Below are 55,732 nucleotides of genomic sequence, written 5' to 3'. Positions count from 1 at the left end.
GTCTGAATGTTGGGTGAGGGCTGTTGTCTGTGATACATAAAAGAGAAAGTCAGGATATGTTACAAACTTTACATTTCCTCATTATATGTAGAAGTCAAAAGACAGGATGGATGGGTTGAGGGCAAACTTCGCAAAGCAGGTAGGGGAAATGTGCATGCTTATAACAATTATTTATTCAATAGTGGTATAATATTTTATAATAATTGCGCAAAATCATAGGAGGAAAAAATGAAAAATATAATAGAAGATGTAAAACTATCAATTCAATTAGAAGAAAAAGGATATGATTTTTATATAAAAACCGCAGAGAAAACCGGAAATCCACTTGCTGGATCAACGCTACAAAGCCTGGCTGAAAGAGAATTGATACATATAGAAAAGATTAAAGAGTTCTACAAAAACTTAACAGGTGAAAAAATACTAAGGAGTGATTGGCTGAAAAATGTTGGAGTTGCTCCAAGCAAAAAAAGTCTTATAAAACCTATTATAGAAAAACTAAAAAACAATCTTGAGAAAAAATTTGAAACAGATAAAAATATAAATGAAGCCTATAAAATAGCAGAAGGACTAGAAACTGACAGCTATAAGCTCTATACAAAAATAGCAAATAGCACAGATGATGAAACTGCCAAGAAATTTTACACAGCTCTGGCTCAAGAAGAAAAAGAACATTATGCAATTCTGGACGAGACTCTTGAATATTTAAATAACCCGGGCGACTGGTTTAAAGCTAAAGAGAGATGGATAGTTGAAGGCTGAAACCAATGTGCGCCACGAAGGAATCGAACCTTCAACCTTGACATTAAGAGTGTCCTGCTCTGCCAATTGAGCTAGTGGCGCAATATAGTTTATAGCTAATGGCTCATAGCTCATAAAACTAAGCTTATAATAAGATTTTATCGTAATTATCAAGCATTTTCAAGAAAGCTATTTTCTACTATATGTATGATATAATTATATTGTATTGCTTAGTTATAAGCCATAGGCTATTAGTTATTTGCTAAACGCGCGGGAGTAGCTCAGTTGGTAGAGCTCTAGCCTTCCAAGCTGGAGGTCGCGGGTTCGAGTCCCGTCTCCCGCTTTTTTAACAGACAACTACATCCCACATATCAGATGTTACAGAAGAAACAAACTTCTGGAAATAATCTTCGCCAAATTCTTTTTTATACACATCAATCTCTTCCCGCCTGTATTGCATATCCTCATAACTTAAGTAAAGAGGAATCCCTAAAACCTCACAAGCCATTATTTTCATAACTTTGTTATACAACAACCTGACAAAATCAGGCGGGTTTGCGCCATTTAACGAACCAGAGACAAAAAGAATGCTCTTTTCAAAGTCTTCATATCTCCCAGTAAAACTATATATATTTATAGAATTATTTTCTCTATTGCTATCAATCCGATCAGCAAGATTAAGACATAATCTTTCACGCTCGCTAAAAACTTTAGCATCAAAAGTATTGATTCTAGTAAAAGATCTGCCGGACATGTGTCTTAAGCTTTCAAAGAATTTTCTAAGTTGATTGCTCTTATAAACGCATTCAAAATCAATCGGATTAGGTCTGGCATAATACGATTCATAAGCAAGATAAAATGGGTAAACCATATTTCTAACACTCTCTTGATCAAATTTATCACGATATACAGAATTGGTTAAAAAAGTATTACTAAAAGCATTATATGCCGATGTCATATCACAATGATTGAGCCACAACGGTTTATCCAAAAACCTGCAAAGGACTATTTTCATTAAAGCGCCATTCAACCCTTGCATCCGCGTTTCCATAGCCTTGGCATATGCGGCGCCCGCACCGGATCGGCTCAATATTCCGAGCCTTACATCCAATTTAAAATCTTCAAAGTTTCTGGCATATTCTCCCAGTTTTGTCATATTGACCGAACCTTTATCGTCAAAAAGATTAAGATCCAAAAGGATGGAATAATCTTCCTCGCTAAACATCTCTTTTCTAAAAAGCCCGTCAGGTGTCCATATTTCCCCATCACGAACAATTTTTCCTGTAAAAAAGCCTACTCTTTTTATATATTCCGGCCAACTATGATGGCCCCCACCACAAACATCCCCATATGAAATACGATTTTGAAGCTGGGCCCTCTCCAGGATCGCAAGCTTCTCTTCACGGGTAAGCGCCCTTTCTGCAGGAGGAGACACCTTTTTTCCGCCAGGGGAAACAACCTGCGCAGCAAAGAGAGCAGCATCATACCCCCTCCTTAAAAGATCCCGCTCTTGTTCAACAAGACTCCATAACAAGTTCTCAAATCTGCCATCTTTTACAACAGCTGGAAACCGGCTTGCAACAATAGGGAAACCAAAATCTTTGGCCATTTTTATAAAAGCTTCCATTTCATCAGTAGCCAAGGAATCTTTTAAAGCCAAAAGCTTTTGAAATAATATTTCAGCTGTTACTTTTTTTTTTGGCAAGTCTTGCAAAGTAAATGATATAACTTTTTTGTTAAACATATCTATACTCTTATTTTTTTTCTTCTTTATCGTTCCCCGTTAAATTTGATAAAGCCTCGACCGTCCGAATCTCCCAAGAGAAGACTATTTTTTATTTCAAGCAACCTGTCATCTCTCCAAAAAAATCGTCTCCATTCAGAATTAGCCAAAGGAGCCCTTGTTTCAGGAATAAATTTATCTCCCCAATTTTCAGCAAATAGAATTTCAGGAGCAAGAACTTTTATCTCAGAGCCAAACTTCCTATGCAACACAACCTTAGTCTCCGCCATAACAGTTCCCCATTGTAGATAACTTGTATCTCCTAAAGATGAGTGATAAGTAAAAACATTAACTGTCACATTTGGATCTCGTTTTAGTCTTTCAAATAAAGATAAGCAAGCATGAAATTCTTTTGTTCCATTTTTAAAGTGATTGTCTTCACTTACAGCAACGTTAAAAACCGTAGCCATCTCTTCTCTTCTATCTTGGTAAGATAAACAATAATCACTAATGCCATATTTTTGTCTATATTTATCCGTAAAAGTAGTATATAGGTCGCTAATCATTTTTTCCGTATCTATTAATCCTTGGAATAAATCAACTGGCGCACTCTCTATATAAATAGAAGGGAGACCCTGAGTTTCGCTCATAAATAAAGGCATAAATTCTGGGACTTTAGACCCTAAAACAGTAAACTCTCTAAGATGAGTCACAGAAACCGCAACATGGTTTAATCCTCTCATCCCCCAAAGAGCCCTGGGCCTATCTTTTAAAATTTGCATAACACCATAAAGCATCCTGTCAGCATAAGTCTTCCTGTTTTTACTATCTGATATCCTATCTAACAATCCGTTGACTACCACCTCTCGGCCAGTAAGTCTTTTTGAATGCCCATGAATTGTGGTATGCATTTTTACTCTATTATAAACCTCATCAATATCCATCCCTTCAGCTTCTGTTAAAGTTCTTTTTAGATCATCCATCGTCTTTCCTATAACAGTAAATCGCTCCCCCATCCCCTGAACTCCAAGCCCCATCTCCTGATTTATTTTAGGAAGCCCCATATCCTTTGCTATTCTTCGAACCGACTCTTTAGAAACAGACTCACTGCTGTCTACCAAATCAACAAGTGTCGGAAGATCAGGTTCGCCTGTAAAAACATAATAAAAATAATAGATATCTTTCCAGTTTTCATAAAGCTCACGATTTTGTCTCAATAATGAAACTAATTCACCCGTTACATCAAAATCAAATTTATAAGCATTAAGAGACTGCGAATATTGAGGATGCAAATCAACATTAAAAGTCGCTTTCATCATAAGAGTCATAGCCTGAAAATATGTTTTTAGTTCTTCTGAATCTTCATAATGGCCTACTGGTTTAGACAGTTTATCCGCCTGCACTCGCTTAGCCCTCGCCTCCGCCGCGGCAGTTACCTCTTTTAACGGATCGATAATTTTAAGAACCGCCCCCAACAATTCCTTTGCCCCTACCCCTTTTGCTTTGCCATATAAACCCGCTACTGTATCTTTTAATAGAGGAAGCAAAATCTCTGCCTCAAGACCCATGAGAACTTCTTGATGCGCTAATTTTATACTTGGAACTACGTAAGAAACAGGAAGAAATAATGAAAGCCCATCATCTATACTCTTTCTCACAAACTTTTTATCCGCATCTGATACCAAAGGTTTTATTACTCTCTGCCTTGTTACCTCATAGCCTTTCAACATATTCGAATTTCTTGCTAACAAATATGACACAGCTATCAACTCCTTAATGATTTAAAACAACCCACTCACACTCTATAGTTTTCTCTCAAAATACACCCGAAAATTTCAAGTGATTTTAACCTGCACTATTGATATAATTTTAATCGTGAAAAGGTTCTTTATCATCATAATGTTTTTTTTAACACTCTTCTCCCTATGCCAAGCTGAAGAAAAAATACCCGTCAAAATAAAATCGGATAAATTAAAATATATAGAAAACTCAAGTATTATAGAAGCCTTAGGCTCTGTCGAAGTAAAGTTTAAAGAGGTTGTAATCTTCGCTGACAAACTTATTCTAGACTCAAAAACAAATATTGTAACTGCCGAAGGAAATGTAAAAATGAAAGGGGCTGACTATAACGCATTATCATCATCTGTCACATACTCAATTGATGATGATAATGCATCATATAATAACTTTAAAACAACAGTCTACCCTGAGAATATAAAGGGTCCGCTTTTTTTATCGGCTGATTACATAGATGACAACAAGGCCGACATGGTTGGAGAAGAAGGGACAGTCACAACATGTAATTATAAAGATCCCCATTATTTTACAGCCGCACAAAAAATAGAATACTATCCTAACGACAGAATTATAGGCCACAATGTAACTTTTTATGTAAAGGATATCCCCGTTTTCTGGAGTCCGTATATGATATACGATCTTAAACAAAAGAGAAGGAGAAATTGGTCTTTCGGTCATAATGAAGTCGAAGGAAATTTCATTAAAACATCATGGGGATATCCGGATGGTCAAATCTTTCTAGACGAGATGGAGAAAAAAAGTTTTGGGCAGGGATTTACCTACGAATACAAAAAAGAGAACTACAACGGAGATATTTATGTTTATCATATAGAAGAAGCAGACACCCATTTATCTGATTATGTAATAAAGTTCGAACATGCCATTCAACTTTCTCCTTCAACAAAGATAGGCCTTAACCATTCATCAACCACAATATATCAAATCCCTACAGGAAGGCTCAACCAATCAACATACAGTATCGCACTTAACCATAAAAGCGATAAAACCTTAAATTCTTTATTAAATGTCTACGATTACCGCCAGGCAAACCAGGAGATTCTTAATTTTCAGACAAATTATGCAAAAGAGACTCTAAGCAGTTCGTATGCTTTAAATATGAACCAAAATAAAACAGCCCCAAGAAATATAAATATTGCTGAAAAGCTTTTTCATCAGCAAAATATTTTTGGAGACAAAACCAGATTAACCCTTAATGCCGATTACCAGAATTTCATTAAAAACGCGGGTGAATACGGAAATGAACTTTTAACTCCAAAGGTTGAAATATCGCACATCGAAGATTTTTACAATATTCAATACATAGAAAACTGGCATATGGACTTGGACCGTAATTTATATGCTAAAGACAATAATGATACATATGTGGAATCTCAACCTGAACTTATAATAAATTTTAATCCCGTAGACCTTAACCTGTTTAATCTTTCAACCTCCGTCAATTACGGGCGATTCCATGAAATAGCTTATGTTCCAAGCCTCCAAATAAACCGCGATTACACTACAACCAGGTATAAAACATCATTTAACGCCAATAAGCTTATAATACTAGGGTCAACAACATTTAATATCAATGCCGGCCTCGATCAATTCTTATACGAGCCGGGGGACGCTTTAAATTCTTTCAGAGAATCATATGGTTTAAATTCTCAAGGTTTTGATTTTTTAAAAAATGAAACCAATTACAGGCGCGGGATATCAGACGGAAATTCTCCGTTTTTCTTCGATAAGGCATCAACAAAATATAATGATCTTAAAGACATTTTAACTTTTTATCATTTAGACAAATTTGAATGGAAAAATGAATGCGGATACAATTACGAAACACAAAAATATTTTAATTACGACACAAATTTAAATCTAAAGCCAATAGAACCGCTAAATTTAAACTGGCGTTCAGGGTTTAACATTGAAACCCAAAAATATCTGGAGCTTATCTCAACTGCGACATTAAATCTTAAAGATAAATTATCGGTTGAATTCTCATCCGTCAACGACTTAAACATCGGAGGTTTTAAACAAGGGAGTTGCCTGATAAATTTAGAAACACAAGATGAAAACAACTGGCAAAATCACTGGAACTTCAGATTGGGCTTTGTTTATGATAATTTATCAAAATATTTTATGCTCAGAGATTTGATGATAATAAAAGACCTCCACTGCTGGGAAGTAAAATATACTTATTCGGATTACAAGAAAGAATACGCTATAATGTTTACGCTTAAAGCGCTTCCCAATGAACCTTTTGGATATACCGAAGGAAGAGGTTTTTACTTTGACAGTTTTGAAAAAGCATTAAAAGAGGAAACAAGCAATGAGTCACCTCAAAGATATTAACAAACTGCAAACAATGGACAAGAGACAGGCCATAGTCAATAGCAGGAAGTCTGTAGTCTGTTTTCTAATAATCCTAGTCTTGTTTTTGGGCGGTTGCTCGCGAACAGTCACCCAAATGCCATCTCTAGGAAATGAATTATATGTAGAAATCAATTTAGAAGGGACAGCCAATGTATCAAACAACCGATATTTTGTAATATTTTCAACAATGGAGTCTTATCAAATCCCCCTCCCACCACCCGATAGCATAGATGAATTTTTAGAGCCTGGAAATGATCCACAACCGGGGTTGACAACAAAAGAAAGCTATTATACCAAATATTATTCCACCTGGAATGCCTATGTCGTTATTGACAGTTTTGGCTATAACTTTGTAAAGGGCCCATTTGTCTTTGGCACAGAATCAACACGGGAGATTATTTCAACTCTCGGAAGCTTAACAAACAAACTGGCTTTTAAAGTTAATCTTGAAAAAATCTTTGGTACAAACATACCAAATAATGTATATTTTGACATAGTTTCGGTTGATTATCCGACAAACTCGGAAAAAATATTAAAAGACAGAATTTCCCCCCCCGTTTACGATTTTGCAACAATAAGCGGAACAGTTGTAACACAAAGTGATATTGATGATCCCAAGATAACTACTTCATTAGACATTAAAACCTGGATGGTTAGATTAGAATGAGCCTAATCTATGCAATCACTTCAGGGCTGTTACTCGCAAGCGCTTTCCCAAAGTCAAATTTTTCTATAATAGCCTGGGTGGCCCTCGTCCCATTCTTTTTTGCAATAGAAAAAAGCAAAAACACAAGAGAGGCAGCCGCTTTAGGTTTTACTCTGGGAATGACACTTTTTAGCATAAACTTTCTGTGGATCAATTCCCTCTCTTTATATGTCGGCAAATGGGCATACCTGGCTTGGATATGCTTAGCTATTTTCCAATCGATCTTCCTACTCATCTATTCTTACATTATAAAACGTTTTAACATAACTCTTTCTATCTGGGGAGCATTTTTATGGATTCTAATTGAAATTATAAGAGGAATGGGCAATTTTGGCATGCCTGGAGGTGTAATCGCTTACTCCCAAACAATATTCCTCCCTATTATTCAGATCGCTTCATTCACAACCGCTTATGGTATCTCTTTTTTGATTATATTGTTTAATATCAGTCTTACAAAAATTATATTCCAAAAAAACAAAAAAGGGACGCTATCTCTTTTTCTCCTATCCTTAATATTAATTTTCGCTTCAACAATTTATGGGTTTATCCAATTAAACAAACCAATCAATAATAAAAATACAATTAAAATAGCTTCAATTCAAGGAAATATCCCCCAGGAAAAAAAATTAGATCCGGACTTTAATACGGAAAATCTAAACATCCATAAAAAATTAACACTCAAAGCGGCAAAAGAAGCCCCCGATATAATTATCTGGCCGGAGACCAGCATTCCTGTGTATTTACTGCACAATAAAAAATTTCTAAACGAAATAAAAAATCTGGCAAAAGAGACAAACTCATATCTTATAATCGGAACTCCACATTACGACAAAAACCATAAAATATATAATTCCATGGCAGTTATTTCTCCCTCTTTTGAAGTTGTAAGCCGTTACGACAAACAACAATTAGTTCCGTTCGGGGAATATCTCCCCTTTAGATTTTTTCTTTATCCTTTTTTAAAAAATACTGGATACTATGAAGGCGAATTTGCAAGAGGGAATGGCGCTATTACTATTAAAATAAACAATTTAACAATCGCGCCGGCAATATGTTTTGAATCCACATTTCCTTTTTCAATCAAAAGAAGAACAAAAGAAGGAGCCAATATTATTATTGTAATCACAAACGATGCGTGGTTTAAAACATCTTCAGCCCCTTATGAACATTTCAACCATGCTATTTTCAGGGCTATAGAAAATAGAAAATTTGTCGTTCAGGCAGCAAATACAGGAATATCCGGATTAATTGATCCTTGCGGACGAGTCATCAAAAAACTCGGATTAAACAAAAAAGGGTATCTAGTATTTAACCCCAATTATTAGGAAAAATCAGAAATCAACCCCAATCATAAATCTCTAATATGGGACTGTTGCGAAATATATAATTTCTGTATTTTAAGGCTTTCGCAACAGTCCCATTATGCAACCGCCGGGATAATAAGCTCCTCTGTCTGTCTGTTTACCTCTTTAAAATCCAATAAAGGACCCATAAATAGTAAAGCAGTCGAATCATCAAGAAGATTTAATTTTCTAAGAAAATCCTGCCCCCCCCTAATTCTTGTAATTACATGATCACTGGCCCCTTTTTCTAAAGTATCAGCAATCTCTTGTTCTCTTAATACAATTCCATCGGTGTAAAGCAATGAAGCGCTTCTTTTAGGGTTTTTTGTATCAAGAAAAGGGATAAAAGAGAGAATAACCCTTATATTCTGGTTACTGAATGGATAACCTAGTAGAGAAATTAACGCTTTACTCTCAGGATCTTCGTCTCCTCTTAACTCAAATCTCTCCTGTTGTATCTCTTCCGGACTGTACCAAACAGCAGCATCTTCTCTATTTTCCCAATATAATACATGATCTAAACCGAGAGAAAGACGCTCTTCTTCTTTGCCTGTACGGTTTATCGCGATTATCGGGGAATCACCTATTCTCGCATATAATATTCCGCTTTGTGAAACTAATATTGCAGAAAACGTTGTTACTCCAGGGATGTTTTCATCAACCAACTTTCTTTGCACGCAAGAGATAAGCTCAAACATTAATTGATTATTAAATTGTTGCAATTGATTTAATGTCAGAGCGTACATAGTTTCTTTAAAAAATTCGATTGCTTTAAAAGATGTCAGTTCCGACTTTTCCACGCTCGATACTCCATCAAGGATCAATCCAGCGGCAAAATGGTTTCCCTTTATTTCTCTATGAATATATCCGGCAGCATCTTTGTTTATATCTCTTCTTCCAATATCAGAAAAAAGCAAAAATGTTCCCAGAGGACTTTCTCTTCTTATAATCGGAGATTTTCTTCTCTCCTGTCTCTGTATAACAACAAATTTATTTTTTATTGATAAAGTCATAAATAATCCCCCTTGTAATTTCTTTATTCAATATCGTTCAAGAAAACTGCAGAATTTCACACGTTATTTATATAATCGGGGTTAAGAAAGATATCTCTCTCCTAATACAACAGCAGCATAATCATCAATAGGTCTTGGAGGAACAAGTAGTGAAACAGGAATAATTCTCATAAACCAAGCAGGAGGATTGTCCTTATAATATCTTTTTTTAGCATCTAAGGTTGTAAATTTTTCAGGGATAAAAACAATATCAAACGGCAATTCCATTTGAGATAACTCTTGTTTGATTTTTTTAGATCCCGTCCCCTCCCCTATAACAACCCGAGAAACAGCATATTTTGCAGCAAAAGAGATAAGTTCATATTTTAACATCTCAACATTAACTATCTTTTTATCCAATATGTTTAATGCGTAATCAAGCACTGCCAATCCACATTTTTTAGTCCCCGGATCGACAGCCATTATTATCATTGTTCAACCTTAAACCTGATATTAAGAGGACCTATAGTATAAATATCATTTTTTGCCAAAATTTTTACTTTAACAGCCCTCTTTTCAGCTTTTATTTCTTTTACGGCATCAAAAATTTCAGAATATGAGAGGCTGCCGAAAGATCCAGAGACATCAGGTAAAACACCTTTTCGTGTCGCGGAAAATCTAGCAGTAGACAAAAGATCCTTAAGCTTCTCCTCTATCTCTTTCTGGGGTTCATCTCCAGAGAAAATAAGGTTAATAAGTTCTTCATCTTTTTTATAAATTAACTCGTTTGAAAAAACCTCGATTTTCACCAAAAGATCAGAACCTATTGTTACATTTTCCATCGATTTTATCCTTAAAACAACATCCCCTCGACTATTTGTCAAAAAAGAGACTGCTGCGTCAAAATCAGATTTATCCACATCAACATTAGGAATAAGGTATTGTTTAACATCTTTATCCAAACTTTTTAAAATACCCCTAATTAATACCTGAGCCTGATTAAGATCAACATCAGCTTTAATTAACTCAATCGAAATTATCTCTCCCGCACCGAAAATGACTGTTCCCATTTTTTGTTTATCTATTTCCATGCGAAGTTTATCTCGAAGTCTTTGAAGATGTAACTTCTCTTTCTCAAGCTCTTCTTTTTGTCTTTCCACGGAGTCAAGATTATTTCGGACTACAACTAAATCATTTTTCTGCTTATCAAGCTCTTTTTTTGTAACAGCCAATTCATCTTTGTTTTTTTTTATCAACAACCTAAGCTCTTCCAGCCCAAACAAAGTCGTACGAACATCCTTTGACAGAAAAATCAGCGTTGTAAAAGTTAAGCACATAATAAGAATGCCCGATAAAACAGTAAAAATTGTTGCAGTATGCCTGGGTCTCAAATTAAAAAGAGAAAGCCGTTTCTTTCCAAAAAACCGCCCTATGCGATTGCCTACAAAAGCAATGATACCAGACAAAACAACTAAAATAAATATGATTCGAAAAGCAAAACTATAGTTCATGCTTGAGCTGCCCTCGACAAGAAAAGATATCCCAAACCAAAAGTTGCAAAGTTGGGGATCCAGGCCGCCATCCATGGAGCTATCCACTCAAGCTCCCCCAAAGCAATAGAAAAAAACATTAAAACATAATAGACAAATATAACTATAATGGAAAAACCAAGTCCGACAGAAGAGGAAGCCCTTCTGGGAGATAATCCAAGGGGAGCTCCTAAAAGAGCAAAAACCAAGCTTGCAAAAGGTATAGCAATTTTCATATTAAGCTGTATTTTAAAATCGGTGACCTTAACCCCCATTTTTTCTTTAAGCTTTATAAAATCGCCAAGCTCCGCAATATTCATATCATCAGGAGATTTATCTCCTATTGAAAAATCCGCGGGAGTATATTTGATTGAAATATATTGTTCGTCAAATTTAATTAAATGTTTATACTCACCAATATCAGACAAAAGATAAACGACGCCATCTTTAAATAACCATTGATTTTTTTGTCCATCCCATTTCGCGGTGCCAGCATTTATAATTTGGGATAATTTCCCTGACGAAAACTCAGAAACAACAACCCCCTCCATTTCATCTCCAACCATTTTTTGAGCGTAAAAAATCCGCTTTAAAACACCGTGTTCCATTTCCGGGACAAAAACATTCTCCTGCATCTTCACATTTCGTTTCGTAGCTGTTTGAATCATCAGGTTTTTTACTTTTTTATTCGACTCAGGAACAACAATTTCATAAAAAGCCAATGTTACAAAAGAAATTAAAATCCCAAAAATCAAGACGGGAACCATAAGCCTGTACAAAGAAATACCAGAAGATCTAAAAGCAACTATTTCCGATTCTTTAGAAAGCCGGCCAAAAGCAAGAAGTGTCCCTAAAAGTGTAGCCATTGGGAAAATATAAACAACTACAGAAGGAAGGCGAAAAACAAAGACCTGCAAAGCAGTAAATAAAGACATCCCGTGCATAACAACAGCCCTGACCAATTCAAAAAGAACCATAGAAGCCGACAAAATCAAAGAAAAGGACAACAATCCAAATAAAAATGGATCCATTATTTCTTTTAAAATGTATTTATCAATTATCTTAAACATATAAATATATTAAAGAATAAACTGATCGCCTAAATAAAACTTTTTAGCCTCTTCTGACTGTGCAATAGAATTTGAATCTCCGGAAACTAAAACCTGTCCTTTATGCACAATATAAGCTCTATCAGTAATAGCTAAAGTTTCGCGAACATTATGATCAGTAATTAAAACACCAATTCCTTTATCTTTTAAATACCTGATTATATTTTGTATATCACCTACAGTTTTTGGGTCAATACCTGTAAACGGTTCATCTAACAATAAAAAGGCGGGGTTGGTCGCCAAAGCACGCGCAATTTCAACTCGTCGCTGTTCTCCTCCAGACAGGGTATAAGCTTTTTGTTTTCTTAAACGGGTTACTCCAAATTCATCAAGAAGAGATACGAGTTTTTCCTCATAATCAGATTTTTTTATATAAGGCATAAGCTGCCACAAAATAAAAATATTCTCTTCCACTGTAAGTTTTCTAAAGATTGAAGACTCTTGAGGAAGATACCCTATCCCCATTTGTGAACGCCTGTGCATGGGAAGTTTTGAAATGTTTTTATCTCCAAGATAAACTGTCCCTAAATCCGGTTTTACAAGCCCGACGCACATATAAAAGGTTGTAGTCTTTCCCGCCCCGTTAGCCCCTAAAAGCCCTACAATTTCCCCTTGATTTACTTCAATAGAGATCTCGTTCACAACACGAACCCCGTTATAAATTTTAACCAGTTTATTGGTCTTTATAAACATAACCCCTCCTGCTAACTAAATTTTAACCCCGATTATTCACCCCGATTAGGAAATCGGGGTTTACTCGTGTATGAATAATCGGAGTTAAGTGGTAAATGCTATTAATTCACATAGTTTTTTATATGCCAAACCAGAATCTATCGATTCCTTAGCCAAGTTAATTCCTTCATGCATATCTTTTGCAATGCCACCAACAAAAATAGCGGCAGCTGAATTTAACAAGATAACATCTCGTTTTGGTCCTATCTCTTTCCCTTTCAAAATATTGAGAGCAATTTTCTTGTTATTTAAAACAGTGTCACTAAAAAGATCTTTCAATAAAGCCTTCTTAATCCCAAAATCTTTGGGTTTTATCTCATAATTATTAATTTTTCCTTTTCGTAATTGGGAAATTCTGGTTTTATCCGTAATTGAAATTTCATCCAACCCATCATTTCCATGAACAACCAAAGCATGTTGCACCCCAAGATTTCTTAAAACTTTCGCCATAACTTCGCACAACCGCGAATCAAAAACCCCCAGAATTTGAGCGGAAGCATTTGCAGGATTAGTAAGAGGCCCTAAAATATTAAAAACAGTCCTGATCCCTATCTCTTTTCTTGAGGGCATGGCAAATCTCATCGCTTTATGAAAAACAGGAGCAAATATAAAACCAATCCCGATTTTATCAATACACTCTTTAACTTTTTGTGGCTCAATGTTTATGTTTACTCCCAAGGCGCAAAGCAGATCTGCCGAACCGCATTTGCTTGAAACCGAACGGTTGCCGTGTTTAGCAACAGTAACACCAGCCCCTGCGGCAACAAAAGCTGACACCGTTGAAATATTAAATGTACCCAAAGCATCTCCACCCGTACCACAAGTATCAACAAGATTAGTTTTATGAGGATGAATTTGAATCGCATGTTCTCTCATTTTTTTCGCAAAACCCGTAATTTCATCAATGGTCTCGCCTTTCATTCGAAGCGCGGTAATAAAAGAAGCAATTTGCGAAGGAGTTGCCTCCCCTTTCATTATAAAATCCATAGCAAAAGAGGACTCGTTAACAGACAAATTTATATTTTCAACAACCTTCTTAATTAAAGCTACAAACATTATTTAGTATTCTATCACAGAAATAAAAGTTTTTTTGCATGGGGATTTATTCAATATCGCATCGCCTAGTTTCATAAACATCAGAAACTTTCTTTACGGCTTGTATAACCTTATTTAATTGTTCAACATTTTTCACATCAATAACAAGACGTAAAAAAGCAATGCTTCCTCTTTTTGTCTTAGTTGAAGCAGATTCAACATTTGTTTTTGTCTCCACAATCTGGGCTAAAATATCTTTCAAAACACCCAATCTATCAAAAGCTTCTATCTCTATTTCTACAGGATAGTGTAGTTCGGAAGCTAGGTCCCATTCAACATCAACAAGTTTATGAACATCCGGCTTATTTCGCAAAAGGCTGTTACAATCTTTACGATGGACAGCGACTCCTTTCCCCTGGGTTACAAAGCCCACTATTTCATCGCCAGGCAAAGGCCTGCAACAACGGGATATTTTAACCATAATACCGGAAAGTCCTGCAACATTTACGCCATGAATTATTTTCCGCTTACGCGGTCTGCGACCAGATAAAGGAGAAACAGCTTCAATTTTACTCTGCGGGTTTAAAATATTAAAAATTTTCCTGGCGCAATCAAAGGCGGAAATATCGCCACAACCAACCGCTGCATACAAATCTTCTCTTGATTGAAGCTTAAATTGCTTAAGCAATAAGTCTATATTTTTTTGGGCAAGAGCCTCTTTGGGAATAAGGTGAAGTTTTTTCAACTCCTCATCTATGGCAGCTTCTCCACGCAAAAGGCTTTCATCTCTCTTGATTTTTTTAAAATAATTTCTGATTTTTGTTCTGGCGCCAGAGGTCTTTACAAAGTTCAACCAATCAAGAGACGGATTCCCAGTTTTTGAAGCTATAATTTCTACTATATCTCCACTCTTCAGCTTATAATCCAAAGGTATAATTTTGCCGTTAACTCTAGCCCCTGCGCATTTATGTCCGATTTCCGTGTGAACATGATAAGCAAAATCAACAGGAGTTGCGCCTTGCGGTAATTGGATCACTTTTCCTCTTGGAGTAAAAACAAAAACCTCATCCGTAAAAAGATCAATTTTCAAAGTATTCATAAAATCTTTCGCGCTATTAAATTCCGCCTGATGTTCCAGCATTTGCCTGAACCAGGCCATTTTTTTATCAAAAGATTTATCGGTCGATGTCTCTTTGTACACCCAATGAGCGGCAACTCCATACTCAGCAGTCCTATGCATCGTAAGTGTTCTAATTTGAACCTCCACAGGTTTTCCTTCATCCCCAACAACAGTAGTATGTAAAGATTGGTACCCATTACTTTTGGGGACTGCTATGTAATCACGAAATCTTCCGGGAATAGGTTTCCAGTTGGCATGAATAATGCCTAAAACTTCATAACAATCTTTAAGTGAAGGGACTATAACCCTGACGGCGGTTAAATCATAAATCTGCTCAAATTCTAAGTTTTGGGTTACCATCTTACGACATATGGAATACAAATGTTTTGGCCGCCCTTTAACCTCTCCTTCAATATTCAGCTCTTTTAAAGCTGAACTAAGCTTTTCTATAAATCTCCCGATGTATTCCTCTCTTGCTATGCGGCTTTCAGAAATTTTTTCTTGAATACTTTTATACTCCTCTGGTTCCAAATATTTAAAAGATAAATCTTCAAGCTCCCATTTTAAACGCCACATGCCAAGCCTATGGGCAAGAGGAGCAAAAATATCTCTCGTTTCCAAGGAAATTTCATGAATTTTTTGTTCTGGCAACCATTTTAATGTTTGCATATTATGAAGACGATCAGCAAGTTTGATAATAACAACACGCAAATCTTCTCCCATAGCCATAAACATTTTGCGAAAATTTTCCGCTTGTTGCTCTTCTTTTGAATCATAAATTAATTGACCTAACTTTGTAACTCCTTCAACCAACTTAGCAACAATAGGCGAAAACTTTTTTGAGATATCTTCAATTGTGGTATCACTGTCTTCAACAGTATCATGCAATAGTGAGGCACAAATTGTGGGAGCATCCTGTTCCAATTCAGCCAAAATGTTCGCAACCGCAACAGGATGTATTATATAAGGATCGCCGGAAAGTCTTTTATGATCACGATGTTTCTCTAAGGCAAATTCATACGCCTTTTCAATATCTTTCAAGTCATTTTCAGAACAATAAGCTCTTACTTTTCTTTTAAGGTCATCAAAATTCATCTCTTCCTACGATAACTTCTATCCATAACTCCAATTGAAGGAGGGATAGCCGACCGGTAAGTTTTTTGTTTAGATTTATCATCTCTTTGCCCATAACTGCTATCTGTTTTTTTAGAAAAATTAATCATCTTGCAAGATCTCTCCGCAAGTAAAAGATACGTGTAGGCTTCATTAAAACTTTTACCGATAGAAAAACTCCCATATCCCCTGACAATAGAACAAGGATAACAACTTTTAAGCAATGGGACAAGAAACCTATTAATCTCCTCGATAGAATGAGGATCTCGAACCCTAACAACGGGAATCCCCTTTAAAAATTGCTTGGCATAATAATCTAAAGGAATTATTTTTTCTTCATGAACAGCAATCGCCATAGCATATATAGGGGTTGCATGAATAATAACTTTTATATCACAAGCTGAATAAATAGAAAGATGTGTAGGCAAGTCTATTGAAGCGTTAGGATTTTTCCCTTCACCAAAAGAGACTTCTGCTAAATCATCGAAATTAAGATTAGATAAAATTGCCCCCTGTTTGGTTATGATAATTTTATCCCCATCCCTACAGCTTAAAGTTCCTCCACACGGGCCAATCAACCCCTGTTCAAACAGTTTTTTTCCCATCGACTGAAATTCTTCTAACATTGTTTACCTCCATTTTTATATCACAGGAATTACGCCTTTTATAGGCTTTTTCATCACTCCCAAACTATTTACCATCGCCATCCTAATAAAACAAGTAAAATTTATCAATTTCTGTTAATCTTCACTAATTGTCGCAAAAGAGAGAGCTTCAAATTCTGAGAATCTTCTAAACTCCGAAAATCTATCAAATATTTCACGGACAACCAATTTGCGCATCCGCTCCAAACTAAAATCTTCAATATTAAAAGATGCCATTGTAGAACCGATGACCATTGCCTTCTTAATACTACTTAGAGAAACATCCCCTGTCCTCGACAAATAGCCCATAAACCCTCCAGCAAAAGAATCTCCTGCACCTGTAGGATCACGAAAAACCTCTTGCGGATAAGACGGTGCGGAAAAATGGTCACTTTGCGTAAATAAAAGAGCGCCATGCTCTCCTTTTTTTACAATTACGCCTGAAACTCCAAGCGCAAGTAAACGTTTTGCCGCCAAAGGGATGTTTGGAGTTTCCATAAACATCCGAATTTCTCCCTCATTAATCAGAAGAAAATCGACCCTTTTAATGACTTCGTAAAGTTCTTCTCTTTTATTGCTTATCCAAAAATCCATAGTGTCGGCAGCAATAAAGCGGGGATTTTTTAATTGGTCTATAACTTTAAGCTGAATTGCAGGATCAAGATTTGCAAGAAAAACAAAATCACTTTCTTTATGTTTATCACTCAATTTAGGATCAAATTTCAGTAAAACATTAAGTTTTGTATCTTTTGTATGGGCTTGGTTCATATCATACTCATAAAACCCATTCCAACGGAAAGTCTCGCCGTCATCTACAACCAAACCGGACAAATCAATATTTCTAGACTTTAAAAAATCCAAATGATCTTTTGGAAAATCTTTACCAATGATGCCGCTGATTGAAACATCAGTAAAAAAACTCGCGGATACTCCCGCATAAACAGAAGATCCCCCTAATATATCTTCTTTCCTGCCAAAAGGAGTTTCAATTGTATCAAGAGCTATTGTCCCTGTTATTAAAAGAGTCATTGAACTACCCTCCAAAATTGTGGTGATAAACAAAATTTAACTTTTTTGACTAAGACTTTTTGATCTTTCGGCAGCCGCCTTCACAGCTTCCAAAAAAACTTCCTTAAATTTTCCGGACTCCAAAACATCAAGCCCTGCCCTTGTTGTTCCTCCCGGAGAAGTAACCATTTCCCTCAATTCTCTTGCGGACTTCTTTGTTTTAAGGAGTGTCTGGATAGATCCAAAAAAAGTTTGAACTGCCAACTCCTCAGAAACAGACTTAACAAAACCCAAAGACTCCCCCGCTTCTATCATAGCTTCAATAAAAAAATAAACAAAACCGGGACCCGATCCGGAAAGAGCCGTTACTGCATCCATTAAAGACTCTTTAATTTGAACAACTCTTCCAACTGTGCTAAAAACAAACTCCGCCAACTTAATATCTTTTTCTCTGGAATCACAAGAAGGAGAAATAGCAGTAATGCCTTCTTGAATAAGAGCAGGATTATTAGGCATAGCTCTTATTACAGATTTAACACCAACAAATCTTTTTAAATAATCTATTGTTATCCCCGCAGCTATTGATATAACAATATCTACTTCTGAAAAATCCAAATTTACAATGGCATCAGGAAAATTTTGAGGCTTAACGGCCAAAACAACAATTTTAGAACATTTTAGAGCTTCCTGATTATTTCGAACAAAATTAATTCCGTATTCCCTTTTTAAGTAGTCAAGCCTATCTTTTTTTATATCAGAAACAATTATTTTTTCAGGAGAAATTTTCTTAGACTTCAAAAGACCACAAATAACAGCCTCAGCCATCCGACCTCCACCAATAAATGCTATTTTACTGCCTACTGAAAAAAGTCTCTTTTTGCGAATCAAATGAGGTTATCTCCTCTCCTATAGAAGCCCTTTCTTCTGCATCGGTAATTTTTACGGAACTTGGGGTAAACAGAAAAATAGAATCCCCTATTTTCATCATATGACCATCGATAGCATAAGCTGCTCCACATATAAAATCAATTAATCTAGTCCCTTCGCTTGGATCTAGACTTCTAAGGTTAATAAGAACCGGTTTTCCTTTTCTCAGATTTCCAGAAATATTTAATGAGTCTTCATAAATTTTGGGCTCATAAACTATGATTTCTGAAATATTATCACCAACAGGCATCTCTCTTCTTGGTTTTATAACTTGACTTATGTCTAATTGACGATTATCTTCTGGAATATAACCATTATCATCCTCTTCTTCAATGCCAATGAATGCTTTTGCGCGCTTGAACAAACTTTCCATTTACATACCCCCTTGGTAGTTGCGCTCACCAAATATGGCGCTACCTATTCTTATTATATCAGAACCTTCTTCTATTGCCAGTTCAAAATCATAAGACATACCCATTGAAAGATGTTCGATATTTGTGTAGCCTTTTTGATGCAGCTGATATTTTAAACCTTTTAATTTTTTAAAGCAAGCTCGAATTTTTTCGCTATTTTCAGTAAATGCGCCTATTGTCATAAGCCCTGTAATCCTAACATGTGTAAGGTGAGAAATCTGTTCAACCAATTCAAAAATATTTTCCGGCTCAACTCCAAACTTACTTTTCTCATTTGATGTGTTAACCTCCACAAAAACGTAAACAGGCTTATCTGCTCTTTTATCTATTTCGTTTGCAATTTTAAAGCTGTCAACAGATTGTATGACATCAAACATTTCCAACACCTGTTTAACCTTATTAGTTTGAAGATGTCCTATAAAATGAATTTTCACATAAGGATATTTTGATCTTATTTTTTGAACTCTGGTTTTAGCTTCCTGTACTCTGTTCTCAGCAATCACAGATATTCCCGCATCTAAAGCTTCAAATACTTGATGAAGAGGAACCGTTTTCACGACAGCAAGGAGAGTTATTTCCGAAGCATCTCTGCCCGCTTTTCGGGCCGCTGCACTGATTTTATCTTTTAAACACGAAATTCTATCTAAAATTGAAGGCACAAACAAATTCTAAGATGAGGTTAATTTATTGTCAACAAAGAAATTATCCTTGTAGCGCGTTTAAAAAACTAGTGTGGCTTTTGGAGAACCTTCTTTAACTCCTTTAATTACAATCTCTTTTCTCTCTCCTTCATAATCAATAACAATATGACATTCTTCATTTGGAGAAACCTTGACACTTCCAATCTTATAAAAGTAATCCGAATCATCTGTCAATCTATGAAGCGCAATCTCGTAAGAGGGAGAACTATCGGCAGTCCCAAGAATAAAATCTCGAGCTACAAGCCTATAATCGCCAACTGTTGCAATATCAACACCCCTCCTTAAACCATTTAAGTATTCATTTTTATCTTCATAGACAGTCTCATCCGTGCAAAAGATACATCTATCAACTCCTTCATTAACTACAATTTTATAGTTTTCATGAAGGATAACTTGATCAACCGAAATATCCTTTTGCACAGTTCGAACGTCAAAAACAGGTATGCTATCTTCGTTTCTTCTCCTTGCGAAATGAATGTAATTATTATCTATAAATGATAAACGATAAAATTCTAAAGGCATCCTCAATCCAAATGCCCTAAAACGATTTATTGCTCCTATAACTACAGGCCTAATAGAAAAAGTTGTATCTCCCCTATTTTTTAAAAGCTCTAAAGTTACATCTAAAAAATCTTGAGTATTCGCAATTAATCCTCCATCAATATGGTATATTTTTTCCTCCAGCCCGGAAGAAGAGACAAAAGACAAAGCACATTTCATGGCTAAAAAGACTTCCGGCTCCTTGCTAGACGGATCGATGAAGTGTAAAGAAGGGAGATAAGTATTATTAAAAAATCCCTCAGCCCCGAAATCACCAACAAGAGGACTTCTTACCTCCACACCAAAGGGACTAAATAAATCTCCTTCAATATTCATTGAAGGAATTTTAGCCCAATTTTCCGTGGCAGGAACTCCATGAGAACCAGGCCTAACTACTTCTAATACATATCTACCAGTTGTAGATAAAATTTTTAAACCTACCAGTCCTACTTGTGAGATCCTTTGCGTATCCATAAAAATAAATCTCCTACATTATTATCGTCAGTTTTGACTGAAAATTTCTAGTTATTTAACATAAGCGCAGCAAAAAAAACAAATCAATATAGATATTTATCCCGACTATTCACTCCGATTAGGATAATCGGGGTTCATACCTGGGAAAATTTCCAACACTCTGCTGAAATTCTGTTCGTCTATAAAGGGACTGTTACATAATGGTCATTCCCGTGAAAACGGGAATCTATTTTTCAGAAAACAACCCCGATTATAATAATCGGGGTTAAGATGGATCCCCGCTTTTGCGGGGATGACAAATTGCAAAAACTGTCATTACGCAACAAGCCCATAAATAATCTGGGTTTACTCGTGGTAGGAATAATCGGGGTTCAGCTAAATGCTCCTTGACAATATCCGTATCAAAATGTTATATTGGCCCCGCCTAATAAACTTTTCTTCTTTTAAAAAGAGAGGGGAATAGATCGTTTGAGTGAGGAGATATATCATGAAATTTAGATTGGCTTTGTTATTAATTTCTGTATTTTTTATTGCTGGATGCAGTGATCTGTCAAAAATAACCGATTCTGAATATTATAAAGTTTCTGTATCATCAACACAAAGTAGTTACACAACAACCTACAGCGTATCAACAATAAATAATACATCTGCTACAGGATATGTCATAAACAAAACTTTGCCAAGCCCTGCGTTAACACTTCTCACATATCCTAAGGAGACACCAACTTCATCAACTCTACTGCCACTTATAACTTTCAATCAAATGGATGTAACCTACACAGTAGTTCAAGATTCGGCGGGAAATCTTATAGGGACATGGGCCCCTTCTACTGAAAGCACCGGAGTTAATATTGTCATTCCTGCAGGAACAAATTCATCAAGCATAACTATTACTGATAACAACATAGCCTCGTCAGTACTAGCATCAGAAGTTTTCAATAAAATAGGAAGTATAGCTGTATCTTCAACTGCAAGTGGAACATATGCTTTTGCGTTATCTCTTAACACCTCTCTCGCTATAAGGGCAAATACAACCCTTACCGGCACAGATGAACGAGGACAACCCGTGTCACTAACCTTTTCAACGACTCTTTATTTTGCGATAAGTTCATAAACAATATTCAATTTAACCCCGATTATGACAATCAAGGTTAATTTCTGGTTTTACCGTGAATAATCGGGGTTAAACTGTCTTTTGATTTTCCATGGCGAGACCCTTTGTTTTAATTTACAAAGAATGTTATAATGCTTTTATTCTTTCATCGCGGGGTGGAGCAGTCCGGTTAGCTCGCAAGGCTCATAACCTTGAGGTCGTAGGTTCAAATCCTACCCCCGCTAGTAAATTTTACGAAGTAAAATTTACTCCCTAATTCCTCTCCCTATTTTCAAGTCTTCTAACCTATAGTACTTCGTAAAATTTAAGGATAAGAATGAAGGTTAAGAATTAGGAAATACAGGTTTTAGGGGGTTGGTTCCGTGGAGGTTCAGTGAGAAGGGGAATGCTGCTTGCCGTATTATGCTTGTACCGTTTCTAGTTTTTTAATGCGAACATCCATATTATCCAGTCTTAAATCCTGCTCTTTATCTTTTGCAAATGCAAATATTCTATCTTCTCGAGCTTTTTCTAATTCATGCATAAGTTTGTCCTGTCCGGTAAGAAGCCTATCAAATCCAGCGTCAACTTTGTGTTCCAATTTATCGAACTTGGATTCAAGGGCATCGACTTTGGATTCAAGCCCTTTGAATTCTATCTTAGTAACAAACACTTCTTTCAACGCTTCTATATCTTTTTTTGTAGCAAAAACCTCTTTTAGTGTCTCTACATCTTTTTTTGTTATCGCCATAATAGATAAATTTTATCCTTTTTAATGTTTACATGTCAAGACAATTGTTTCGTACAAACGCGAGGCAGTAAAACAGGCGTCTTTTTGCTATATTTCACATAATCATCCCCAAATTTTTTAAGCAACTTAGGCTCTTCAAATTTACAAAGATAAAAAATTACGCTGACGATAAAAACAGGTAAAACTACGAGCAGTAAAGAGATCGATCCTAAATACAGACCAACCCCAAACATAATAAGCAACCATCCAAAGATCATCGGATTTCTTGTATATCGATAAGGGCCTACGATTATGAGCTTTTTAGCAGAAGGCAAAAACTCTTTTCCAAAAAGTTCTTGAGGGTTTCCTCGACCTATAAAAACAATCGCCAGCATTGACCAGACCATCCAAAACAAACCAAAGACGACCAATATAAAAGATAATATTAAGCAGTACGGACAAGCACTTCTTTGTGGAATTCGAAATAATCTATCAAGGCCAAATCCTATCTCGACAAAGAATGCTGGTAGAACTCCTAGGAAAAATATAAATGAGAGAAGGTAGCTTAGGGTTGTTTTAAGAATTTTCATGCGACAGCTACTCCATCAACCACTTCCGCAACATCTTCCCCGGTAGCTAATTCCAATAATTTAATCTGTGGTAAAGCCTTTCCGGCTATTGCTTCAAGTTCACCATACATACCGTAAGTGTTATCTATAACCTTATTGATTTGCTTTCTTTTTTTAGCCCACATTCTAGTAAAATACTGCTCCTCCTTATCCAAATCCTCTCTCATCCCTGTAAATGCTTCAACAATAGCTTCGACTCTCTGTTTAAATTCTGTGCCAGTTAAATAATTATAGATAATCTCCATCTTTTCATTTTTACCTACTGAGGCAAGTTTAACAGACATAACCTGCATGAGGTTTATTCTTAGTGCCATAGCGAGACCAACAACCGACTCAAAATTAGATACCCAGACATTATCTTTTTGTTTATGAGTTTTAATCCCATCAGGTAGAACGACTGAAACTATGACAGCTATTTCAGCACGAGCCTCTCTTTGATTTTCTTTAATCTTTTGATAATCCATCTCTAAGTTTTAAATAATCTTTTTCATACGGAATCTTATCTATTTCATAAGTTGTCCCTGTATCTAATAATTTAAATAATTTTCCAGACATTTTTAATCCTCCATTGCCTTTATCCTGCGCCATTTATTCGATTATTGGTTTTGACTTGCCATATTAATTTCAATGTTCTTTTTGAGCCGTTTAAAAAGCGACATCAGAAAGGTTAATCATTTTCAGCATACCAACCAGTATTCTCATGATTATTTATTGCTTTTTTAATTAATTGCAAAGATTTTCTGATCGCAGACATCGCAATAGGTAAGTCCCTTCGAGCTTTAACATACAATTTCCCCCACTTTTGAGCATAATTACCTTCTTCGGAGATAGTTTCAACTCCTCGAATATTTTTACCCCCAGTAAAAAGATGAATTTTGAGACCCTGCTTCTGAATTGAGACATTAAAGAACACCTTTTCTGGCGAATAATAAAAGACCGCATATTTTGCCACCTTCCTCCATATTTCTCCGCTAATTTTCATTGTTAGCCCATGTAATTCATTATAAAGAGTCTTTGATAGAGTGTAATTTTTAAATAAATCATTAAGATTATAATCACTTATCTGCGAGACCTTATCAGGTTCTTCAACTACTGTATTGGGATATTTTTTATACTCAGTCTTTAGTTCAATTATTTCGATTTCCTTTGGACATTCTTGCCAATCATGCTCCCAACACACAATGCTGTCGCATTTTGTCCCTAACCGCATCCTTTCTAAATGCTTGTGCTTAGGGAAATCTGAGGATTTAAATTCAAATTCAATATTAACTTCTTCCCATTGTCCATTGCCTACATATTTTTTCGCAATACAATCAGGGAATCCTTTTCTTATGGTTTCAATATTCATATTTAAATCGTTTGTTATTTTAGAAAAAAGAAAAATAACACCATTCTCCTCAACTGGAGCGTAGATTAATCCTCTAAAATTGATAACCTTCCCCACAACATTTCTTCTTTTCATGATTGCCTCCTCAAATTAGCCCTTTATACAAGTATAGCCCAAATGTCTAAAGGGATAAACTTTATTTACACCGCAACAAGCACCCCAACCATTTATAACTAAAGATTTTATTTTATAAAGCTTAAGCTATGTTTTTTTAATCGGCACAATATCGTTTTCCCTTGTGGAAAGGTTTAAAGAGACCATCAACCCCCTTGATTCCTTCTCAGGAGGGTTTTCATTGTCAAAGCGGGGCGGTGTGCCATGATATAATACATATAAAATATGCGTTATTTTTTATTAAATAATTGGCAATGGGCTTCTACCTTTCTAGTTTCTATCATAGGAGCTTTTATCTCTTATAAAGCATATAAAAGTGCTGATATGGCAAGTAAGGACACATTACAATTAACAATATCTCAATATAATGATTCCTTACAAAAACGAAAAGAAGATATAAAAAACAGAATAATTGACGTTGCAATTGCTGAATACCATAGAAAGGGACAGGCAAAGAGTTTCTTATTAGCAGAGTACAAAAAACTTAGGCCAAAGGGCTGGGTCGAGGAAGAATTTGAGGAAATATACAAAATTGTGGGGTTTCATACAAAAGAAAAAGAATTTAAAAATCCTTTATTTGGTTGATGTGGTTTTCCCCTTCTTTCGTTTTTACGTTCCCGCCCCAAAGAAAAGGGAGTAGTAGCTACTATAACTTCCCGTTCCGTCACGGTTCCGTGAGATGAGGAAAAATCATTAGACAAAGATTATTCCTGGTGTGTGCCAATAGCAGTTGCCTCTGCCAACTCTCCAGAATATCAAGATTACAAAAAAAAATATCCACATTCGAAGATGAAAAGCACAAATTCTATTTTTGTAAAACTGGCAAATGAAACCAAACCATATAAAATCAAACCAAAGCTTTTGCCCTCGCATGAGCTACTTTGCAGAAATATTCAATTACCGCGTCCATCTCACCAACCTCTAAATAAGCATGCGCAGGACACCACAAACAAAGATTAATTATAGAACATTTGCGGCATTTTTCTAAAAATTCTTTGCGATTAGACCGCATATCCCTAACCTTTTTTATAAACTCCCCCCATGCTTCTTCTAATCTCCCTTTTTTGAGGTCATAAATTGTATCGGGATGCCAAAGGGACGAACAAAGCCTGAAAAAACCGTCATAACTGACATTAAAACTTCCATTTCCCGCCCCACAATGAAAAAGATGGTCGCAGACATGCTTCTCAAATTCAGGATTAATAAATTTATCACAATTTTCTTTTAGAGAAGAAAAACGCTTATTATCAGCCTGCTCGACAGCAACAATTTCTTCAGGGGTAAGCCGTTCCGATTTTATCAATTGGTTTCGTTTTTCATCACGGTCAAAACGGAGATGAAGCTGCGGGTCAAAACGGAAATAATCTTTTGTCCTCTCCCTGCAAAATTGAGATATCATCTCAAGCTCATGGAGATTGGATTTAATTGCCATAGTTTTAAAACGTATCCTGACTCCAGTCTTTAATAGTATCTCCAAGCCTCGCATAAAAGCATCAAAAGAGCCAGGCTTGCGGCTTATTCTTTCATATGTTTCTTTTGTAACTCCATAGACCGTAACTTCAATATCACGAGGAGGATATTTTTTAAAAAAGTCGGCATGTTTTTGGGTAATAAGACCGGCGTTAGTAAAAACAGAGACCAAAAGCCCTTTTTTCTTAAGCATCATGTAGATATCAAAAAAATCAGGGCGAAGTAGCGGCTCTCCCCCGGTAATCAAACACCAAAGCGCTCCTAATTCTATTGCCTGATTCGCGATATCCGATATCTGCTCAAGGGAAAGTTCTTTTTTTTGAGCATCCTTGTCATTCGCGTATAGATTTATATAACAATGGGAACAATCATTATTGCAGCGGGCGGTAACTTCTAAAGTAAAAGATATAACCTGATTTTTTGAGTTTTTTTTCATTTTGTCCCACAAAACAAACTCAGATAAAGGGGCAGATGATGAAAATTTCTTATCCATTGTTATTATTTTTTCTAAAAACAGATAAAAAAAATCTAATTAAAAAAAGTAAAACATTTAAAACTTTAAACCGGCTTAAAAAAGCTATAAAAAACTTATCAATCCCAAATCCAATTCCTATCTTCCTTTTGCCTCTTTCTATCTTTGAAACAATCCCAAGCAAATTTTCAGCATGGATTGTACCATCAAAGTTCCAGGAATTATCTCCTTTTAATAAATAATTATTCCTTCTCTTTCTAACTATTCTATGAACAATTAGCTTAATAAATCCCGGTTTGATAAAAGGAACCACATCACCAATTTGAAGTTTTTGTTTTAAAGGGGATATTGTAAGAATATCTCCATCCCTAATGAAAGGAGTCATGCTAATGCCTTTTGCTTTGAAACGAAAAAGATTGCCTTTTTCATGCACCGCACGCATTAGTTCTATTAGCTGAAGGCTATAAAGAGAAATTTCTCTTGTTTTTTTTGTGTCAGGCACTTTTTTAGTGGCTCTCTACAAGCATTCCTCGTTTTACAAGTTCAGAAGCTAAACCAAGAACATCTTTTTCGATTTCTTCCCTTAATGCATCAAACTCTGCTATTAATTCATCTACTATAGCCTTAAGGCTCCTATTTCCATCAAGCCTTTTCCATATCTCTTTTCCTGTATCATTTAGCGTAAACAGCTCGTCCTCCATATCTCCAACGCCAGACATTAAAGGAACAATAATAAGTTCTCCTTCAATCTCTCTCGCAACTATTTTCTCCGACGGCATATAGATAGAATCCAAATTTAAAGCCATATAATCATATCCTTTCGTTTAATCAAAAAAGCATCTTAATACCAAACAAAAACTATGAAGCAGCATTTACATCGCAAGTAACCCCACATCCAGATTCGTTCGAATGGCACTGAGTATCGCTATTATTTGGGCCAGCAGGAGCAACTCCTCCATTTTTACAAGTAATCAAAACCGCCTCCTCTGCTTTCCCTCGTATTAAAACTTGCAATATAGGTTTCATCCATTTCTTATTCATCACAACCTCCTAATATGTATTCCGCCTGAAATAATATCATTTTTCTAAATATTTTCAACAAATTTATTTATCCTCTCTCTCCACTCCACCAGGGTCCAAGCCTTTTCTCCTTTATTAAGCAAACCCAAATATTCCGCCTGCGCATGAGCAACATCACAGATATATTCCACAGGGGTATCTAATGTCCCATATTCCATCCAGGATTTAGATGGACACTGGTCACAAAGACCTTTTAAAAAACATTTCGCGCAACGTTTTAAATATTCAGAGTTTTTCGCCATAATCCCTTGAACCTTTGGAAAAAAATTATCAATCGCGTCTTTCAATGTCCCTTTTTTAAGGTCATAAACCGTGTCTGGATGCCTTAAAGAAAGGCAAAGCTGTAGTTTGCCATAAGCATCCACGCAGCCCCCACCATGACCCGCGCCACAGGAAAACAATTTATTTCCCGGAGGCCCCATAAATTTGGAGCAAAAATCTTTCATCTCTTTAATATATCGCTCTTTATTCCTGGTAAGCATTTTCAATCCTTCAGAAGGGGAAATTCTTGTTTTTTTAATTGCTATATTCTTTTTTTCTTCCCTCCTGTCTCTTAAATTAAAAAACATGGAATAAGAAGGGGGTCTATCCATCCATGGAATTGTCGCAGCCCAAGATTCAAATTCTTCCATATCCTGTTTATTTTGAGGAAGAAAAGCGGACTTAACAATAAAAGGAATTTTCTTATCAAATAAAAGATTGACTCCGCGCCAAAATTCTTCAAAAGAGCCCTTGGCTCTAGAAACTGCCTCATAAGATTCTTTGTGCATCCCATAGACTGTAACTTCAATTTTTTCAAGAGGAGGATAAAGCGCCAAAAAATCGGCCAATTCCGGGGTAATTAAACGGGCATTGGTAAAAAGCATGACTTTAATCCCAAGTTTTCGTGTAAAAAGATAAAGTTCTTTAAAATCTTCACGCAGCAAAGGTTCTCCGCCTGTGAAACGAATCCTGATTGCGCCCAAACCGGCGGCTTCCTGAATTATCTTTTTCCATTCGTCAGTAGACAACTCTTTTTGCTTTGCAATTTGATCATTTTCAGGAAGGTTAATGCAACAATGGATACAATTATTATTGCAGCGTTCGGTAAGCTCAATGTCCAGTTTTAATAGAATTGGTTTTGTATTTTTGAATAAATCGGAATTATTGATAAGCTGTGTGGAAACGTAAGATGTTCGGTTCATCTAAAACAAGTCCTTAACCATAAGCGCAGTCCGCCTTGCAGACAGGCACAAGACAAAAAACATATTGTCAAAACATTCAACATATGTTTTTCCCCTTTTTTCTTCATACATACCCTCCATTTCCGCGCTTGCAAAAGCAAAACCTCGACAGCTTTACTACCGTGGTTTTCTGCATAGACGAATAGAATTATGCCGCTCTATTTTTATTAACTTCCTGACCTCTCACTGCAGGCTGAATCCCCTACGACGAGGAGCCAACCGTACAGTCGTCACATCCAAGTGTGCCGCAGTTGTTATAAGACGCCCCACTCTGCCCTGACGCGGTTGCACTCTTGCACGTTGTCAAAACACTCTCCTCAGGTTTACCTCTTACTAAAATATTCAACATTGGTTTTTCCCATTTCTTTTTCATAAATGCCTCCTATAAAATAATAAAGAAATAATACTATATATTTTTAATTTGTTCTACAATTTTACCGCTTTTATCAAACAACATTCTATAACATGGAATTTTTTTAGCAATTTGCTCTAACAAGGTTAATTCCTTCTCCCACCAATCGGCAGTTTCAAAAGGTTTAATTAGGCAAGTTACAAATTTTTTAAAAATTGCATTTTTATCCGTTAAAAGTGTAATTTCATTTTTTTTGCTCTGCTCTAAAAGAAAAATAGCATTAAGAGGGGCGGAACTTGCTGAAATATCCGGCACATCCCCGTGGCTCCATGTCCCATAAATTTTGAAACCATCAGAATGCTTGCGAATGATTATCCGGTCATCGCAAAGGATTTGTCCTCCATATTTCTTCATCATTAAGCTGGTAGTAGATTTGCCGGCTTCGGAATGACCGACAAATAAAAGCCCTTTGCCGTCTAAAACAATTCCACAGGCATGCATAAAGCATCCCTCTCGATCAGCCAAAAGCCTGGCAATTAAAATCTGATCCGTAGGGAAAAGAGTAAGAGAGGAAATCTCTCCTTTGCAAAAAGCCCTATCATCTTTATGATAAATTCTGGCACGGGAGTGGTCTTTGTTGAAAACCGCAACTTTATGTAAATTTTTTTCACCTGTAGCAGGAGAAATGCCCAAATAAATCCAGGAATCTCCTTTTTTATAAATAGACCAGGGGGCTTTAAAATAAAATCTCTTTCCCAGCGCTTCTTTTTTAATTTCCGGCAAAGCAAAATGATGCTCAAGATAAATCGTATCCTCTCCCGGCTCGGATACTTTAAACGGATCAAGTTTTTTATGAAAAGTATCCCCTTTTATCTCCAGATCAGAATCAATTTGAATGGTAATTCCGCCAATCTGATAAAATGTCCGGTGCTGCTTCTTCCAATTCTCTTTATATTTTTTGTTTTCCTTTGCAACCGCACAAAGATATTCTACTTTTCTTGAAAAATCCCCGTGTTCCAGATAACCATAAACCGGACACCACCTGCAGCTTTTACGATCCTCGCACGATCCGCAACCATTAAAATACTCCTGCGTTCCCTCAACCTTAGACGCCAAAGAAGGGATAAAAGTTTCCCATCCCTCCTCCACGCTACCACTCCTTAAATCATACCTCAAATCCGGATCTTTAATAAAAGAGCAAAAAGCCATTTTTCCATACGGATCAACATGAAAATTCATCCGATTAGCAATACACGAGGCAAAAAGGCCCTTGTCCCCTATCTCATGCCGGCCGCAATACGATTCTTTTTCCATATGTTCTTCATAAGATAAATTCGGTTTATCAAGTTCTATTATTTCTTTAGGTGAAAGCCGCTGTCTTTGAATTTCTTTGTTAATTTTGGAATCCCCACATGATGATAAATACAACCATGGAGCCCCTATCCTGTAATGTTTGCTTAGAGTCTTTGCCAACTCAACCATTTTATCAAACTGATGATAATTATCTTTCATGGGAATAAGCTGTACGATAAACCCCACTCCCGCTTCTTTTAAATAAGCAAAGCCGCGCATTGCGGCCTCAAAAGAACCCGCGTTTCTGGTCACATGATCATGAACTTTGGCATCTGCCCCGTAAAGAGCTATCATTTTTATCCCTTTTTTCCTCATCAGTTTTGCAATCGCAGGAGTAATAAAAGTTCCGTTGGTATTTAATGAATAAGAAATTGAATGGCTCGTAATATAGTCAAAAATTTCAGAAAAATCAGGCCGAAGCATCGGCTCACCACCCGAAATAGACCAGCGCCTGGTTCCTAGATTTTTTGCTTGAGCAACAATATTTTTTATCTCAGCAAAAGAAAGCTCTTGTTTTTTCTCTTCTGCTCCGGGAGGAATGCATAGCCAACAGTGCCTGCAATTGTTATTGCATCGGTAGGTCAAATCGATAGACGCTTCAAGCGGTAAACGGGGTATTTTATTTTTTGTTTTTAAAAAATATTCTTTTGACATTTTACATTTTTAGCTTTCTATCATCCCATATTATCTCTTTCCTAAAAAATTTTGACAAATTCTTACGTTTATAACTAAACAAAACATTAAAAAACAATCTTAATTGCCTACGCCAATTTAAATTTTTAGGCCATCTGGAATTATACCAACTAATAATTGACCGGCTCCTTAGATTAAAATTTTCCCAAACATTTATCTCCTGTTTTGTAGGCTTGGGCCACTCATCAAAGCCAAAAAGCCCTATAGGAATTTTAAAACCGGACCATAATTGTGAAATTTTCACAGCAGATTCAACCGCCAATCTCGCGCCAAAAGCAACACTTTTATCTTTAAGCTCATCTATTCTGTTCTCCGCAATAATTTCTTGGAGGAGCAAACTAATATCATAAAGCCAGATCAGCCTCATCTCCTCGCCATGAATCATCCTCGCATGAATTGCAGCATGTATTAATGAATCTATCAAATCAAGAGTTTTAAAGCTTAAGAGTTGCCCCTTTACTTCTATTTTTCTATCAAAAATAGCCTTCATATCATTATCAGGATTATTCATCCCCAAAAAACCATGTAAAGACCAGTGTAAATCGATAACAGCCTTTTTATTATTTTTATCGATAAACACTTCTTCAATAAAAACCTCTTTAAGATTATCAAAAATATGATTTTTACATTCATATTTCAATGCCAATAAAATTTCTTCCCCCCTTTTTACCTGATTCGGAAGAATCAATATATCAATATCGTTGCTTGGACGAATGGCGGAATTGGGATAAATCATTTTTTCGTAAGCTTTCCCTTTCAAAACCAGATATTCAATCTTTTCTTTTTCAAAAGCCTCTAAAATAAGCGCAAGCTGAGAATCTGTTTTAAGCGACCGGGCAGAACTCAACAAAAAAACATTCTTTAAATAAGAAAAAATCTTTTCCGGAGGATGTAATTTTTTTGGAAGTAACTTTATATGCCAATAAAATAGCGGCAATACTCCATGAAGCGCTAAAAGCTTAATAAAACTTTGCCAATCATCATAGGAATATATAGGGAGAACAACTTCTTTTTCATCTCTCATAACCTGAATAAAATAGTCCAATAATCCATCAGGCGCGTTTAATAAAGCATTTTTGGGCATGCCGGATAGTTTTAGCTCTTTATGAAGATTTTTAATTTTTTCTAAATCAGTTAACATCTAATTTTATAATCCTGTCCGCCGCTTTTATTGTCGATTTTCTATGAGTCACAAAAATCATGGTTTTATTTCGTATCGCTTTTGGGAGTATATCAAAAATCGACTTTTCCGTTTCTTCATCCAAAGAAGATGTCGGTTCATCCAAGATTAAAATATCAGGATCTTTTATTAAAGCACGCGCAATCGAAAGTCGCTGCCTCTGCCCTTCGGACAAGTTGACTCCATTTTCACCCAACAATGTAAAATATCCTTTAGGAAGAGTTGTTATAAAATTATGGATATCGGCAATTTGTGCCGCTTTTTCAACATCTTCCTTTAGCACCCCAGGATTACCATAAAGCATGTTATCCATTATTGTCCCCGAAATAAGACGCGTATTTTGAGATACATAACCAATGTGACGGCGCAATGAATCAACTGAATAACTTTGAGCAGGCACGCCGTCAAAAAATATCTCTCCGTTTGTAGGCCTATAAAAATCAAGCAATAAGCTGATAAGAGTTGTCTTCCCAACTCCGCTTGGGCCAATAATAGCAACATGCTCATGAGGAAAAATAGTAAAAGAAATATTTTGCAATATCAAATCTTCCCCATTATAAGAAAAAGAGACATCGCGAAAAATTATTTCTCCTTTTAATTTTTCAGCAGTAATTCCTTTTCCATGTTCTTCGGGCAGAATATCATAAAAAGCAGAGACTCTTTCCAGCGCAGCCAAAGAGCTTTGCATAATAAAATTTGTATTTGCTAAGAACTGGACAGGATTGTATACATAAGTTAAATAAGTAAAAAAAGCAAACAAAGATCCAGCCGTCCAATTGCCCTGAACAACAAGAGGGATTCCGGCAACAAGGATTATAAGTTTAGAAATATCACCCAAAGACCCAATTATTAATTGAGCAAAAGACTGTACAGCGCTCTGCTGCAAAGAAATTTTATAGTTTTCTGTTATCTCTTTTGTTATTCGATTTACTTCCTGTTTTTCAGAAACAAAAGCTTTTAGCAGCGAGACAGAGGAAAGAGCTTCCTGCATCCGTTTTAAAACATTGGCCCCCTGCTCCATTCCATGATGGCTTAAAACTTTAACTTTACTTGAAAAATAATAGATACAAAAACCAAAAAGAGGCAAAACAAGCAAGACCCCCAAAGCCAATCGCCATTCAAGATAAAAAAGCAATGCTACGCCCACACAAAAACGAATAATATTTGTTATTATATAAATTATTGTGCCGGAAAAAAACCACTGCAGTTCATTTGCATCATTGTTAAGCCTGGACATCAAATAACCGGTCTCTTTATCATCAAAAAAGGCTTTTGGAAAATGAAAAACCCTGTTTAGCAAATCCGTTTGAATGTCAAACATCACACTCTGCCCAAAACGTTTTAAATGAAACTGCTGGAGCATTTCAGTCAATTTACTAAACAACTGAAGAAAAACAAAAAGCAGCACTACCCATAAAAGCAAATTAAGCTTCTTTTCTAAAATTACAGTATCAATTAAAAACCGTTGAACAAGAGGGATTCCATAAAGAGCAAATGAACTCAGAAAAACCAATATCACACCTAAAACAGCTTTTGTCCAATGCTTAAGAAAAAAAGGGAATAAAATCTCAATTTTTGGCTTTGAAACCTTACTAGAAATTTGATCTTTTGTTTTTTTATGGGAAAGGCCCTGTTTTAAGTAGAAAAGCCAGTTTTGCATCCGGTTAAATCCTTTTTTTAAGAAGTATAACATAAATTATCTTTATCATGATAAATACATATTACAGAGACTGGTGGCAATAGTACACAACTCAGTGGCAAAGAAAATCAAATGTCAAAAGCTAGCTCCTAAAGAGCTTGTTTGATAAAACGGAAAAATCGTAGAACAAATCAGCAACATATAAATACATAAAAAACAAAAAGGCTCTAAAACATGGAAAATCCTAAAGCCTTAAAAACATCCGCATTAACTCGCGCTTAAATCTGAACAAGTCCCGCCGCAACCAGATATACGACAAGTCCCATTATCAGAATCAGGGCCAGCGGCCTCCCACTTACAAGTAGCCAAAACATTTTCTTCTGCATTCTCCCTTATGAACATTGTCAAAACAGGTTTTTTCCATATCTTTTTCATAGTTCTCTCCTTTTTTAATTTCAGTTTACATGTATGGTATTATAATGTTTTTTATTTGTCAATAAAATAAAAACCATAAATTATTAAATAATGTCAAGCTATTTATAATTGGATATAATTGGACATAGTTAAAACATCCAATTAGGGCAATGTCGCAAAAAATACTAAGGTAGCAAGACCAACGGTAAAGCAAACGCTCGAAGTACTGCTCAAATTAAAAAGGATTGAACGCATTGGATTGGGAAGAAGTGCAAGATATAGGATGCTATGAATTTTGGTTCCGTCACGGTTCCGTGAGATGAGTAAAAATCATAAAAACTTTACGCTTTTCTGGACAAATGCGTAAAGTTTAGAAACCACTTTTTTATCCGTAGCATCTCCACTTTTTGTTGCTATAGCTTTGTTTTTATGACTGTTACAAGATAATTTGTAGTTAAGAAGGTTAATGTAAGGTGAGTGGGCTATCAGGCTCATAACCTTGAGGTCGTAGGTTCAAATCCTACCCCCGCTAGTAAATTTTACGAAGTAAAATTTACCCTCAATCCTTCTCCTTCTCCTTCTCCTTATTTTCAAGCCTTCTAACCTATAGTACTTCGTAAAATTTAAGGATAAGAATGAAGGTTAAGAATTAGGAAATATAGGTTTTAGGGGTTCGGTTCCGTGGCGGTTCCGTGAGAAAAGATATTTTTATAGTTTATTTACTGCATTTAGAAGGTTATCTTGTCCAAGATGTGCGTAGATTTGAGTGGTTTGTACTGAAACATGTCCGAGTAGCTTACTTACATTATAAATATTTACTCCCTTTTGAACTAATCTGCTGGCAAAGGTATGTCTAAGAGCATGAACAGGCTCTCCTCCAAAAAAGGGTCAATCTCTGTCAACAGTTACACAAGTCAAAGTTTTTACAACAAATCCGGTACTTTGGATTTTTTTAATCACATTTTCGCCAATAGTTTTAAGGTCAGAGGCTTCAACAAAAATTATTAAATCATAAGGACCAGTAACCAAATGAACAGTTTTAACTTCTTCCAAAGCAGCTATTATTTTCTTGAGATCAGTTGATTTTCCAGGAATACATTCTATTAATATATATGCTGATGTCGGCATCATATCTCCTTTGTAATTCTATCTATTTGTATTGTTGTATTGTATTTTGTTGATAGTATAACTGTCAAGTGATAGAATTAAGAGTATCAGAATATCAAAGCGTCAGATACCGAATTAAAAACTATCTTGCTCATCTGACAATCTGGTTATCTGATACTCTGATATTCTAACAGGAGGCATTATGTGGACAAAAATAAGTAATTACTTTTTAAGGGGATTAATAACTTTATTGCCTCTTTTAGTAACTATCTGGTTATTGTGGTTCATGTTTAATTTCTTAGATGGGATTTTAGGAAATATAATAACAACTATAGCAGGGAGGCATTATCCGGGACTTGGGCTTATTGTAACCGTATTACTTATATTTATAACCGGCTATTTCGCTACGCATGTCTTTGGAGCAAAAATATTCCAAATAGGAGAACAAATTCTATGCAAAGTTCCGATTGTAAAAAGCGTCTATTCATCCGCAAAGCAGATAAATGATGTCTTATTTATACATAAAGGTGAAAGTGAATTTAGAAGGGCTTGCCTTATAGAATATCCCAGGAAAGGCATATATACAATGGGTTTTGTAACTTCCGATGCCGCGCATGAAATTGAAGAAAAAACAAAAAACAAGCTTATAAATATATTTATCCCTAACACCCCCACCCCCGCAACAGGATTTTTGATTATGGTTCCAGTGCAAGAAGTAATCCTTCTTGAAATGAGAACAGACGCAGCGTTTAAATATATTGTTTCGGGCGGTGTGCTTCAACCTGAAAGCAACAGATCACATTCTTCAAATGTTGAAGAATGAGTTAACCCCAATTATTCACCCCGATTAATTATCATAATCGGGGTTTATATATTTTTAGGCGCATTTCCTAAATGAACATATTTCAAGCCGGCATCATGCCCAATTTTTTCAGCCATTTTTAGCGTCTCAAGAGGTGTCGGTTCCAAATAAGAAAACTCAAAATACGGGAAAAATCTTGTCACATGCCACGGAGTCTCAGATCCCAGTTCTTTTGTTATCCACTCCGCAATGTCTTTTAATTGTTTCTCATCATCATTAATCGTTGGAATGACATTTGTAACGCATTCAACATGTATCCCAAGCTCTTTTGCCTTTTTGGCAGCTTTAAGGATATGAGTAAAATCATAAACATTTGCCAATTTTATATAAGCTTCATCTGTAAACCCTTTTATATCAACCCTATAAGCATCAAGATATGGGGCTATCATTTCAAGAGGAGGAATAGAGGTATAACCATTTGTCACCCAAACGGTATAAAGATTATTTACTTTCGCAAGCTTCGCTCCTTCAAAAGCATATTCAAACCAAATCGTCGGTTCATTATAAGTCCATGCAATTCCGGAAGAATTATATTTTTTGGCAAGCTTAATTAAATCTTCAGGAGCTATTTTGTGATAAGACAACTTTTCGTTTGAAATGTCAGCATGTGCTATTTGCCAATTCTGGCAATGACCACATTTCATATTGCAACCGTAAGTGCCAACAGATAATACCCTTGTTCCTGGATGAAAATGATAAAGAGGCTTTTTCTCTATCGGGTCATTTGCAATAGAAGAAACAATATTGTAAATCAATGAGTAGAGTTTTCCATCAATGTTTTGCCTTACACCACAATACCCTACACTTCCATTTTTGATCCTGCAATCACGGGGACATAAAAAACAATGAACATTTTCACCCCGATGCCATAATCGGGGTTCATTGTCTGATTTCTCATAAAAAAGAGCCTCTTTTTTTTGATCAAACACTATATAATAATTTTAACATAAACATTTAAGACAAGGTAAGAAATGCTTTACATACTAAATGTAAAATAAATTTCATCTTCCCCCCCCTGATCCAACCCCTTAGCATAGCCCATATTAACAGAGACAGGAAACATCCCCCACCCATTTATAGTAGACAACCCAAGTTCAGCGCCAATAGTCCTCTTCCAGTCAATAATAGAAGCAGAACCAAATGTCGCCCCCACCTGATCATAAAAAAACTTACCGTATATTCTGTCCAAAAATAGATATCCATATCCAAAACCATTTTCAGGATAACCTACAGGGAAAATATATTGGATTGACCCTTTTGCCGATTTTGATCCGGAAATATAGTTATAAGGATAACCTCTTACAGAAATATTTTTATAACTAAATCCACTCTGGACAAAACTGTCACCATAATTTATATTTCCTGTCGCGCTTAATCCTAAAACATGATGAGGAGTAAACATTTTATGATAAGTTGATCCACTAATAGTATAACTTGTCAAATTATAGTCGGACCCAGCATCTTTGGAATAAAGCCTCGTTGCAATGGATAACGATACCCCCCCCTCCGGTGCAACCGAATAACCAAAGCTCCTTAAACTGTTATACCGATAAGCAGCAAAATATCCTCCTAATTTTCCCAACGTTGGCTGATTACTTAAACCCTCTAAAGAAGAAATATTGCTCAAATTATTATACTCATAGCCTACGGAAACCGATTGCCTGTCAAACTCAGAAAGAAACCTATTGTCGTATAAAGAGAGATAAGCCCCCAAATTTTGCTCGCGTTCCCAATAAGTTTTTGTATCAGAATCCCACAAATAAGAATAAGCAACATCCCCTGCCGTAAAAGTCAATTGTGGCAAAAACTGATCATTATTATAGATAAAAGAATATGTAGGCCTTCGAGCTGTCCAATCATAACCAAATTGCAAAACCGAATACTGTTGCCCTAAAACATCAATTCCGGCAGTATATGCCAGCATATGATCCCCATTCTCATCTGAATAAGAATAAGGAAACCAAAACTTAGGCAAAAAAGATGGCAATGGATTATAATCATATTTTTTTAACACAACATCATCTTTTACTCTTGCCTCATCTGTTTCAATCACTGATTTATATTCTTCTTTCTTGTTGTCAAAATTTATTTTCTTCCAAGAAGAAGGGTCAAAATCAATTAAAGCTAAGTCACAACCTTTCTCCGTATAATTAATATACGCTATTTTTTTGACGTCAGAAGAAACATTTGGCATTCCAGCCATTCCTAAAACATTTGTTATCTTATAAATTTCGGAGGTTTTCAGATTAAAAGCATATATATTGGGAACACTGCTTGCGTCCGATTCAAACAAGAGATATTTCCCGTCAGGACTAAAAGATGGATTGCCTTCTATTGAAAGTTTTTTAGTGGTCATTAACTTTTCAATGCCTGTATTAACATCAACAAAAACTATTTTCTGCTTACCTTTTACCCATTTTGCAACAGCAATTTTTTCCCCATCGGGAGAAAATTTAGGAGATAAATACTGCTCTTCCTCGTTTGATGCCGTAAATTTTCTTTGCCCTGAACCATCACTATTCATAATCCACAAGCTTTTCGTTCCAAGATTATTTCTTACAAAAACAATTTTTTCCCCGTCAGGAGAAATTGCAGGATCAGATGCTCGCGCCCCTTCTGTTAGCCTTTTCTGCGAACCTGTTTTTAGGTTTAAACTATAAATATCTTTAAAATAATAATAATTTTTATATATATCCCCTTTTGTAAAATATAAAATATCACCGTTAATAGTCATAGAATCGTCATAAAGTATCCCTTCCAAGATTTTATTTTCTTCGCCTGTTTTTACATCAATACACTTAATCCGTGAGGAATCATCCATGTCAGCGCTGGTATAATATATTTTTGAAGAATTGCTCCTCCATACGGGTTTGGCTTTAAAATATCCGGTATGTGTTAAAATTTTCGGAGAAGTTACGGTTTCTTTTTCTATGTTTTTCTTTTTTTCTTCCGATTTTTTTATAAGATCCTCTTCCCAATCTTTCCAAAGAACCCACAAAGTTTTGCCAAAAATATTAGAAAATGCCATATCAATACCATAAGAAAGGACATAATCACCGTATTCCTGGCTTAAACGATATATTTTCTCTTCTCCATAAGTATTAGCTAAATATTGTATAAAACTGCTTCCGTACAAATAAGCGACATTTCCCATCGGCCATCTTACTGTTGAAACGGAAGCTTGCTGTATACTCTTCATATCTTTAGACAAAGCTTCCATTCTAAGGCACGCTTGCCATCTTGGGTCATCAAGCCTTCCGCCTTTAGAAAATTTCGTCTCTTCATATACCGCTATCCCTTCTATAATAAATAAAGGATTTAGAAAGTTAGGAAAAAAAGACCGCCCCAAAAGCATTTTAAAAAGGACAGTGCTCCCTTCAACCGTATCCAAATGAAGCAAATGAGTATATTCATGGACAAAAACAAAATGCAACCAATCATCATAAGAAAAAGGTTGCGCATTAGAATCCATATTAGCCACAAAAATATAAATCAATGGGTTTGGCAAAACCGTAGTAAAACCGTTTGTATAGTCAGTATTATCCAAAAGGACAACATCTGTTTTAAGATCAGGAGTATGCCTAAACAGAGGAGATAACCTTAAATGAACTTCTTCCGCAATTGAAGCAAGTTTATATGCTATAGGTTCCAATTTATCATAATAATTTATTTTAAAATGAAGGGTCTCCAAAGTTTTCCATTTTAGGGATGGATCAATTGATGTTGCAGCCTCGCAAGGAAATCCAAATGACAAAACCCAAAATCCAAATAAAACCCAAAATCCAGAAATCAAAATAATTCGAAATTTGGATTTTATTCGTCTCGATTCGTTCGGGACGTAATTTGTCATTTTAAAGATATTCCCAGCCTTTCTTTAAACCCTTGTGTTAAAGCGTATTTAATCTCATCAAAGACAACTTCCCGCCCTAAAACTTCTTCAACACTAATAGCATTATAGCGTTTAAATGGCCTTTTTAAAACTGAAAAAATCCTTTCATCAGATTTCCTGACAAAAATAGAACCCTGTTGAAGTATTGCATTTTTCCCTCGTTTCTGAGCGCTCCCCACAACTTTTTTGCCCTCAACTACAATTTCATGTTCAGCAGGATAAGAAAAACATAAACCAGGTTGTCGGCGGTTTGTGATTTGTTGTCGATGGTCTGGTGTCTGTTGTTTGATATCCGCTTTAATCCCAATACTCTTCAAAGCAATGACAACCGCCTCTGATATAAAAAGATAAGACGATATAAGCCCTTTCGGTAAAATTGGATTTTCAGCTGGCATAATTAAAGAATATGTAATTTCCGCTGTATTATGAAAAACAATTCCCCCGCCTGTCGGCCTTTTTACAACCTCCCACCCCAAAGATTTTGCTTTTTGCATATCAATTTCTTTTTCTTCTTTTTGAGAATAACCAAGCGATATACAAGGAGGATAAAAAGAGTAAATACAAATTACATACAAATCATCCTTGGCTTCACATTTTTGAAAAAGGGAAAGATCGCGTTGCATGTGAAAAGAACCTGATTTGTTTTTATCAATAAAAAGACTGAATTTTTTCATACTAAAATTAACGGAGTAGAATAAAACATAACAAAAAGCTAAACCATTCATTCTTTAGCAACAATAATCCCTCAATATGGGCTCCCTCGCAGCTCTTGTTTCATTAAGACGGCGAACAGGAGTAACATGAGGAGCTGACATTACAATCTCAGGATTATATTCACATTCTTTGGCAATTTTAATCATAACATCACAAAATGCATCCAGAGTCTCTTTTGACTCGCTTTCTGTAGGTTCAATCATTAATGCCTCAGAAACAATAAGTGGGAAATAAATTGTAGGCGGATGAAAACCATAATCAATTAACCGTTTTGCAATATCAAGAGCTTTAACTCCATATTTTTCTTTCTGCCATTTTGCGGAAATCACAAATTCATGCTGGCAAACTCTATCATAAGGCAAAAAATAATACTCTTTTAACCGATTCATCATATAATTAGCATTTTCTACCGCTTTTTCAGAAACTCTCCTCAAACCAAAAGCTCCAAGATTTCTTATATAGCTGTAAGCTTTTACCAAAACATTAACATTTCCGTAAAACGAATGCACTCGACCTATACTCTTTTCTCCCTTATCCAATATCCCATACCCCGTATCCTTTTTAATAATTCTAGGTCCTGGCAAATATGGTTCAAGTTTTTCATTTACCCCAACAGGCCCAGCCCCGGGCCCCCCTCCACCATGCGGGGTTGAAAAAGTCTTGTGCATATTAAAATGAGCCACATCAAATCCCAAATCCGCAGGACGACAAATACCAAGATTTGCATTCGCATTTGCCCCGTCATAGTAAACAAGACCTCCTACAGAATGAATAAGCTCAACAACTTTCAGAATATGTTCATCAAACAGGCCAAGCGTGTTTGGATTAGTAAGCATAAGTCCCGCAGTATCTTCCCCTGCTATTTTTTTTAAGGCCTCAACATCAATATTTCCATGGGAATCAGACGAAACAACTATAGTTTCAAACCCAACCATCGATGCCGACGCAGGATTGGTCCCATGCGAAGAATCAGGTATTACAATTTTATTTCTAACAGAGTCGGTATCCGACGGTCTGTTGTCCATAAAATAAGCCTTCATCATTAAAAGAGCGGTCAACTCACCATGAGCCCCCGCAGCAGGCTGAAGAGTAAAGGCTTTAAAACCAAAAATGGCACAAAGATATTGTTCCAAATTATAAAGCAACTCGAGAGTCCCCTGGATTTCCGATTCATCTTGCATTGGATGAAGATTTGTAAAGCCGGGCATCGCAGCTATCTCTTCATTAACTTTCGGGTTGTGTTTCATGGTACAAGAACCAAGAGGATAAAAATGAGTGTCTACCGAAAAGTTTTTTTGTGATAATTTTGTAAAATGTCTTACCACTTCTAATTCAGACAAACAATTCAAGGGCAATGTTTCTCTCAATAAATTAATTGGAATTAAAGTCTCTAAAGGCTCTGAAGTGACATCACAAGAAGGAATTATTTTGGAAAAAGACTCTTCCTTTTCTTCTGTATTAACCGATCCTTTATTCATCTTAGATTACCGATTTTTGTGTTTCTACATCAAATAGATGAATTTTGCGTAAATTAAAAACAACAGTAAACTTACTGCCAGGAGGAGTATCTGTCATTACTCCAACCCTGGAAACAAGTGGAATATCTCCTACTTTCAAATAAACATAAGTTTCAGACCCCATAAGTTCTCTAAAATCAACCTTTGCATCAATTGTAAATTTTCGATCTATCCATGCGGAAGAAGGAACATCCCATATATCAGAAGGTCTAATTCCAAAAAGCATATTTTTATCTTCATAGCCCTCAAGATATTCACCGTACCCCAAATCTTCTGTAAAATCAATTTTAAAACTGCTGGCTTCAAAACTATATATCTTCCCTTTTTTTCTTAAAACACCTTTTACAAAATTCATTGGTGGAGATCCTATAAAACCTGCAACGAATCTATTAGTAGGTTTTTCAAACACCTCTATAGGAGGAGCCACCTGCTGCAATTCTCCGTTTAAAATAACAGAAATTCTCTGTCCCAAAGTCATAGCCTCAACCTGATCATGGGTAACATAAATCACTGTAGCATTAAGTTTTTGATGAAGTTTTTGAAGTTCAGCCCTCATTTGCACGCGAAGCTTGGCATCAAGGTTGGACAAAGGTTCATCCATCAAAAAAACTAAAGGCTGTCTGACAATCGCACGCCCTAATGCAACCCGCTGCCTCTGTCCTCCGGATAATTGTTTTGGTAATCTGGTTAAAAAATCTGTCAAACCCAAAATTTCCGCAGCCTCTGCGACTCTTTTATCAATCTCACTCTTTGAAATTTTTCTAAGTTTTAGGCCAAAAGCCATATTATCATAAACTGACATGTGAGGATATAACGCATAAGATTGAAAAACCATTGCAATGTTCCTATCTTTTGGAGGAACATCATTAACACGTCTATCGCCAATATAAATATCGCCTTCTGTAATTTCTTCCAACCCTGCAATCATTCTAAGAGTAGTTGTTTTCCCGCAACCGGAAGGACCAACAAACACCATAAATTCCTTATCTGTAATCTCCAAATTAATATTTTTAACCGCTACAACATCGTCTTTAAATTTTTTGGTCACATTTTTTAGTACAACTCGAGTCACAATATCGCCCCTTTCTTAAAATTCTTTTCCAAGGTTTACCATTTCAATAGCCGAAAGCGCAGCCGTAAATCCTTTATTTCCTGGTTTTGCACCCGCACGTTCTAGCGCTTGTTCCAATGTGTCAGTTGTAAGTATACCAAAAATAATAGGAATTCCCATGTCCAAAGAAACGTTGGCAATTCCTTTTGCTACTTCTGACGCCACATATTCAAAATGGGATGTCGCACCACGAATAACAGCCCCAAGACAAATTATAGCATCATATTTTTTAGATTCAGCGAGTCTCTTTGCAACAAGCGGTACTTCAAAAGATCCAGGGCACCAGACAACTGTCATCGAAGTATCCTTTGCTCCATGCCTTTTTAAACAATCTAACGCCCCATTTAGCAACCCTTTGGAAACCATGTCATTAAACCTAGAAACCACTATACCAAATTTTCCTTCCGACGCATCAAGATTAGCTTCCACTATTTTAATCATCTTTAATCACTCCTCCTAAAATATGCCCAAGTTTTTTTGATTTGGTTCTTAAATAATGCAAATTATACTTATTGGGCTTAACCTGTAAAGGAATTCTCTTTACAATCTTCAAACCATATCCTTCAAGTCCGACCACCTTCTTAGGATTATTCGTCATCAATCTAACTGTAGTAAGCCCTAAATCTCTTAATATCTGAGCGCCTACCCCATAATCTCTTAAATCAGGAGGAAATCCTAATTTTTCATTGGCTTCAACGGTATCATATCCTCTATCTTGTAGTTCATAAGCCCTGATTTTATTGGATAGGCCGATCCCCCGCCCCTCCTGTTTCATGTACAATACCACACCAAGCCCTGTAAATTCTATTTTCTTTAAAGCCTCGATTAATTGATCCCCGCAATCACATCTGCATGAACCAAAGACATCTCCTGTTAAACATTCTGAATGAACCCTGACTAAAACATCTGTCACTCCGGAAACTTTGCCTTTGACTATAGCTAAATGATGATCGCCTGAAACAAGATCAAGATAATCTACTAAGGTAAACGTACCATATTTTGTAGGCAATTTCGCCGTTGCAATTTTTTTCACCAGTTTTTCTCTTTTTATTCTATACTTAATAAGATCCGCAATCGTCACAATTTTTAATTCATGTTTTTTTGCAAATTTAAACAGATCTTTTACTCTGGCCATTTTTCCATCATCTTTTATGATTTCACATATAACCCCTGCGGCTTGTAGTCCAGAAAGAGATGCTAAATCAACAGCAGCTTCTGTGTGTCCGGCTCGTTTTAACACCCCACCCCTAACCGCACGAAGAGGAAAAACATGCCCGGGACTTACCAAATCATCCTCTTTTGATTTTAAATTAATCAATATTTCAATGGTTTTTGCCCTATCTGAAGATGAAATACCGGTTGTTACTCCAAACAAATGAGCCGCATCAACCGAAACAGTAAAAGCGGTCTTCATTTTCTCTTTATTGGAAGGAGTCATAGGCTGAAGTTTTAATTCATCGATACGTTCACCCGTCAATGGGACACAAACCAATCCACGGCCAAAAGTTATCATAAAATTAACAGCAGACGGGGTTATCTTTTCGGCAGCCATCACCAAATCGCCTTCATTTTCACGATCCTTGTCATCAACAACTATAACAAACTTGCCGTTTCTGATATCTTCTAAAGCTTCTTCTATTTTATTAAATTTCATAACTATTTCCGGCCGCATAGACATTTTTAATTGTCAACAATTCCCATAGGAAGAATGCCCGAATCAATAAAAACCTGTTCAGTAGAAGTTACTGGCGTTCCTTTAAGCAATCCTTCTAGATATTTTGCAATGATATCAACTTCAATGTTAACCTCATCGCCTATCTGCCGCCCAACAAGATTAGTATTTTGAGCTGAATGAGGAATTAAAAAAACAGAAAAACCATCTTTATATAAATTAGCAACAGTCAAGCTGACTCCATCCAACGTCACAGATCCTTTCAAAACAACATATTGTTCCAGACCTTTTGGCAAATGGAAGAAAAGTTCATATCCTTTTTCATTAACCCTTTTTTCAACTATTTTGACAATCCCATCAACATGCCCTAAAACAATGTGGCCGGAAAGTCTCCCATTAAAAGATAGCGCCCTCTCCAGATTAACCTTCTGGCCTACTTTACAACGAGAAAAATTTGTGGTCTTAAGTGTCTCTTTTGAAACTGTTGCGGTAAAAGTATTGCGAGAAATATCTATAATGGTCAAACAAACTCCATTAACAGCTATACTATCACCAACAGACAAATCTTTGAAATTTTTTTTAATTGAAATGGTAATAACGCCGCTTTGTCCATTATTCAGAAAAGAAGTGATAATCCCTATTTCTTCAACAATCCCAGTAAACATTATTAATATATATTTTACTATAAAATACGTAAAAAATCAAAGCAACTCAGTGTAAATCTTCAGTTCTCCCAAACGTTCCAAATAAACCCCGATTATGATAATGGGACTGTTACAAAATATATAATTGTGTCATGGGTCTGTTGCATAATGGTCATTCCCGTGAAAACGGGAATCTATTTCTCAGAAAACAAGATGGATCCCCGCTTTCGCGGGGATGACAAATTGCAAAAACCGCTATTATGCAACAAGCCCGTCATGGTGAGCTTGTCGAACCATGCGTAATTTTAAGGCTTTCGCAACAATCCCATAATCGGGGTAAACGGTTTTGTTGTCATCAGAAAAGTTCGTAACTATTTCAAAAAACTGACAAGTTACAAATCAGCAAGCCTTAATATACCCGCCTAAAATCCCGTTAATAAATTTGGCAGCTTCAAAAGAAGAATATTTCTTGGCAAGTTCAAGCGCCTCATTTATTACAACTTGAGGAGGAGTTTTCGTAAAAATCAATTCATATAAAGCCACTCTAAGTATATTCCTGTCAACTCCGCTCATTCTTTCAATCGGCCAATCTTTGGAGTGTTTTTTTATAATAGAATCTATCTCGTCTTTTTTATCAAAAGCGCCGCAAGCAAGATGTTTAGCAAAAGACAAACTCTCTTCTATCATATTCTCTTCTTTAGAAAGCCTCTCTATAATTTCTAAAACTTTTGCCAAACCAAAATCAGCTTCATATAAAGCTTGCATCGCAAGCCGTCTGCCGGTGGTTCTTTTTCCCATGTTATTCCTTTAAAAAATGATGCTCAACAAAATGCGTAGAAAAATGACCAGATCTAAAAGCTTTACTATTCATAACTTCCAAATGAAAAGGAATTGTAGTTTTAATTCCGTCAACTACAAATTCATCCAAAGCTCTCTTCATGCGAACAATAGCTTCATTCCTATCTTTGCCCCAAACTAATAATTTTGCTAAAAGCGAATCATAATAAGGAGAAATTTTATACCCTGAGTAAGCATGGCTATCAACTCTTACTCCAGGCCCTCCCGGAGGAAGATAACTAGTAATTTCTCCTGGGGATGGCCTAAAATTCTTAGCAGGATCTTCAGCATTTATCCGACATTCTATTGCATGGCCATAAAATTGAACGTCTTTTTGTCTTAAAGAAAGCTTTTCTCCCGCAGCAATGCTTATCTGCTCTTTTATAATATCAATGTTAGTAATCATTTCAGTAACAGGATGTTCAACCTGAATACGAGTGTTCATCTCCATAAAGTAAAACTTCCCATCACAATCAAATATAAACTCTATCGTCCCGGCGCTTGAATAATTCACGGCTTTTGCAGCTTTTACTGCAGCATTCCCTAGTTTCTCCCGCAACTTATTGTCCACAACAGGAGACAAAGCCTCCTCAATAAGCTTTTGATGTCGTCTTTGAATTGAACAGTCACGTTCTCCTAAATGAATCACATTGCCATATTCATCCGCAAGTATTTGAACTTCTATATGGCGGGGTTCTCCAATGTACTTTTCAATATAAACCTCAGGATTTCCAAAAGCAGCGCCAGCTTCGGCTCTTGCCATTTTAAACGCATGCAATAGCTCACCTTCCGAATGAACAACTCTCATCCCCTTTCCTCCGCCTCCAGCTGTCGCTTTAATTAAAACAGGATAACCAATTTTTGAAGCTATTTTTACCAATTCCTTTTCGTCAGAAACATTTCCGTCAGAACCTGGAACAACAGGAACGCCAGCTTTTTGCACAGTCATTTTTGCCGTGCTTTTATCTCCCATTTTTTCCATTGCTTCTTTAGCTGGCCCGATAAACTTAATCTTATGTTCCGTACAAACATCTGTAAATTTACCGTTCTCAGCTAAAAATCCATATCCGGGATGGATTGCCTCCGCGCCCGAAAGCTCGGCAACTGCAATAATACTTGCAATGTTTAAATAACTTTGCGTCGGAGAAGCAGGCCCGATACAATATGATTCATCAGCAAGTTTAATATGAAGGGAATCTTTATCTGCTTCAGAGTAAACCGCAACAGACTCTATATCCATTTCTTTTAAAGCTCTTATTATACGAACAGCTATTTCTCCGCGATTTGCAATCAACACTTTTTTAAACATATAAAAAAACAACCCCCTGCAACAGACAAATTAAAAGTATACTATATTTTCATCTTTAGTGCAGCCTCAATTAAACTATCTATCTCACCATCAATAACAGATTGGACATTACCTATTTCAACTCCCGTTCTATGGTCTTTAACCATTGTATACGGTTGAAAAACATAAGAACGGATTTGGTGTCCCCATTCTATTGCTTTTCTTTCACCTTTTAATTCTTCAATTTTATCTTTATGTTCCTTTAGCATCATTTCATACAATTTCGCCTTTAAAATTCTCATGGCATACTCACGATTCTGGTGCTGAGAACGCTGTTGCTGGGATTGGACAACTATACCGGTTGGAATATGTGTGATTCTAATAGCAGAAGATACTTTATTTACATTTTGGCCTCCGGGTCCGGACGCCCTAAAAGTATCAACCCTCAAATCGCCTGGATTTATATCAACCTTTATATCCTCCGCAACTTCAGGCGCCACTTCAACTGAGGCAAACGAGGTATGTCTTTTCCCTTCTGACGAAAAAGGTGATATTCTAACCAATCTATGAACGCCTGTTTCCGCCTTTAAATATCCATAGGCATATAATCCGGATATTATAAGAGTAGCGCCCTTAATTCCAGCCTCCTCCCCATAAGACATATCGGCAAGTTCAACAGAATATCCTTTAGATTCCGACCAACGGGTATACATGCGAAATAATATTTCTGCCCAATCCTGAGCATCAGTTCCTCCTGCTCCCGAAGCTATAGTTAGAATTGCATTGTTTTGGTCATAAGCGCCAGAAAGCAATGCCGTAATTTCAAGCGAGGCAATCTCTTTTTTTATGTTTTCAAATTCTTTCCTAATCTCAGCCTCTTCCTTATCGCCGGAAGCAAGCTCAGTTAAAACTTTTATATCATCAAAATTATCGCGAAGATCATTATAACTTTTGGTCTCTTTTTCAAGAGACTTCATCTCTTGAAGCGTTTTTTTTGCCTTGTCGGGATTAGACCACAAATTATCCGATTGAGTCTCTTTTTGCAACTCACTTATACGGATTTGCTTGGTGTCAACTTGCAAAAACTCTTTTATTTTATCAATACGGGCACTTAACTCCTGAATCTCTTTTTTTAAATCATCAAGCATAATAGAATTCAATCTTATCATTTTCACAACTTAAAATTAAGCGAATATTTTTTACCCCCCCCCTAAAAAAATAAATTGAACCCCGATTATTCACACCAGAATCAATAACTAACAAATTATCAAACATTACTTACGGTATGAATAATCGGGGTGAAATTTCCAGTTTTAACCTCCGAAGAAGTTGTGTGCATAAAAAAGGTTTTTAAATAAATAACGGAGGCAGATAAAAAATGAGTGATATGACAATTTATGCTTTAGGAAATATGTGTAGGAGGAATGGGAGTAGTTGTCAGGCAAAGATAGTAGAAGAGGATGCAAAGAATATATATAATGAAGCATCAGAAAAATTTCCAGCGGATCAAGAGAAGATTGATGGGGCATTTATTGAGGCCGCAAATTTAGATGGAGACGATAACCTTTCTCCCGAAGAGGCTCAAATTGTTGCAGATGCAATGGAATATTATGGCGGGGAAGTTGAATCTGTTCTTTCACTGACAAGGTGCTTGTCCGCGTTAAAAAATTGCACTGAAGTGGATGATTTAATAAAAATTGAAGTAATAGAATTTCTTTTGGAAAATGGCTGTACAGAAGAACAGATAACAGATGGCACTATTTTACTGGAAGATGGCGGATGGTATGTTAACTTAAATATAAACAGTAAAAGCAATTTTACAATAGGCGGAATTTCATTAAGCGTGCAATATCCATATGCTCCTTATGTAACTAATAAAAAACCTTTAAAGTTAAGATTATATTTTGATGGCAATAAACATACAACTGATGATCCGTATTTGTCTATTAACATAAAAGATCGAAAAATTTATGTTTCGGCAAATTTAGCAGAAGAGCTAACTCTCTCTTTCGGGGAAAATAATCCTTTTATTGATAAGCAAACAGGAAGTGGAGATTTTGTCGTAAGATTCAATCATAGTGAGGCAGGTTTAAGTTTTGAGAGTTATCCAGCAATCAAGATAATAGTCAGCGAGGATCGGAATAGTTACCCTTTTTTCATTGAAAATGGGAGCGTGACTGTTAAAATAAACAAGAATTATCCTGTAAGAGTTGAAGATAATGGAAGAAATGCAAAATCAACGCCGTCAACTATTGTTGTTGATAGCACTCGCTTGGATACAAATGAATGGGGAGAAACAAGCCCTTCTTCATTTAAGTATAATTTGCCGGTAACTCCCAATCTTACACAACCAACAAATTCTTTCAGTGGCTGTTCTTCTTCAACCGATAGCAGTGGATATTCTATGCAAGATTTTAAAAGAGATACAGGAATTGAAATACCCGAAAGATTCTCTAACATTAATGATATAATATTAAGATATCTGGCATATTCAATTTTGTCTCTTCCTCTTGCGGCACAGGGAAAAGTTAAAGTCATTGAATTTGGTATGAGCGATAATGGTGTCATTTTTAATAAATTCCCAGAAATTACTTTTAATAAAGATTCAGGCTTATTATTTCTTCCCAGCACTACATTCCCAATTTATGGCAATGTTTGTAGCGATTCTTTTTTCGATGCGCTTTGGGTTCATAGCGATTGCGCAGAAGAACCTCCTCGTCTTTTGATAGGATTGGCAGACATACATCAAACCGTCATTTCTGCAGTTGTGCCAGAAGATGTAATAACCAAATGGCAACGGCACCCTTCTCCTCTTGCCGACTCCTCTTCCACTCAACAGATTAGAGAAGAGATTGGATATTCGTTGTATAGACTTGTTACCAGTGGAGATCGGTTAATAGAACTATCTGGTGATAATCAAACTAGGTATAATAACAATTTAATCTTGCTAGAAACTGCAGGACTTGTAACCTCTCAACAGATTGAGGTTATTATAAATAAGAATGCTAAATAAATGGCTCTTCGCAGTTTTGAGTGGGTAAATATAACAGAATTTTAATGAAAATGATTAATCTAACAGAATTTTTTCAAAGATTCTTTAAAAACTTTCTAATGTCATCATGATTTCCAATTATCAATAGTGTTGTTTTTCCATCAACGAGAGAAAATAAAATTCTATCTTTTATTGAGGCTCTTATTTCCCAAATGGTTTTTCTTAATTGTTTTAAACCTAATCCTTCAGTCTTTATCCCTGAATCAAAAAATGCAACTAATTCTGAAACAGCTCTTTTAACTTCTTCTTGCTTATAAAAATCAAGCTTTTTAAAGAGCCGTTCAAAAAGAGCCGTTGTAAGAAATATCATTTTTTTGAAATCTTTTCCAAATGAAGCAACAATTCATTCCCATCTTTAAAAGATTTATTTTTCTTGTTATCGGCTAATTTTTCTAGTTTTTTAAACTCTTCATCGTTAAAGGTTTCTTCTTTAGTTTTTGGTGTAATTATTATTTTATATCCGTCATCGGTTACTTCTACATAATCACCTTTATGCAGGCCAACTCTGTCAAGAATCAAGTCAGGTATTTTGAGCATATTTTTTTCTTTAATTTTTTGAACCATATTTTATTTCCTCCAATAATTAATTATCATATAATAAATAAAATTACTAAGCAAGCTTGCAAAATATCAAAAATTTTATCATTAATTCATATTACGCAATGTTATAATATCCTTTAACATGGATTTTAAAACTATAAAAATAGGGCCTATTCAGACAAATTGTTATATCATAAGCGACAACAACGAAGCACTTGTCATTGATCCCGGGTTTGATATTGATCAGATACTTCCCCTTTTAAAAGACACAACCGTCAATGCGATTGTTTTAACCCATGGGCATTTTGACCATGTTACAGAAGCCTTTCTCCTGCAAGCCAAAACAAAAGCTCCTGTCTTAATCCACGAAAAAGATGAAACTATGATGGCCTTTACCAACAAAATGAAAGCGAACCGTTTGCTCAAAGATGGGGATGTTATAACAGTCGGAAATGAAAAGTTTGTTGTAATCCATACCCCAGGCCACAGTTCGGGATCCATATGCCTATACAACGAAAAAGAAAAACTCTTGTTCAGCGGTGACACGCTTTTTTATGGGACATATGGCAGAACAGACCTCCCCGGAAGCTCTCAAAAAGAGATGGAAAAATCGCTAAAAAAATTGCTAAAACTTCCTGAAAATGTTAAAGTTTATCCGGGTCACGGTAGAGAAACAACGATTGGAGATGAGCAATCCCTCACCCAATCTCAGTTGTTTTAATAACTTATAGTAATTAAACCCTCTCCCTCAGGGAGAGGGTGATTTGGAGAAAGTTTTTTGAAAATATTATTGGCAGGTTATAATTTAGATAACGAAGTGATTGAAGCTTTAAAAAAAGGCAAAACAAACAGAACAGATGTAACGCCTGAAGTATTGTCCGCTTCCTATGCTCGCATAAGCCGCGATCCCCGCCCTATCGACTCCTTACGCAAAGCGGCGCGGGAAGAAGTGGAAAAAGCGCGCAAATCCAACCAGAATATTATCTTTAAAATGGGGCATCACTCCGTTGCCGAACACGCGGTATTTAACTTTGACCTGATAGATGTCTCCCGTCTTGCCATGGAAGAAATCGAAAAATTCCGCCTCTGCTCATATACGGAAAAATCACAAAGATACCAAAAACTTGAAGACAATTTTTTAATCCCCGAAGAAATAAAATCGGTAAGAATGGAAAATCTTTTTGTCGAAACCCTAAAGGCACAAAATAAAGCATATCAGTCAGCTGTCGCAATAGATGTCCCGCCCGAAGATGCCCGATATATTACATCCCTTGCAACTTTAGGTCAGGTCGGAATGACCGTAAACGCAAGAAATCTTGAGCTTTTGTTCAGGAGGTTTGCTTCTTCTTCCTTAGCAGAAGTCAGACAGATCGGTAAAGAGATGTTTCGCCTTGTCGAAAAAATCGCCCCTTCTATAATTTTGTTCACGCAGGCTACGCCTCTTGACCGCGATACTTATCCTGCGCTTCAAGACTGGGCAAAAAATAATGTAAAGAATAAAAATAATAACAATACAGAAGAAGTCTCCTTAATTAATTTTGATAAAGAAGCCGACAATATTATTTTAGCCTCCCTCTTACATATTTCAACAGATTTAGATTTTAATACTTGTCTAAAAGAAATTAAAAAATTAAGCCATAAAAAACAATTGGAACTCATAAAAATCTCCCTTAAAAATTTAGAATTTTTTGATTCAACCATCAGAGAATTTGAATTTTCGGATTTAACTTTTGAACTTATTATATCTTCGGCTTGTTTTGGACAATTAAAAAGACACAGGATGGCAACAACAACTGCTCAACCGTATAATCCAAAACTCGGAATAACAGTTCCAAAAACCATAAAAGAAAAAGGGCTTGAAAAAGAATTTGTAAATATTGCCGTGGAAACAGAAAAAGCATATGAAAAAATTTACAGAAAAAAATCGTTAGCAGCTCCTTATATTTTGACAAATGCCCATCGAAAAAGGGTTCTATTTAAATGCAACGCAAGAGAACTTTATCATATAAGCCGTTTAAGAGAAGATAAACATGCCCAATGGGACATTCACTCAATCACAAATAAAATGGTTTTTCTTGCCAAAAAAGCAATGCCAATATCAATGATTACAATCTGCGGAAAAGATTCATATACTGAAGTTTTTAAATCCGTTTTTGGAAAAGAACCAAAAATAAAACCCGTTTATTAACCCCGATTATCCTAATCGGGGTTTGTCCCGCGCGGTCATATACTCATCAAAGACATCATAACCGTATCTTTTGCATATTTGACCGTTTAAACCAAAGAGATGAGCAACTGTTTTAATTACATCCTTAGCCTCTTTTATGTCGATTGCCCGTTCATCTCTTATGAAACCTGTCGAGTTAAATACTAAAATATCAACATCAAAACAAGTAGAAAGACTTAAATTATGGTGTGAATATTGAGACCAGTTGATATTTGGATTTCCGCTATGCAACACTCCGCGCAACTCATTGTGTACAAGATCTGTCATAGATCCCACGCTGGCCGCAAACCCCTGAAATATATTGGTTAGAACCATCTCCCACGACACAACTCTTCCCTGTTTGTCAAAAGCTTCAAAATAAAAACTCAAAATATCCTTTAAATTATTAGTATCTTTCGGCAATAACTCCTTTTCGCTTAATCCTTTAAATTTCATGCTATAATCATAATAGCCTGCAAAAGGAGATAAATTTTTAAACAAATCATATGGATCTTTTGTTTGTAACAAGCCCATCAATTCTGATATTCTGACATTTGACATCGGTCTATTATCCGGATCTTTTAATAGATAAGTCTCAACAAAAACATTTGCAGGTTCTTTCCCTTCTTCATGCAATTCCAAAAAGTCCATCATTTTTCTTGCATTTGCTAAAACAGTATATTCTTTAACACCATCGTCTTTCTCTCTAATCTCTATAATTTTTCCGTCAGCTAATATGTCTCTTATAGAAAGAAGAGTATTCTTTATAAACTTAGTATCTAGGCTGTCTTCCAAATCACCTTTTATCTCCAATGTAATTGGGATCCTTTCTACTTCATGGGATTTTACATCATGCAAAAGGATCCTATCATTAACGCCATATATTCTGTCCAGGGCTTTTACTCTCCCTTCTTTATTTTTCATTGCATGCTCTAAACTTGCAACCATATCCATATCTCTTTCGACTTGTCCCTTCGAAACGCCTCCCATTATACCTTGACTTCCACGCTTAAAAGCAATTTGCAAGAAAGCTGTATCAGTATTACTGTTACCCGATATTTTTGATTTAGAATATTGCCAACCCATAACACTTTTAGAAGCCCTGATCCCTCCCCCTTTTGTTATTTGAACAACACCATTTGCATAACTTCTTGGAAAAGACCTGACATGCACGGTATCTTTCAGATAAAAACCGGGATCTGCCATATATACCGTGTCGCCATCAACAGTAGGAACAGGAATTTGATCCACCATAAGCTTTTCCACCAGCTTGATCTTTCCTTTATACCGGCCATCATGATACCTGCTTAACAGATAAAAGATCATTTTATCAAGCAATAAAATAGCTTCACCATTTTTTCTTATCCATGGGCTAGTCAACAAACTTTTCACCCTGCGTCTGAACTCCTGAGGGCTCTCTTTTACAAAACATCTTTTCATGATT

At 36.0% G+C, this 55,732-nt stretch carries 53 protein-coding genes and 3 tRNA genes; 12 read left to right on the top strand and 44 right to left on the bottom strand.

The window, feature by feature from the left end; all coding sequences use genetic code 11:
• The first annotated feature begins 228 nt into the window (after positions 1 to 228).
• Positions 229 to 759 carry a hypothetical protein gene (locus A2290_09325; GenBank protein ID OGC15089.1) on the top strand — a complete coding sequence of 177 codons (531 nt, stop codon included), beginning with the start codon at positions 229 to 231 and terminating at the stop codon, positions 757 to 759.
• Between the two features lie 8 nt (positions 760 to 767).
• Here A2290_09325 and A2290_09320 read toward each other — a convergent pair.
• A tRNA-Lys gene (locus A2290_09320) sits at positions 768 to 840 on the bottom strand.
• Between the two features lie 168 nt (positions 841 to 1,008).
• Between A2290_09320 and A2290_09315 the strand changes: the two genes are divergently transcribed.
• Positions 1,009 to 1,081 (top strand) — tRNA-Gly (locus A2290_09315).
• A gap of 3 nt (positions 1,082 to 1,084) precedes the next feature.
• On the opposite strand, the gene A2290_09310 is transcribed toward A2290_09315, so the two are convergent.
• Positions 1,085 to 2,482 (bottom strand): hypothetical protein, encoded by a 1,398-nt coding sequence (locus A2290_09310; protein OGC15088.1) that lies wholly within the window; start codon positions 2,480 to 2,482, stop codon positions 1,085 to 1,087.
• Between the two features lie 26 nt (positions 2,483 to 2,508).
• Complete coding sequence (locus tag A2290_09305) at positions 2,509 to 4,221, bottom strand: hypothetical protein (GenBank protein OGC15087.1); 1,713 nt, start codon at positions 4,219 to 4,221, stop codon at positions 2,509 to 2,511.
• A gap of 139 nt (positions 4,222 to 4,360) precedes the next feature.
• On the opposite strand from A2290_09305, the gene A2290_09300 reads away from it, so the two are divergent.
• A complete protein-coding gene (locus A2290_09300; protein OGC15086.1) occupies positions 4,361 to 6,613 on the top strand; it encodes a hypothetical protein in 2,253 nt (750 codons plus the stop codon).
• Between the two features lie 115 nt (positions 6,614 to 6,728).
• Entirely contained in the window at positions 6,729 to 7,301 is a 573-nt protein-coding gene (locus A2290_09295; protein OGC15085.1) for a hypothetical protein, read from the top strand.
• 7 nt (positions 7,302 to 7,308) lie between these two features.
• On the opposite strand, the gene A2290_09290 is transcribed toward A2290_09295, so the two are convergent.
• Positions 7,309 to 7,575 (bottom strand): hypothetical protein, encoded by a 267-nt coding sequence (locus tag A2290_09290; GenBank protein OGC15084.1) that lies wholly within the window; start codon positions 7,573 to 7,575, stop codon positions 7,309 to 7,311.
• A gap of 85 nt (positions 7,576 to 7,660) precedes the next feature.
• Here A2290_09290 and A2290_09285 point away from each other — a divergent pair, with 85 nt between their 5' ends.
• Positions 7,661 to 8,665, top strand: coding sequence for an apolipoprotein N-acyltransferase (locus A2290_09285; GenBank protein OGC15083.1), 1,005 nt, complete (start codon positions 7,661 to 7,663; stop codon positions 8,663 to 8,665).
• A gap of 95 nt (positions 8,666 to 8,760) precedes the next feature.
• Here A2290_09285 and A2290_09280 read toward each other — a convergent pair whose 3' ends face one another.
• The 13 genes from A2290_09280 to A2290_09220 form a co-directional block, all read right to left on the bottom strand.
• Positions 8,761 to 9,696, bottom strand: coding sequence for a hypothetical protein (locus A2290_09280; GenBank protein ID OGC15082.1), 936 nt, complete (start codon positions 9,694 to 9,696; stop codon positions 8,761 to 8,763).
• An 81-nt stretch (positions 9,697 to 9,777) separates the two neighbouring features.
• Positions 9,778 to 10,167: a hypothetical protein gene (locus A2290_09275; GenBank protein OGC15081.1), complete on the bottom strand. Its 390-nt coding sequence runs from the start codon at positions 10,165 to 10,167 to the stop codon at positions 9,778 to 9,780.
• Positions 10,164 to 11,186 carry a hypothetical protein gene (locus tag A2290_09270; protein ID OGC15080.1) on the bottom strand — a complete coding sequence of 341 codons (1,023 nt, stop codon included), beginning with the start codon at positions 11,184 to 11,186 and terminating at the stop codon, positions 10,164 to 10,166. The genes A2290_09275 and A2290_09270 overlap by 4 nt, the downstream gene beginning before the upstream one ends.
• Positions 11,183 to 12,274, bottom strand: coding sequence for a hypothetical protein (locus A2290_09265; protein ID OGC15079.1), 1,092 nt, complete (start codon positions 12,272 to 12,274; stop codon positions 11,183 to 11,185). Before A2290_09265 ends, A2290_09270 begins: the two co-directional genes overlap by 4 nt.
• A 9-nt stretch (positions 12,275 to 12,283) precedes the next feature.
• Positions 12,284 to 13,006 (bottom strand): LPS export ABC transporter ATP-binding protein, encoded by a 723-nt coding sequence (locus tag A2290_09260; GenBank protein OGC15078.1) that lies wholly within the window; start codon positions 13,004 to 13,006, stop codon positions 12,284 to 12,286.
• Positions 13,007 to 13,090: 84 nt separating this feature from the next.
• On the bottom strand, positions 13,091 to 14,101 hold the full coding sequence (locus tag A2290_09255) for an anthranilate phosphoribosyltransferase (GenBank protein ID OGC15077.1): 1,011 nt from the start codon (positions 14,099 to 14,101) through the stop codon (positions 13,091 to 13,093).
• 46 nt (positions 14,102 to 14,147) lie between these two features.
• Positions 14,148 to 16,295, bottom strand: coding sequence for a (p)ppGpp synthetase (locus tag A2290_09250; protein OGC15076.1), 2,148 nt, complete (start codon positions 16,293 to 16,295; stop codon positions 14,148 to 14,150).
• Positions 16,292 to 16,939: a hypothetical protein gene (locus tag A2290_09245; protein ID OGC15075.1), complete on the bottom strand. Its 648-nt coding sequence runs from the start codon at positions 16,937 to 16,939 to the stop codon at positions 16,292 to 16,294. The genes A2290_09250 and A2290_09245 overlap by 4 nt, the downstream gene beginning before the upstream one ends.
• A gap of 114 nt (positions 16,940 to 17,053) precedes the next feature.
• The gene (locus tag A2290_09240) at positions 17,054 to 17,986 is read right to left on the bottom strand and encodes a sugar kinase (protein OGC15074.1); all 933 of its coding nucleotides are present in this window, start codon (positions 17,984 to 17,986) and stop codon (positions 17,054 to 17,056) included.
• 36 nt (positions 17,987 to 18,022) lie between these two features.
• Positions 18,023 to 18,790, bottom strand: coding sequence for a pyrroline-5-carboxylate reductase (locus tag A2290_09235; protein OGC15073.1), 768 nt, complete (start codon positions 18,788 to 18,790; stop codon positions 18,023 to 18,025).
• Positions 18,791 to 18,815: 25 nt separating this feature from the next.
• Positions 18,816 to 19,265, bottom strand: coding sequence for a hypothetical protein (locus A2290_09230; GenBank protein ID OGC15072.1), 450 nt, complete (start codon positions 19,263 to 19,265; stop codon positions 18,816 to 18,818).
• Positions 19,266 to 19,964 (bottom strand): YggS family pyridoxal phosphate enzyme, encoded by a 699-nt coding sequence (locus A2290_09225; protein ID OGC15071.1) that lies wholly within the window; start codon positions 19,962 to 19,964, stop codon positions 19,266 to 19,268.
• Between the two features lie 60 nt (positions 19,965 to 20,024).
• On the bottom strand, positions 20,025 to 21,020 hold the full coding sequence (locus A2290_09220; protein ID OGC15070.1) for a hypothetical protein: 996 nt from the start codon (positions 21,018 to 21,020) through the stop codon (positions 20,025 to 20,027).
• A gap of 487 nt (positions 21,021 to 21,507) precedes the next feature.
• Between A2290_09220 and A2290_09215 the strand changes: the two genes are divergently transcribed.
• Positions 21,508 to 22,134 (top strand): hypothetical protein, encoded by a 627-nt coding sequence (locus A2290_09215; GenBank protein OGC15069.1) that lies wholly within the window; start codon positions 21,508 to 21,510, stop codon positions 22,132 to 22,134.
• 149 nt (positions 22,135 to 22,283) lie between these two features.
• Positions 22,284 to 22,358, top strand: a tRNA-Met gene (locus A2290_09210).
• Positions 22,359 to 22,534: 176 nt separating this feature from the next.
• Here A2290_09210 and A2290_09205 read toward each other — a convergent pair.
• From A2290_09205 to A2290_09190, 4 genes are all read right to left on the bottom strand, one after another.
• Entirely contained in the window at positions 22,535 to 22,864 is a 330-nt protein-coding gene (locus tag A2290_09205; GenBank protein OGC15068.1) for a hypothetical protein, read from the bottom strand.
• 35 nt (positions 22,865 to 22,899) lie between these two features.
• Entirely contained in the window at positions 22,900 to 23,433 is a 534-nt protein-coding gene (locus tag A2290_09200) for a hypothetical protein (GenBank protein OGC15067.1), read from the bottom strand.
• A complete protein-coding gene (locus tag A2290_09195) occupies positions 23,430 to 23,936 on the bottom strand; it encodes a hypothetical protein (GenBank protein ID OGC15066.1) in 507 nt (168 codons plus the stop codon). Before A2290_09195 ends, A2290_09200 begins: the two co-directional genes overlap by 4 nt.
• Before the next feature lie 203 nt (positions 23,937 to 24,139).
• Positions 24,140 to 24,934: a hypothetical protein gene (locus tag A2290_09190; GenBank protein OGC15065.1), complete on the bottom strand. Its 795-nt coding sequence runs from the start codon at positions 24,932 to 24,934 to the stop codon at positions 24,140 to 24,142.
• Between the two features lie 264 nt (positions 24,935 to 25,198).
• Between A2290_09190 and A2290_09185 the strand changes: the two genes are divergently transcribed.
• Positions 25,199 to 25,558 carry a hypothetical protein gene (locus A2290_09185; protein ID OGC15064.1) on the top strand — a complete coding sequence of 120 codons (360 nt, stop codon included), beginning with the start codon at positions 25,199 to 25,201 and terminating at the stop codon, positions 25,556 to 25,558.
• Positions 25,559 to 25,820: 262 nt separating this feature from the next.
• Here the strand turns inward: A2290_09185 and A2290_09180 are convergent, their stop codons facing one another.
• From A2290_09180 to A2290_09140, 9 genes are all read right to left on the bottom strand, one after another.
• Complete coding sequence (locus A2290_09180) at positions 25,821 to 26,936, bottom strand: hypothetical protein (protein ID OGC15063.1); 1,116 nt, start codon at positions 26,934 to 26,936, stop codon at positions 25,821 to 25,823.
• Positions 26,929 to 27,417 (bottom strand): hypothetical protein, encoded by a 489-nt coding sequence (locus A2290_09175; GenBank protein OGC15062.1) that lies wholly within the window; start codon positions 27,415 to 27,417, stop codon positions 26,929 to 26,931. The genes A2290_09180 and A2290_09175 overlap by 8 nt, the downstream gene beginning before the upstream one ends.
• A gap of 4 nt (positions 27,418 to 27,421) precedes the next feature.
• Positions 27,422 to 27,721 carry a hypothetical protein gene (locus A2290_09170; protein OGC15061.1) on the bottom strand — a complete coding sequence of 100 codons (300 nt, stop codon included), beginning with the start codon at positions 27,719 to 27,721 and terminating at the stop codon, positions 27,422 to 27,424.
• A gap of 52 nt (positions 27,722 to 27,773) precedes the next feature.
• Complete coding sequence (locus A2290_09165) at positions 27,774 to 27,956, bottom strand: hypothetical protein (GenBank protein OGC15060.1); 183 nt, start codon at positions 27,954 to 27,956, stop codon at positions 27,774 to 27,776.
• A gap of 44 nt (positions 27,957 to 28,000) precedes the next feature.
• Positions 28,001 to 29,179: a hypothetical protein gene (locus tag A2290_09160; protein OGC15059.1), complete on the bottom strand. Its 1,179-nt coding sequence runs from the start codon at positions 29,177 to 29,179 to the stop codon at positions 28,001 to 28,003.
• 445 nt (positions 29,180 to 29,624) lie between these two features.
• Positions 29,625 to 31,577, bottom strand: coding sequence for a hypothetical protein (locus A2290_09155; protein ID OGC15058.1), 1,953 nt, complete (start codon positions 31,575 to 31,577; stop codon positions 29,625 to 29,627).
• A 1-nt stretch (position 31,578) separates the two neighbouring features.
• Positions 31,579 to 32,757 (bottom strand): hypothetical protein, encoded by a 1,179-nt coding sequence (locus tag A2290_09150; GenBank protein OGC15057.1) that lies wholly within the window; start codon positions 32,755 to 32,757, stop codon positions 31,579 to 31,581.
• On the bottom strand, positions 32,747 to 34,456 hold the full coding sequence (locus tag A2290_09145; GenBank protein OGC15056.1) for a hypothetical protein: 1,710 nt from the start codon (positions 34,454 to 34,456) through the stop codon (positions 32,747 to 32,749). Before A2290_09145 ends, A2290_09150 begins: the two co-directional genes overlap by 11 nt.
• 1,281 nt (positions 34,457 to 35,737) lie before the next feature.
• Positions 35,738 to 35,977: a hypothetical protein gene (locus tag A2290_09140; protein OGC15055.1), complete on the bottom strand. Its 240-nt coding sequence runs from the start codon at positions 35,975 to 35,977 to the stop codon at positions 35,738 to 35,740.
• 181 nt (positions 35,978 to 36,158) lie between these two features.
• Here A2290_09140 and A2290_09135 point away from each other — a divergent pair, with 181 nt between their 5' ends.
• Entirely contained in the window at positions 36,159 to 36,779 is a 621-nt protein-coding gene (locus A2290_09135) for a hypothetical protein (GenBank protein ID OGC15054.1), read from the top strand.
• 44 nt (positions 36,780 to 36,823) lie between these two features.
• Here the strand turns inward: A2290_09135 and A2290_09130 are convergent, their stop codons facing one another.
• The 11 genes from A2290_09130 to A2290_09080 form a co-directional block, all read right to left on the bottom strand.
• On the bottom strand, positions 36,824 to 37,747 hold the full coding sequence (locus tag A2290_09130; protein OGC15053.1) for an AmmeMemoRadiSam system radical SAM enzyme: 924 nt from the start codon (positions 37,745 to 37,747) through the stop codon (positions 36,824 to 36,826).
• A gap of 47 nt (positions 37,748 to 37,794) precedes the next feature.
• A complete protein-coding gene (locus tag A2290_09125; GenBank protein OGC15052.1) occupies positions 37,795 to 40,668 on the bottom strand; it encodes a hypothetical protein in 2,874 nt (957 codons plus the stop codon).
• Complete coding sequence (locus tag A2290_09120) at positions 40,665 to 41,432, bottom strand: hypothetical protein (GenBank protein OGC15051.1); 768 nt, start codon at positions 41,430 to 41,432, stop codon at positions 40,665 to 40,667. The genes A2290_09125 and A2290_09120 overlap by 4 nt, the downstream gene beginning before the upstream one ends.
• 3 nt (positions 41,433 to 41,435) lie before the next feature.
• Positions 41,436 to 42,899: a glycine dehydrogenase (aminomethyl-transferring) gene (locus A2290_09115; protein ID OGC15050.1), complete on the bottom strand. Its 1,464-nt coding sequence runs from the start codon at positions 42,897 to 42,899 to the stop codon at positions 41,436 to 41,438.
• 1 nt (position 42,900) lies between these two features.
• Positions 42,901 to 44,010, bottom strand: coding sequence for a glycerol-3-phosphate ABC transporter ATP-binding protein (locus A2290_09110; protein OGC15049.1), 1,110 nt, complete (start codon positions 44,008 to 44,010; stop codon positions 42,901 to 42,903).
• 15 nt (positions 44,011 to 44,025) lie between these two features.
• On the bottom strand, positions 44,026 to 44,487 hold the full coding sequence (locus A2290_09105) for a 6,7-dimethyl-8-ribityllumazine synthase (protein OGC15091.1): 462 nt from the start codon (positions 44,485 to 44,487) through the stop codon (positions 44,026 to 44,028).
• The gene (locus A2290_09100) at positions 44,483 to 45,703 is read right to left on the bottom strand and encodes a bifunctional 3,4-dihydroxy-2-butanone 4-phosphate synthase/GTP cyclohydrolase II (protein ID OGC15092.1); all 1,221 of its coding nucleotides are present in this window, start codon (positions 45,701 to 45,703) and stop codon (positions 44,483 to 44,485) included. The genes A2290_09105 and A2290_09100 overlap by 5 nt, the downstream gene beginning before the upstream one ends.
• Before the next feature lie 26 nt (positions 45,704 to 45,729).
• Positions 45,730 to 46,386 carry a riboflavin synthase subunit alpha gene (locus A2290_09095; protein ID OGC15048.1) on the bottom strand — a complete coding sequence of 219 codons (657 nt, stop codon included), beginning with the start codon at positions 46,384 to 46,386 and terminating at the stop codon, positions 45,730 to 45,732.
• 378 nt (positions 46,387 to 46,764) lie between these two features.
• Positions 46,765 to 47,163 (bottom strand): transcription antitermination factor NusB, encoded by a 399-nt coding sequence (locus A2290_09090; GenBank protein ID OGC15047.1) that lies wholly within the window; start codon positions 47,161 to 47,163, stop codon positions 46,765 to 46,767.
• A 1-nt stretch (position 47,164) separates the two neighbouring features.
• A complete protein-coding gene (locus A2290_09085) occupies positions 47,165 to 48,511 on the bottom strand; it encodes an acetyl-CoA carboxylase biotin carboxylase subunit (GenBank protein ID OGC15046.1) in 1,347 nt (448 codons plus the stop codon).
• A gap of 41 nt (positions 48,512 to 48,552) precedes the next feature.
• Positions 48,553 to 49,638: a peptide chain release factor 2 gene (locus tag A2290_09080; protein ID OGC15090.1), complete on the bottom strand. Its 1,086-nt coding sequence runs from the start codon at positions 49,636 to 49,638 to the stop codon at positions 48,553 to 48,555.
• A 230-nt stretch (positions 49,639 to 49,868) separates the two neighbouring features.
• Between A2290_09080 and A2290_09075 the strand changes: the two genes are divergently transcribed.
• Positions 49,869 to 51,503, top strand: coding sequence for a hypothetical protein (locus A2290_09075; GenBank protein OGC15045.1), 1,635 nt, complete (start codon positions 49,869 to 49,871; stop codon positions 51,501 to 51,503).
• Between the two features lie 73 nt (positions 51,504 to 51,576).
• Here A2290_09075 and A2290_09070 read toward each other — a convergent pair whose 3' ends face one another.
• Both A2290_09070 and A2290_09065 read right to left on the bottom strand, forming a co-directional pair.
• The gene (locus A2290_09070; GenBank protein ID OGC15044.1) at positions 51,577 to 51,852 is read right to left on the bottom strand and encodes a hypothetical protein; all 276 of its coding nucleotides are present in this window, start codon (positions 51,850 to 51,852) and stop codon (positions 51,577 to 51,579) included.
• The gene (locus tag A2290_09065) at positions 51,849 to 52,106 is read right to left on the bottom strand and encodes a hypothetical protein (GenBank protein OGC15043.1); all 258 of its coding nucleotides are present in this window, start codon (positions 52,104 to 52,106) and stop codon (positions 51,849 to 51,851) included. Before A2290_09065 ends, A2290_09070 begins: the two co-directional genes overlap by 4 nt.
• A 118-nt stretch (positions 52,107 to 52,224) precedes the next feature.
• On the opposite strand from A2290_09065, the gene A2290_09060 reads away from it, so the two are divergent.
• Together A2290_09060 and A2290_09055 are read left to right on the top strand one after the other, a co-directional pair.
• Entirely contained in the window at positions 52,225 to 52,803 is a 579-nt protein-coding gene (locus A2290_09060; protein OGC15042.1) for a hypothetical protein, read from the top strand.
• 57 nt (positions 52,804 to 52,860) lie between these two features.
• Complete coding sequence (locus tag A2290_09055) at positions 52,861 to 54,270, top strand: hypothetical protein (GenBank protein ID OGC15041.1); 1,410 nt, start codon at positions 52,861 to 52,863, stop codon at positions 54,268 to 54,270.
• Between the two features lie 6 nt (positions 54,271 to 54,276).
• Here A2290_09055 and A2290_09050 read toward each other — a convergent pair whose 3' ends face one another.
• On the bottom strand, positions 54,277 to 55,728 hold the full coding sequence (locus A2290_09050; protein OGC15040.1) for a hypothetical protein: 1,452 nt from the start codon (positions 55,726 to 55,728) through the stop codon (positions 54,277 to 54,279).
• Between the last annotated feature and the right edge of the window lie 4 nt (positions 55,729 to 55,732).

Source organism: candidate division WOR-1 bacterium RIFOXYB2_FULL_36_35 (assembly GCA_001771505.1).
In the GTDB taxonomy this organism is placed as follows: domain Bacteria; phylum Margulisbacteria; class WOR-1; order XYC2-FULL-46-14; family XYC2-FULL-37-10; genus XYB2-FULL-36-35.
This window is presented reverse-complemented; position numbering and strand designations above follow the sequence as displayed.

What these genes read in the sequence shown, in the direction of transcription:
- A2290_09325 (OGC15089.1), top strand. Translation starts at nt 229, where the DNA reads ATGAAAAATATAATAGAAGATGTAAAACTATCAATTCAATTAGAAGAA.
- A2290_09310 (OGC15088.1), bottom strand. Translation starts at nt 2,482, where the DNA reads ATGTTTAACAAAAAAGTTATATCATTTACTTTGCAAGACTTGCCAAAA.
- A2290_09300 (OGC15086.1), top strand. Translation starts at nt 4,361, where the DNA reads ATGTTTTTTTTAACACTCTTCTCCCTATGCCAAGCTGAAGAAAAAATA.
- A2290_09295 (OGC15085.1), top strand. Translation starts at nt 6,729, where the DNA reads ATGCCATCTCTAGGAAATGAATTATATGTAGAAATCAATTTAGAAGGG.
- A2290_09290 (OGC15084.1), bottom strand. Translation starts at nt 7,575, where the DNA reads ATGAGTAGGAAGATCGATTGGAAAATAGCTAAGCATATCCAAGCCAGG.
- A2290_09285 (OGC15083.1), top strand. Translation starts at nt 7,661, where the DNA reads ATGGGCAATTTTGGCATGCCTGGAGGTGTAATCGCTTACTCCCAAACA.
- A2290_09280 (OGC15082.1), bottom strand. Translation starts at nt 9,696, where the DNA reads ATGACTTTATCAATAAAAAATAAATTTGTTGTTATACAGAGACAGGAG.
- A2290_09275 (OGC15081.1), bottom strand. Translation starts at nt 10,167, where the DNA reads ATGATAATAATGGCTGTCGATCCGGGGACTAAAAAATGTGGATTGGCA.
- A2290_09270 (OGC15080.1), bottom strand. Translation starts at nt 11,186, where the DNA reads ATGAACTATAGTTTTGCTTTTCGAATCATATTTATTTTAGTTGTTTTG.
- A2290_09265 (OGC15079.1), bottom strand. Translation starts at nt 12,274, where the DNA reads ATGTTTAAGATAATTGATAAATACATTTTAAAAGAAATAATGGATCCA.
- A2290_09260 (OGC15078.1), bottom strand. Translation starts at nt 13,006, where the DNA reads ATGTTTATAAAGACCAATAAACTGGTTAAAATTTATAACGGGGTTCGT.
- A2290_09255 (OGC15077.1), bottom strand. Translation starts at nt 14,101, where the DNA reads ATGTTTGTAGCTTTAATTAAGAAGGTTGTTGAAAATATAAATTTGTCT.
- A2290_09250 (OGC15076.1), bottom strand. Translation starts at nt 16,295, where the DNA reads ATGAATTTTGATGACCTTAAAAGAAAAGTAAGAGCTTATTGTTCTGAA.
- A2290_09245 (OGC15075.1), bottom strand. Translation starts at nt 16,939, where the DNA reads ATGTTAGAAGAATTTCAGTCGATGGGAAAAAAACTGTTTGAACAGGGG.
- A2290_09240 (OGC15074.1), bottom strand. Translation starts at nt 17,986, where the DNA reads ATGACTCTTTTAATAACAGGGACAATAGCTCTTGATACAATTGAAACT.
- A2290_09235 (OGC15073.1), bottom strand. Translation starts at nt 18,790, where the DNA reads ATGGCTGAGGCTGTTATTTGTGGTCTTTTGAAGTCTAAGAAAATTTCT.
- A2290_09230 (OGC15072.1), bottom strand. Translation starts at nt 19,265, where the DNA reads ATGGAAAGTTTGTTCAAGCGCGCAAAAGCATTCATTGGCATTGAAGAA.
- A2290_09220 (OGC15070.1), bottom strand. Translation starts at nt 21,020, where the DNA reads ATGGATACGCAAAGGATCTCACAAGTAGGACTGGTAGGTTTAAAAATT.
- A2290_09215 (OGC15069.1), top strand. Translation starts at nt 21,508, where the DNA reads ATGAAATTTAGATTGGCTTTGTTATTAATTTCTGTATTTTTTATTGCT.
- A2290_09205 (OGC15068.1), bottom strand. Translation starts at nt 22,864, where the DNA reads ATGGCGATAACAAAAAAAGATGTAGAGACACTAAAAGAGGTTTTTGCT.
- A2290_09200 (OGC15067.1), bottom strand. Translation starts at nt 23,433, where the DNA reads ATGAAAATTCTTAAAACAACCCTAAGCTACCTTCTCTCATTTATATTT.
- A2290_09195 (OGC15066.1), bottom strand. Translation starts at nt 23,936, where the DNA reads ATGGATTATCAAAAGATTAAAGAAAATCAAAGAGAGGCTCGTGCTGAA.
- A2290_09190 (OGC15065.1), bottom strand. Translation starts at nt 24,934, where the DNA reads ATGAAAAGAAGAAATGTTGTGGGGAAGGTTATCAATTTTAGAGGATTA.
- A2290_09185 (OGC15064.1), top strand. Translation starts at nt 25,199, where the DNA reads ATGCGTTATTTTTTATTAAATAATTGGCAATGGGCTTCTACCTTTCTA.
- A2290_09180 (OGC15063.1), bottom strand. Translation starts at nt 26,936, where the DNA reads ATGGATAAGAAATTTTCATCATCTGCCCCTTTATCTGAGTTTGTTTTG.
- A2290_09170 (OGC15061.1), bottom strand. Translation starts at nt 27,721, where the DNA reads ATGGCTTTAAATTTGGATTCTATCTATATGCCGTCGGAGAAAATAGTT.
- A2290_09165 (OGC15060.1), bottom strand. Translation starts at nt 27,956, where the DNA reads ATGAATAAGAAATGGATGAAACCTATATTGCAAGTTTTAATACGAGGG.
- A2290_09160 (OGC15059.1), bottom strand. Translation starts at nt 29,179, where the DNA reads ATGAACCGAACATCTTACGTTTCCACACAGCTTATCAATAATTCCGAT.
- A2290_09155 (OGC15058.1), bottom strand. Translation starts at nt 31,577, where the DNA reads ATGTCAAAAGAATATTTTTTAAAAACAAAAAATAAAATACCCCGTTTA.
- A2290_09150 (OGC15057.1), bottom strand. Translation starts at nt 32,757, where the DNA reads ATGTTAACTGATTTAGAAAAAATTAAAAATCTTCATAAAGAGCTAAAA.
- A2290_09145 (OGC15056.1), bottom strand. Translation starts at nt 34,456, where the DNA reads ATGCAAAACTGGCTTTTCTACTTAAAACAGGGCCTTTCCCATAAAAAA.
- A2290_09140 (OGC15055.1), bottom strand. Translation starts at nt 35,977, where the DNA reads ATGCCGACATCAGCATATATATTAATAGAATGTATTCCTGGAAAATCA.
- A2290_09135 (OGC15054.1), top strand. Translation starts at nt 36,159, where the DNA reads ATGTGGACAAAAATAAGTAATTACTTTTTAAGGGGATTAATAACTTTA.
- A2290_09125 (OGC15052.1), bottom strand. Translation starts at nt 40,668, where the DNA reads ATGACAAATTACGTCCCGAACGAATCGAGACGAATAAAATCCAAATTT.
- A2290_09120 (OGC15051.1), bottom strand. Translation starts at nt 41,432, where the DNA reads ATGAATGGTTTAGCTTTTTGTTATGTTTTATTCTACTCCGTTAATTTT.
- A2290_09115 (OGC15050.1), bottom strand. Translation starts at nt 42,899, where the DNA reads ATGAATAAAGGATCGGTTAATACAGAAGAAAAGGAAGAGTCTTTTTCC.
- A2290_09100 (OGC15092.1), bottom strand. Translation starts at nt 45,703, where the DNA reads ATGAAATTTAATAAAATAGAAGAAGCTTTAGAAGATATCAGAAACGGC.
- A2290_09095 (OGC15048.1), bottom strand. Translation starts at nt 46,386, where the DNA reads ATGTTTACTGGGATTGTTGAAGAAATAGGGATTATCACTTCTTTTCTG.
- A2290_09090 (OGC15047.1), bottom strand. Translation starts at nt 47,163, where the DNA reads ATGGGAAAAAGAACCACCGGCAGACGGCTTGCGATGCAAGCTTTATAT.
- A2290_09085 (OGC15046.1), bottom strand. Translation starts at nt 48,511, where the DNA reads ATGTTTAAAAAAGTGTTGATTGCAAATCGCGGAGAAATAGCTGTTCGT.
- A2290_09080 (OGC15090.1), bottom strand. Translation starts at nt 49,638, where the DNA reads ATGCTTGATGATTTAAAAAAAGAGATTCAGGAGTTAAGTGCCCGTATT.
- A2290_09075 (OGC15045.1), top strand. Translation starts at nt 49,869, where the DNA reads ATGAGTGATATGACAATTTATGCTTTAGGAAATATGTGTAGGAGGAAT.
- A2290_09070 (OGC15044.1), bottom strand. Translation starts at nt 51,852, where the DNA reads ATGATATTTCTTACAACGGCTCTTTTTGAACGGCTCTTTAAAAAGCTT.
- A2290_09065 (OGC15043.1), bottom strand. Translation starts at nt 52,106, where the DNA reads ATGGTTCAAAAAATTAAAGAAAAAAATATGCTCAAAATACCTGACTTG.
- A2290_09060 (OGC15042.1), top strand. Translation starts at nt 52,225, where the DNA reads ATGGATTTTAAAACTATAAAAATAGGGCCTATTCAGACAAATTGTTAT.
- A2290_09050 (OGC15040.1), bottom strand. Translation starts at nt 55,728, where the DNA reads ATGAAAAGATGTTTTGTAAAAGAGAGCCCTCAGGAGTTCAGACGCAGG.